Source organism: Embleya sp. NPDC050154 (assembly GCF_044460165.1).
Lineage (GTDB): Bacteria > Actinomycetota > Actinomycetes > Streptomycetales > Streptomycetaceae > Embleya.
This window is the reverse complement of the sequence record NZ_JBITJP010000003.1, coordinates 189,699-247,369: the sequence shown is the minus strand read 5'-3', so window position 1 is coordinate 247,369 and position 57,671 is coordinate 189,699. Positions and strand designations below refer to the sequence as shown.

Annotated in this window: 45 protein-coding genes (1 of these 45 only partly in view); 29 read left to right on the top strand and 16 right to left on the bottom strand. The window is 71.3% G+C overall.

Going from position 1 to position 57,671, the window contains the following annotated elements; genetic code table 11:
• On the bottom strand, nucleotides 1–151 hold the start of the coding sequence (locus ACIBSV_RS07770) for a hypothetical protein (RefSeq protein ID WP_395860332.1). It extends 1,124 nt beyond the left edge of the window; the window shows 151 of its 1,275 coding nt (coding positions 1–151); its start codon is at nucleotides 149–151; its stop codon lies beyond the left edge, outside the window.
• 278 nt (nucleotides 152–429) lie between these two features.
• Here ACIBSV_RS07770 and ACIBSV_RS07765 point away from each other — a divergent pair, with 278 nt between their 5' ends.
• From ACIBSV_RS07765 to ACIBSV_RS07750, 4 genes are all read left to right on the top strand, one after another.
• Nucleotides 430–3,138: a LuxR C-terminal-related transcriptional regulator gene (locus ACIBSV_RS07765; protein ID WP_395860330.1), complete on the top strand. Its 2,709-nt coding sequence runs from the start codon at nucleotides 430–432 to the stop codon at nucleotides 3,136–3,138.
• A 42-nt stretch (nucleotides 3,139–3,180) separates the two neighbouring features.
• Nucleotides 3,181–3,699 (top strand): hypothetical protein, encoded by a 519-nt coding sequence (locus ACIBSV_RS07760; protein ID WP_395860328.1) that lies wholly within the window; start codon nucleotides 3,181–3,183, stop codon nucleotides 3,697–3,699.
• 184 nt (nucleotides 3,700–3,883) lie between these two features.
• Nucleotides 3,884–5,497, top strand: a complete 1,614-nt coding sequence (locus ACIBSV_RS07755; RefSeq protein WP_395860326.1) for an MFS transporter — start codon at nucleotides 3,884–3,886, stop codon at nucleotides 5,495–5,497.
• A 250-nt stretch (nucleotides 5,498–5,747) separates the two neighbouring features.
• Nucleotides 5,748–7,187, top strand: a complete 1,440-nt coding sequence (locus ACIBSV_RS07750; protein WP_395860325.1) for a diacylglycerol/lipid kinase family protein — start codon at nucleotides 5,748–5,750, stop codon at nucleotides 7,185–7,187.
• Nucleotides 7,188–7,291: 104 nt separating this feature from the next.
• On the opposite strand, the gene ACIBSV_RS07745 is transcribed toward ACIBSV_RS07750, so the two are convergent.
• Nucleotides 7,292–7,576, bottom strand: coding sequence for an amphi-Trp domain-containing protein (locus ACIBSV_RS07745; RefSeq protein WP_395860323.1), 285 nt, complete (start codon nucleotides 7,574–7,576; stop codon nucleotides 7,292–7,294).
• A 360-nt stretch (nucleotides 7,577–7,936) separates the two neighbouring features.
• On the opposite strand from ACIBSV_RS07745, the gene ACIBSV_RS07740 reads away from it, so the two are divergent.
• From ACIBSV_RS07740 to ACIBSV_RS07730, 3 genes are all read left to right on the top strand, one after another.
• Entirely contained in the window at nucleotides 7,937–8,218 is a 282-nt protein-coding gene (locus tag ACIBSV_RS07740) for a three-helix bundle dimerization domain-containing protein (RefSeq protein WP_395860320.1), read from the top strand.
• A gap of 255 nt (nucleotides 8,219–8,473) precedes the next feature.
• A complete protein-coding gene (locus ACIBSV_RS07735) occupies nucleotides 8,474–9,118 on the top strand; it encodes a dihydrofolate reductase family protein (protein ID WP_395860318.1) in 645 nt (214 codons plus the stop codon).
• 247 nt (nucleotides 9,119–9,365) lie between these two features.
• Entirely contained in the window at nucleotides 9,366–10,130 is a 765-nt protein-coding gene (locus ACIBSV_RS07730) for an SDR family NAD(P)-dependent oxidoreductase (protein ID WP_395860316.1), read from the top strand.
• Between the two features lie 164 nt (nucleotides 10,131–10,294).
• Here the strand turns inward: ACIBSV_RS07730 and ACIBSV_RS07725 are convergent, their stop codons facing one another.
• From ACIBSV_RS07725 to ACIBSV_RS07715, 3 genes are all read right to left on the bottom strand, one after another.
• On the bottom strand, nucleotides 10,295–10,903 hold the full coding sequence (locus ACIBSV_RS07725; RefSeq protein ID WP_395860314.1) for a TetR/AcrR family transcriptional regulator: 609 nt from the start codon (nucleotides 10,901–10,903) through the stop codon (nucleotides 10,295–10,297).
• A 124-nt stretch (nucleotides 10,904–11,027) separates the two neighbouring features.
• On the bottom strand, nucleotides 11,028–11,204 hold the full coding sequence (locus ACIBSV_RS07720; RefSeq protein WP_395860313.1) for a hypothetical protein: 177 nt from the start codon (nucleotides 11,202–11,204) through the stop codon (nucleotides 11,028–11,030).
• Nucleotides 11,205–11,764: 560 nt separating this feature from the next.
• The gene (locus ACIBSV_RS07715; protein WP_395860312.1) at nucleotides 11,765–12,601 is read right to left on the bottom strand and encodes a class II glutamine amidotransferase; all 837 of its coding nucleotides are present in this window, start codon (nucleotides 12,599–12,601) and stop codon (nucleotides 11,765–11,767) included.
• 588 nt (nucleotides 12,602–13,189) lie between these two features.
• Here ACIBSV_RS07715 and ACIBSV_RS07710 point away from each other — a divergent pair.
• The 13 genes from ACIBSV_RS07710 (at nucleotide 13,190) to ACIBSV_RS07650 (ending at nucleotide 31,069) form a co-directional block, all read left to right on the top strand.
• Nucleotides 13,190–13,510, top strand: a complete 321-nt coding sequence (locus tag ACIBSV_RS07710) for a cupin domain-containing protein (RefSeq protein WP_395860310.1) — start codon at nucleotides 13,190–13,192, stop codon at nucleotides 13,508–13,510.
• A gap of 74 nt (nucleotides 13,511–13,584) precedes the next feature.
• Nucleotides 13,585–13,737: a hypothetical protein gene (locus ACIBSV_RS07705; RefSeq protein ID WP_395860308.1), complete on the top strand. Its 153-nt coding sequence runs from the start codon at nucleotides 13,585–13,587 to the stop codon at nucleotides 13,735–13,737.
• A gap of 335 nt (nucleotides 13,738–14,072) precedes the next feature.
• Entirely contained in the window at nucleotides 14,073–15,698 is a 1,626-nt protein-coding gene (locus ACIBSV_RS07700; RefSeq protein WP_395860306.1) for an ATP-binding protein, read from the top strand.
• Nucleotides 15,698–16,135 (top strand): roadblock/LC7 domain-containing protein, encoded by a 438-nt coding sequence (locus ACIBSV_RS07695; RefSeq protein ID WP_395860304.1) that lies wholly within the window; start codon nucleotides 15,698–15,700, stop codon nucleotides 16,133–16,135. The genes ACIBSV_RS07700 and ACIBSV_RS07695 overlap by 1 nt, the downstream gene beginning before the upstream one ends.
• Nucleotides 16,132–16,512 carry a DUF742 domain-containing protein gene (locus ACIBSV_RS07690; protein ID WP_395860302.1) on the top strand — a complete coding sequence of 127 codons (381 nt, stop codon included), beginning with the start codon at nucleotides 16,132–16,134 and terminating at the stop codon, nucleotides 16,510–16,512. The genes ACIBSV_RS07695 and ACIBSV_RS07690 overlap by 4 nt, the downstream gene beginning before the upstream one ends.
• Complete coding sequence (locus ACIBSV_RS07685; protein WP_395860300.1) at nucleotides 16,493–17,086, top strand: GTP-binding protein; 594 nt, start codon at nucleotides 16,493–16,495, stop codon at nucleotides 17,084–17,086. The genes ACIBSV_RS07690 and ACIBSV_RS07685 overlap by 20 nt, the downstream gene beginning before the upstream one ends.
• A complete protein-coding gene (locus ACIBSV_RS07680; RefSeq protein WP_395860298.1) occupies nucleotides 17,083–18,375 on the top strand; it encodes a cytochrome P450 in 1,293 nt (430 codons plus the stop codon). The genes ACIBSV_RS07685 and ACIBSV_RS07680 overlap by 4 nt, the downstream gene beginning before the upstream one ends.
• Before the next feature lies 1 nt (nucleotide 18,376).
• On the top strand, nucleotides 18,377–20,242 hold the full coding sequence (locus ACIBSV_RS07675) for a helix-turn-helix domain-containing protein (RefSeq protein ID WP_395860296.1): 1,866 nt from the start codon (nucleotides 18,377–18,379) through the stop codon (nucleotides 20,240–20,242).
• Between the two features lie 281 nt (nucleotides 20,243–20,523).
• A complete protein-coding gene (locus ACIBSV_RS07670) occupies nucleotides 20,524–21,273 on the top strand; it encodes a restriction endonuclease (RefSeq protein ID WP_395860294.1) in 750 nt (249 codons plus the stop codon).
• Between the two features lie 109 nt (nucleotides 21,274–21,382).
• On the top strand, nucleotides 21,383–25,954 hold the full coding sequence (locus ACIBSV_RS07665; protein WP_395860292.1) for a HAMP domain-containing protein: 4,572 nt from the start codon (nucleotides 21,383–21,385) through the stop codon (nucleotides 25,952–25,954).
• Between the two features lie 55 nt (nucleotides 25,955–26,009).
• On the top strand, nucleotides 26,010–28,568 hold the full coding sequence (locus ACIBSV_RS07660) for a SpoIIE family protein phosphatase (protein WP_395860289.1): 2,559 nt from the start codon (nucleotides 26,010–26,012) through the stop codon (nucleotides 28,566–28,568).
• A gap of 145 nt (nucleotides 28,569–28,713) precedes the next feature.
• Complete coding sequence (locus ACIBSV_RS07655) at nucleotides 28,714–29,136, top strand: ATP-binding protein (protein ID WP_395860287.1); 423 nt, start codon at nucleotides 28,714–28,716, stop codon at nucleotides 29,134–29,136.
• 667 nt (nucleotides 29,137–29,803) lie between these two features.
• Complete coding sequence (locus ACIBSV_RS07650) at nucleotides 29,804–31,069, top strand: pyridoxal phosphate-dependent aminotransferase (protein ID WP_395860285.1); 1,266 nt, start codon at nucleotides 29,804–29,806, stop codon at nucleotides 31,067–31,069.
• Between the two features lie 44 nt (nucleotides 31,070–31,113).
• On the opposite strand, the gene ACIBSV_RS07645 is transcribed toward ACIBSV_RS07650, so the two are convergent.
• Both ACIBSV_RS07645 and ACIBSV_RS07640 read right to left on the bottom strand, forming a co-directional pair.
• A complete protein-coding gene (locus ACIBSV_RS07645) occupies nucleotides 31,114–31,998 on the bottom strand; it encodes a MurR/RpiR family transcriptional regulator (protein WP_395860283.1) in 885 nt (294 codons plus the stop codon).
• A 130-nt stretch (nucleotides 31,999–32,128) separates the two neighbouring features.
• Nucleotides 32,129–33,604: a PP2C family protein-serine/threonine phosphatase gene (locus tag ACIBSV_RS07640; protein ID WP_395860281.1), complete on the bottom strand. Its 1,476-nt coding sequence runs from the start codon at nucleotides 33,602–33,604 to the stop codon at nucleotides 32,129–32,131.
• Between the two features lie 395 nt (nucleotides 33,605–33,999).
• Here ACIBSV_RS07640 and ACIBSV_RS07635 point away from each other — a divergent pair, with 395 nt between their 5' ends.
• Together ACIBSV_RS07635 and ACIBSV_RS07630 are read left to right on the top strand one after the other, a co-directional pair.
• Complete coding sequence (locus tag ACIBSV_RS07635) at nucleotides 34,000–34,266, top strand: GlsB/YeaQ/YmgE family stress response membrane protein (RefSeq protein ID WP_395860279.1); 267 nt, start codon at nucleotides 34,000–34,002, stop codon at nucleotides 34,264–34,266.
• Nucleotides 34,267–35,348: 1,082 nt separating this feature from the next.
• Entirely contained in the window at nucleotides 35,349–35,837 is a 489-nt protein-coding gene (locus tag ACIBSV_RS07630; RefSeq protein WP_395860277.1) for an isochorismatase family protein, read from the top strand.
• 56 nt (nucleotides 35,838–35,893) lie between these two features.
• Here ACIBSV_RS07630 and ACIBSV_RS07625 read toward each other — a convergent pair whose 3' ends face one another.
• From ACIBSV_RS07625 to ACIBSV_RS07610, 4 genes are all read right to left on the bottom strand, one after another.
• On the bottom strand, nucleotides 35,894–37,603 hold the full coding sequence (locus ACIBSV_RS07625; RefSeq protein ID WP_395860275.1) for a hypothetical protein: 1,710 nt from the start codon (nucleotides 37,601–37,603) through the stop codon (nucleotides 35,894–35,896).
• A gap of 347 nt (nucleotides 37,604–37,950) precedes the next feature.
• The gene (locus tag ACIBSV_RS07620; RefSeq protein WP_395860273.1) at nucleotides 37,951–38,721 is read right to left on the bottom strand and encodes a class I SAM-dependent methyltransferase; all 771 of its coding nucleotides are present in this window, start codon (nucleotides 38,719–38,721) and stop codon (nucleotides 37,951–37,953) included.
• A gap of 13 nt (nucleotides 38,722–38,734) precedes the next feature.
• On the bottom strand, nucleotides 38,735–39,547 hold the full coding sequence (locus ACIBSV_RS07615) for an LLM class flavin-dependent oxidoreductase (RefSeq protein WP_395860271.1): 813 nt from the start codon (nucleotides 39,545–39,547) through the stop codon (nucleotides 38,735–38,737).
• Nucleotides 39,544–40,398: an alpha/beta fold hydrolase gene (locus tag ACIBSV_RS07610; RefSeq protein WP_395860269.1), complete on the bottom strand. Its 855-nt coding sequence runs from the start codon at nucleotides 40,396–40,398 to the stop codon at nucleotides 39,544–39,546. The genes ACIBSV_RS07615 and ACIBSV_RS07610 overlap by 4 nt, the downstream gene beginning before the upstream one ends.
• A gap of 107 nt (nucleotides 40,399–40,505) precedes the next feature.
• Between ACIBSV_RS07610 and ACIBSV_RS07605 the strand changes: the two genes are divergently transcribed.
• Nucleotides 40,506–41,411: a LysR family transcriptional regulator gene (locus ACIBSV_RS07605; protein WP_395860267.1), complete on the top strand. Its 906-nt coding sequence runs from the start codon at nucleotides 40,506–40,508 to the stop codon at nucleotides 41,409–41,411.
• A gap of 129 nt (nucleotides 41,412–41,540) precedes the next feature.
• Here the strand turns inward: ACIBSV_RS07605 and ACIBSV_RS07600 are convergent, their stop codons facing one another.
• The 3 genes from ACIBSV_RS07600 to ACIBSV_RS07590 all read right to left on the bottom strand — a co-directional run bounded on the left by ACIBSV_RS07600 (nucleotide 41,541) and on the right by ACIBSV_RS07590 (nucleotide 45,726).
• Nucleotides 41,541–43,043 (bottom strand): glycoside hydrolase family 6 protein, encoded by a 1,503-nt coding sequence (locus ACIBSV_RS07600; protein ID WP_395860265.1) that lies wholly within the window; start codon nucleotides 43,041–43,043, stop codon nucleotides 41,541–41,543.
• A 295-nt stretch (nucleotides 43,044–43,338) separates the two neighbouring features.
• Nucleotides 43,339–43,884 (bottom strand): tetratricopeptide repeat protein, encoded by a 546-nt coding sequence (locus tag ACIBSV_RS07595; RefSeq protein WP_395860263.1) that lies wholly within the window; start codon nucleotides 43,882–43,884, stop codon nucleotides 43,339–43,341.
• A gap of 87 nt (nucleotides 43,885–43,971) precedes the next feature.
• On the bottom strand, nucleotides 43,972–45,726 hold the full coding sequence (locus ACIBSV_RS07590) for a type IV secretory system conjugative DNA transfer family protein (protein ID WP_395860261.1): 1,755 nt from the start codon (nucleotides 45,724–45,726) through the stop codon (nucleotides 43,972–43,974).
• Between the two features lie 585 nt (nucleotides 45,727–46,311).
• Here ACIBSV_RS07590 and ACIBSV_RS07585 point away from each other — a divergent pair.
• On the top strand, nucleotides 46,312–46,830 hold the full coding sequence (locus tag ACIBSV_RS07585) for a cupin domain-containing protein (RefSeq protein WP_395860259.1): 519 nt from the start codon (nucleotides 46,312–46,314) through the stop codon (nucleotides 46,828–46,830).
• Between the two features lie 333 nt (nucleotides 46,831–47,163).
• Nucleotides 47,164–50,103: an ATP-binding protein gene (locus ACIBSV_RS07580; RefSeq protein WP_395860961.1), complete on the top strand. Its 2,940-nt coding sequence runs from the start codon at nucleotides 47,164–47,166 to the stop codon at nucleotides 50,101–50,103.
• A 490-nt stretch (nucleotides 50,104–50,593) separates the two neighbouring features.
• On the opposite strand, the gene ACIBSV_RS07575 is transcribed toward ACIBSV_RS07580, so the two are convergent.
• Nucleotides 50,594–52,906 carry a HelD family protein gene (locus ACIBSV_RS07575; RefSeq protein ID WP_395860959.1) on the bottom strand — a complete coding sequence of 771 codons (2,313 nt, stop codon included), beginning with the start codon at nucleotides 52,904–52,906 and terminating at the stop codon, nucleotides 50,594–50,596.
• Between the two features lie 207 nt (nucleotides 52,907–53,113).
• On the opposite strand from ACIBSV_RS07575, the gene ACIBSV_RS07570 reads away from it, so the two are divergent.
• Together ACIBSV_RS07570 and ACIBSV_RS07565 are read left to right on the top strand one after the other, a co-directional pair.
• Nucleotides 53,114–54,025, top strand: a complete 912-nt coding sequence (locus ACIBSV_RS07570; RefSeq protein WP_395860257.1) for an RNA polymerase sigma-70 factor — start codon at nucleotides 53,114–53,116, stop codon at nucleotides 54,023–54,025.
• A 67-nt stretch (nucleotides 54,026–54,092) separates the two neighbouring features.
• A complete protein-coding gene (locus ACIBSV_RS07565) occupies nucleotides 54,093–54,869 on the top strand; it encodes an SDR family oxidoreductase (protein ID WP_395860255.1) in 777 nt (258 codons plus the stop codon).
• Nucleotides 54,870–55,150: 281 nt separating this feature from the next.
• Here ACIBSV_RS07565 and ACIBSV_RS07560 read toward each other — a convergent pair whose 3' ends face one another.
• Nucleotides 55,151–55,774 (bottom strand): TetR/AcrR family transcriptional regulator, encoded by a 624-nt coding sequence (locus ACIBSV_RS07560; RefSeq protein ID WP_395860253.1) that lies wholly within the window; start codon nucleotides 55,772–55,774, stop codon nucleotides 55,151–55,153.
• Nucleotides 55,775–55,887: 113 nt separating this feature from the next.
• On the opposite strand from ACIBSV_RS07560, the gene wrbA reads away from it, so the two are divergent.
• Together wrbA and ACIBSV_RS07550 are read left to right on the top strand one after the other, a co-directional pair.
• A complete protein-coding gene (gene wrbA / locus ACIBSV_RS07555; RefSeq protein ID WP_395860251.1) occupies nucleotides 55,888–56,496 on the top strand; it encodes an NAD(P)H:quinone oxidoreductase in 609 nt (202 codons plus the stop codon).
• Between the two features lie 693 nt (nucleotides 56,497–57,189).
• Nucleotides 57,190–57,504 carry a DUF2795 domain-containing protein gene (locus tag ACIBSV_RS07550; RefSeq protein WP_395860249.1) on the top strand — a complete coding sequence of 105 codons (315 nt, stop codon included), beginning with the start codon at nucleotides 57,190–57,192 and terminating at the stop codon, nucleotides 57,502–57,504.
• Nucleotides 57,505–57,671: the final 167 nt, after the last annotated feature.

The window sequence follows — 57,671 nt, the reverse complement described above, 5'->3', positions numbered from 1 at the left end:
TGTCGAGCACGATGTCGTGCACCCACACCGTGATCAGCGAAACCGGCACCAGGACGCAGGTCAGCACGATGAGCACGGTCGAGGCGAAGGCGCGGATGAACCCGAGAACGCGCGAACCCGCCCCGCGGTGCGGTTGCGAAGCAGCCGACACGCCCCGCGAGCCTTTGGCTGCTCCGTGACGAGGCTCCGGTGAGCTGGACATCGCGCTCCTTCTCCAGGGCCGAACTTCACGTGATCGGCCGACTCCGCATCTTCGAGTGTCACTCACGGTTACCGACTCGGCACATCGGGTTCCGCCACTCGGCCGTGCCCGGTCGCGATGTCGGCGGGGGTTCGAGGGCGGATCGCCCCCGCCGGCGGGCCGCGCACAACTGGGGTTGAGTGGAAAGGAGGCCTGATTCCAGCTCCCCGGACGTGGGTGACCCCACCATGCGCAACCTCTCGGCGCTCGACTCCTCCGGATCGGCGCCGCCCCCGGAGCGGGCGCGTGCGACGGCGCCGATGCTGACCGACCGGTTCGTCGTCCCCGCGACACCGAAGGAGTTCGTCGAGCGCCCGGCGCTGCCGGCTCGGCTGTCCGCCGCAATCGAGGGACCACTGACCCTGGTCGGTGGGTCCGCCGGAGCGGGGAAGACCGCGCTCGTCGCGCACTGGATCACCTCGGGCGCGGCCCCTCGGGGCACCGCCTGGCTCACCGCGGAGGAACGCGACGGCCCCGGCGCGTTCTGGGCCTACCTGCTCGAGGCACTGCACCGCAACGGGGTGCGGATCCCGGTCGAGGTCGGCACGCCGGTGCGCGACGAAGCGCCGGACTCTTCCGTCCTGGTACGCCTTGCCGCGGCGCTGGCCGCCTGCCGGGACCCGGCCGTGCTGGTCATCGACGACTTCGACGCGGTCTCCGCCGAGGGAGTACCGGAGGACCTGCACTTCGTGCTCGCGCACGCCGCCGGCGGCCTGCGGCTCGTCCTGATCGCCAGAACCGAGCCGCCGCTGCCGCTGCACCGCTACCGGCTGGCCGGCGACATCACCGAGATCCGCGATGCCGACCTGCGCTTCACCGCACCGGAGACCGAGCGGATCCTGCGACGCCACGGACTGCACGTGTCACCGGCAGCGGTCGACCTGCTGACGGAACGCACCCGAGGCTGGGCCGCGGGGCTGCGCCTGTGCGCCCTGGCCATGGGGCGCAGCCCCGATCCCGAGGCGTTCGTGCGGCAATTCGCGGCCGACCGTACGACGATCGCCGACTATCTGCTCACCGAGGTCCTCGACGCGCAACCACCGGCCACGCAGGACCTGTTGCTGCGTACCTGCGTCAGCGACCGGATCCACCCGGACCTGGCGGACGAACTCACCGGTCGCCGGGACGGGGCCTGGACGCTGGGCCGACTCGCGCGCGACAACGCCTTCGTCGACCGCGAGGAGGGGTCGGAGTACTACCGGATGCACCCGTTGTTCGCCGAAGTCCTGCAAGCGCACCTGAGCCGCCGGTTTCCCGGCCGGGCACCGCTGTTGCGTGCCAGGGCCGCCCGGTGGCTCGCTCGGGCCGGCCGACTCGGCGACGCGATCGCCCAGGCGTCCGCCGCGGCCGACTGGCCGTTCGCGTCCGCGCTCCTGACCGACAATCTGGCCCTGGGCAAACTGTTCACGGGCCTGGAGACGTCCACCCTGACCCGCGCGTTCGCCACCATGCCGACGGACCTGCCCGGCGCGGCGCCGGCCCTGGTGGCGGCGGCGTGCCGGGTTGCCGAGGGCGACCACCGGGGTGCAACGGCCGCACTGCGGCGCGTGGACGCATGCCTGACCGGTGCCGCCGACCCGTGCCTGTTGCTCGGCCGAGCCCTGGTCGGCGTGCTCGTGGCCCGTCCGGCGGCGGACGCGGAGGCCGCCGAGCACGCCGCGGCCGACGTCTACCGTCTCATGCGGCAAATCCCACGACCGCTGCGCGAGCGGCACCCGGAATTCCTCGCCCTCACGCTCGTCAACCTCGGCGCGACCGAGCTGGGCGGCGGGCGGCTGGATCGTGCCGAAGCCACCCTCAGCGCCGCGCTGGAGGCCTGTTCTCGACCGGGCACCGAGGAACCGCGCTGCGACGCGCTCGGGTCACTGGCCCTGGTCGACCTGCTGCGGGGGCGCCTGCACGACGCCCGGGCACACGCCTCCGATTCGCTCGCATTGGCACGCGGATGCGCGCTGTCGCCGGACCGGGTGACCGGGCTCGACCATCTGGTCCTGGCCGGCGTCGCCACCGAACACGACGACCTGGACGCCGCCCGAGCCGGCCTCGACCTGGCGAACGCGGCGGCGGACACCTTCCACGAACCCGTGGCGAACGTGCAGGCGGCCGTCATCGGCGCCCGGTTGGCGAGCGCGAGAGGGGACGGCGAGCGAGCCCTCGCCGTACTGCGGGGCGCGGCCGGCTCGACGCCGGATGTCGTGGCGGCCACGGCGCGATGGGAGGCGGACGAACTCGCCGTCGCGCAGTCCTCGGCCCATCTGGCCCGGGGCGACCCGGAGGCGGCGTTGCGCGTGCTGGGCGGCATCGCCGAAGAGCGTCCCCGGTACGTCGTCGCCCGGGCGCGCGCCCTGCTTGCCGCCGGCGAACGCACGCGCGCGCTGAAGCTGCTGACCGACCTGCCCGACCACGCGACGAACGCCGACCGGGTCCAGGCCCGCCTGGTGCAGGGCGCAGCCGCCGCCGAGGCCGGCCGCCTCGCGGAGGCCGGCCGCCTACTGGGCGAGGCGCTCGAACTCGCCCGCGCCGAAGGACTGCGGCGGACGGTCGCCGAGGCGGGCCCTTGGGTACGCCGGCTGCTGCGCCGGGACCCGCGCCTGGCGATGGCGCACGGGTGGCTTCCCGCCCGAGTCCTCGGACGGACCGGCGCCGGCCCGCCGGCGACTCGGGCGCCGGGCCGCACCGGCGAACAGACGTCGGCCGTACCGGTGCCGCTGACCGACCGCGAGAGCGAGGTGCTGCGCGAGGCCGCACGGATGTCGTCCACGGAGGAGATCGCCGCGGCACTGTTCATCTCACCGAACACGGCGAAAACCCACCTGAAGAGCATCCACCGCAAGCTCTGCGTCACCCGCCGCAGCGAGGCCGTGCGTCGGGCGCGCAGCCTGGGGATTCTCGAGTGACGGCGGGGACGATTCCACGTTGAACAGGACAAAGGAACCTCGATGTTCAAAACACGCCGGTCCGAAGACCACGAGCGCAGGGCACAACGGCGCGCCCACGCCGACTACACCGGTGGCGTCTACGGATCGATGCTCGCCTCGTCCGTCATCGTCGGCGCCGGGGCACTGGGCTCCTTTCCACGCGTGGAACTCATCCTGCTGCTCCTGGCCACCGGACTGGTCTTTTGGATCGCCCACGTGCACGCGGAACTCTTCGGCGAACGCATGTCCCAACGGCGGCTGAATCGCGACGTCGTCTTGCGTGTGTGCAGGGAGGAGTGGCCGATCTTCAAAGCCGCCATTCCGCCGGCGATCGCGGTGGCGGTCAGCCCGCTGTTCAGCCTGGGAGCACAGGGGACGGTCTGGCTGGCGCTCATCGTCGCCGTCGGCGGGCAGGTCGGATGGTCGCTGGCCGCCGCCTTCCGATCCGGTGCCTCCACGCGGCTCGTGGTCGTCTCCGCGGCGGTGAACCTGGTGCTCGGGGTCCTCATCATCGTCCTCAAGGTCGTCCTGACGCACTGAACCCGGTGCGGCCGGGGTGGGACGCGGTGGGCGGTGGACGTACGCGAAGCCGCGGTCGGAATCGGCGGTGGTGGACCGGTGTGGCGTCGGCCGGTAGGGGATTCCGCGCGTCGGCTGCCGCCATTCGACGTACCGCCGTGGCGAGCCGCGAGCCCGCCCTTTGGGACGCTGCGACGATGTGGCCATGACGGACACGGCCGGGACCGCGAAGCGTTCGGCGGCGGGACTCGTCCTGGGGACACTGGCCGCCGGGCAGTTCGTGATGGCGCTGGACAGCTCCGTCATGAACGTCTCGATCGCGACGGTCGCCGAGGACGTGGGCACGACCGTGACGGGAATCCAGGGCGCGATCACGACCTACACCCTGGTGATGGCGATGTTCATGATCCCCGGTGGCAAGGTCGGCCAACTCATCGGCCGTAAGCGCGCGTTCATGATCGGCTGCGTCGTCTACGGCTGCGGCTCCCTGACCACGGCACTCGCCCCGAACCTGCCCGTTCTCCTGTTCGGCTGGTCGTTCCTCGAGGGGATCGGGGCGGCGTTCATCCTGCCCGCGATCGTGGCACTCGTCGCCGGGAACTTCCCCGCGGAACGCCGGCCCGCCGCGTACGGACTCGTCGCCGCCGCGGGGGCGGTGGCGATCGCGCTCGGGCCACTGATCGGGGGTGTCGCCACGACGTACTTCTCCTGGCGGTGGGTCTTCGCCGGCGAGGTCCTGATCGTGCTCGTGATCCTGCTGCTCGCCCGACGTGTCGCCGACGCGCCGACCGGCGAACGTGCCCGCATCGATCTCGTCGGCGCCGTGCTCTCCGCCGCCGGACTCGGGACCTTCGTCTTCGGCGTACTGCGTTCCAGCGAATGGGGCTGGTTTCTGCCGAAGGCCGATGCGCCCGCCTGGCTCGGCATCTCGCTGGTCGTGTGGTTGATGCTGACGGGTCTGGCCGTCATCCGGCTCTTCCTGCACTGGGAGGCCCGCCTCGTGGAGCGGGGGAGGGATCCGCTCGTGGACCCGGCCATGCTGCGCAACCGGCAGCTCACCGGGGGCCTGACGATGTTCTTCTTCCAATACCTCGTGCAGATGGGCGTGTTCTTCGTCGTACCGCTGTACTTGTCGGTGGCACTCGGGCTGTCCGCGCTGGACACGGGCGTGCGCATTCTGCCGCTCTCGCTCACGCTGCTGGCGGCCGCGATCCTGATTCCGCGATTCCTCCCGAACGTCTCGCCGCGGCGCGTGGTACGGCTGGGGATCCTCGCGTTGCTCGCGGGCGCGGTGGCGCTGATGGCCGCACTCGACGCGGGCGCGGGCGCGGAGGTCGTGACCGTCCCGTTGTTGTTGATCGGGCTCGGCATGGGTGCGTTGGCCTCCCAGCTCGGATCGGTCACCGTCTCGGCGGTGCCGGACGAGCAGAGCGCGGAGGTCGGCGGCATTCAGAACGCGGTCACCAATCTCGGCGCCTCGATCGGCACGGCGCTCGCGGGGTCCGTCCTGATCGCCACGATGACCACTTCGTTTCTGACCACCATCGAGCAGAACCCGGCGGTCCCGCCCCAGGTCACGAGCCAGGCGACCGACGAGCTCGAGAGTGGGGCCCCCTTCCTCTCGGACGCCCAACTCGAGTCCGCCCTCGACAAGGCGGGCACAAGCCCGGAGGTGTCCCAGGCCGCGCTCGACGCGAACAACGACGCCAGGCTCGACGGCCTGCGCGCCGCGCTCGCCATCCTCGCCTTCGCCGCACTCCTCGCGATCTTCTTCACCCAACGGATCCCGACGACCCAACCTCGCTCGAAACCGGCGTAGACGACGCGGATCCCGACGACCCGACCCGGCTCGAAACCGGCGTGGACGACGCCCCTCCGCCGCGACCGCGCGGGCGCGGCACGACGCCGTGGGCGGCGCTCGCGCAGGTGTCCTGCCGTCGGTGGTGCTCCGGCTCGTCGCGGGTCGGAGGGTGCCGGACCGAGTCCGGCACTAACGTGGATAGCACGATGACCGGCGCGGAGGCTCGGGCGGATCCCGCGTCCCGAGTGCACACGGTCACGGAGGAGTCATGACGGATTCCGAGAAGCCCGGCCGGGGCCCGGGAACAGGCCGCGGCCCTGGGCGTCCTCTCGGGGCGGCCGAGACCCCCGAGAAGCAATGGCCGCCGGTGACGGCCTCCCAGCGCCGGCTGGCCCGGCTGGCCTTCGTGGCGGCGCTCGGCGCCGCGGCGATCCTCGTCAGTGGTGGTCGCAGCAGCCTGCTGGTGCTGATCGTGGGTGTGCTCGGACTCGTGGTGACGGTCGCGGCGCTGTGGGGCTTCCTGAGCAACCGAAGCCCACTGCGCTGGATCTGCGCCGGCGTCGCCGTCGCCGCGCCGATCACCGTGATCGTCTGCTACATCGCCCGCGGCCATGTGTGGGACATCGTGCTGACGCTGCTCCTGGCGGCACTGGCGGTTGCCGCCGCGAGGGCCGCCCTGATCCTGGCCCGGCCGCCTGCCGGCATGCCCGAGCGCGAGACGCCGCCCCCGATCCGACCCTTTCTGATCATGAATCCGCGCTCGGGCGGCGGAAAGGTGGCCCGGTTCGCACTGGACGACAAGGCGACCGCGCGGGGCGCGGAGGTGGCGCTGCTCGACGGCCCCGGCCAGATCGACGTCGCCGCACTGGCCCGGAAGGCGGTGGCGGACGGGGCCGATCTGCTCGGGGTCGCGGGCGGCGACGGCACCCAGGCGCTCGTCGCCGGCATCGCCGCCGAGAACGACCTTCCGTTCCTCGTGGTCTCGGCGGGCACACGCAACCACTTCGCGATGGACCTCGGGTTGGACCGGGAACGGCCGGACGCCGGCCTCGACGCCTTGAACGACGGCGTCGAGGTCTGCGTGGACCTGGGGCTGATCGGCGGCAGGACCTTTGTCAACACCGCCTCGTTCGGTGCCTACGCCGACGTCGTGCAGAGCCCGGCGTACCGGGACGACAAGCGGGGCACGATGCTCGAACTGCTTCCCGAAACGCTCTCCGGCCGGCGCGGCCCGCACCTGGTCGTCCGCATCGACGGCGAGGTGGTCATCGAGGGCCCGAAGGCACTACTCGTCAGCAACAACCCGTACGAGTTCGGCGGTCCGACCGAGCTGGGCCGGCGGGCCCGCCTCGACAGCGGCCTGCTCGGCGTCATCGCGATCACGGTCGGCAACGCCGAGCAGGCCGTCGAACTGCTGCGTGGCCGCCGTGGCCGAGGACTGCGCACACTCGTCGCACACGAGGTGCTCGTCGAGTCGCACGCCACCCGGATCCCGGTCGGCATCGATGGTGAGGCCGTGCTCATGCCCACCCCGGTGCGACTGACGATCCGGCCGCTCGCCCTGCGGGTGCGCGTGCCGCGGGAACGGCCGGGCGTGCCACGGTCGAAGCCGCCGATCGACCTGGCCCTGCTGCGTCACCAGGCGCTGAACACGACGCGTCCCGCGGGCGGCGGTACCTCCTCGACCCGTCGCGGGCAGCGGGAGTGACGGCCGACCGACGGCCCACCGCGAGCTGACGGCGCACCACGGCGTGACGACCCACCGCCCTTCGGCGGCCGCTGAGCCGCGCCCGGCAACGGGCGCGGCAACAGTCACCGCTCGGTGGGTGCCTCGCCGGACTTCGACTTCGGAGCCGCTGCTGTCTTGGCCTGCGTGGTCGACCACTTGAGTTCGATCTCGAGCTCGATCTCGCCGTCGCCCACTTCCACCTCGACCTCGCTGCGCAGCTCGTCGGGAACGTGCATGCTCAGCACGCCGGGGCCGAGCTCCAACTCGACGTGACCGCCGCGCCTCAGCGCGGTCGCAAGCGCGGAGAGCAACTCGGCCGCCTCGGTCCGTGACAGGGAGCCCTTCTGCTCGAACTTGAGGTCCTTCATGGGAAGCCTCCCACTCCGCTACGAACAGTCTCTGCAGTCGAGTCTGCGCCCCGCGTGGCACCTGGGCATCCGGTGGCACCGGACGGGCTGCGGCGTTGGACGAGCGGTGTCGGCGGTACGAAGCTCCCGAGCGTCGTACGGTCGCATTCCCGGTGCGGCGCCCGACGGACCGCCCCGACTGGACGCCGGGAGTCGGGCGAGTTCCCATGGAGACGGGGCCGATCGCCTCCGTGGCCGGTCCACACCTGATCCGCCGCAGCCCCCGGGTCGCCCGGCGATGCGGTCATGACGCCCCGGGTGGGTGACCCGACCGCATCATCTGTGGAAGGCACCGTCGGTGACGTCCTCGAGGATCTTCGGATGAACGCCCGGCAGGATGAGCAGGCAGCGGTCCGGCATGCGGCGGCCCGGCTCAAATGCGCCTTTCCCTCCGTGGATCCGGCCACCGTCGACGCGCTCGTCGAGGCGGCCCAGGACGCGCTGAGGGAGGCCCCGATCCGGACGTACGTCCCGATCCTGGTCGAACGGCGCGCCAGAACCATGCTCGCGGACGGCGTCACGCCCCCGGCACCGGCGACGTTGCCGCCCGACATCGAGTCCCGGGGACACGGAGCCACGGCCTGGCACATCGTGGAGCGGTGAGCCGAACACGGTGGTCACCCCGGAGGCAGCGGCGCCGTGCCGCCGACAAGGCCGTGCGGCCGGGCACGTGGCAGACGGCCCGAAAGATTGCTCGGGATTTCCCGCGCAGCCGTGTCGAGAACGGGAGAGCGATTCCGACCCACCCGTGAGAGCAACGCGCGAGCCCGGCCGAACCCGTGCGGAGGACATCGACCGGGCACCGCCGATCCGCGGCGGTGGGTCTCATCGCCGTTGTCGACAACATGGGAGGAAATCATGACTCAGCTATTGAGGGTGCAGAACTTCAGCGTCTCCGCCGACGGTATCGGCGCCGGTGAGGATCAGACCTTCGAGCGCCCGTTCGGCCACGTGGAGCCGGAGCGGTTGTTCGCCTGGGCCGGTGCCACGGCGAGCTGGCCCATGCGTACCGATCCCGGGGGCAGCCGGGGCCTCGACGATCACTTCACGCGCGACTACCCGCGCAACATCGGTGCCGAGATCATGGGTCGCAACAAGTTCGGGCCCCAGCGCGGGCCCTGGCTCGATCACCAATGGCGCGGCTGGTGGGGCGACGAGCCGCCGTTCCGTACCCCGGTGTTCGTCATGACCCACCACGGGCGGCCTTCGTTCACGCTCTCCGACACCACGTTCCACTTCGTCGACGGCGACCCGGCCACGGTTCTCGAACAGGCGCGGGAGGCGGCCGGGGGCAAGGACGTGAGGCTCGGCGGCGGGGTCACCGTCATCCGGGAGTTCCTCGACGCCGACCTCGTCGACACCATGCACGTGGCGGTGTCGCCGGTGAAGCTCGGGTCCGGACTTCGACTGTGGCAGTCACCCGACGAACTGCTCGACCGCTTCCACCTGGAGGTCGTGCCCAGCCCGAGCGGCGTGACGCACCACTTGTTCTGGCGGAAGTGACGCGAATTTCGCCCACGTGAGGCGCACGGAGCCTCGGATCCCGAGGTGGGTCCGGGGCCCGCGGGCGTCTCGGGTCTCCGATGTCGACCCGTGGTCCGGAGCATCCGCAGGTTTGGACTTGCTGGTCCAATTTTTCCATCGCACAGTGGCCCTGCGCCCTGGTCGTCCAGGGCCCTCGTCCGGTCGACGGCGGTATGCGGTCCGGCCGTTCGGGTTCACGGTGGAGCATCGAACAACGGAGTGGACCATGTCTATGCGACTCGAGGGGCGGACCGCCCTGGTGACCGGAGCGACCAGCAACATCGGACGTGCGATCGCGGAGGCATTCGCCGCCGAGGGAGCGTACGTCGCCGTTTCGGGCCGCAGCGCCGAGCGTGGCGGGGAGGTCGTCGACGGGATCCGCGCCCGGGGCGGCCGGGCCGAGTTCGTGCAGGTCGACCTGGACGGAAGCGCCGCCGCGTCGCAGGTGCTGGCCCGGGAGGCGACGCGGGTTCTCGGCGGTCGCATCGACGTCCTGGTCAACAACGCCGGCATCTACCCCGGCGACACCACGGCGGCCACCGACGAGAGCACGTTCGACCGGGTCTACGCGGTCAACGTGAAGGCCCCGTTCTTCCTGACCGCGGCCGTGGCACCCGTCATGGCGGAGGCCGGCGACGGAGCGATCATCAACCTGGGCTCGTGGATCGCCCGCTTGGGCATTCCGGTCGGCGCCCTCTACAGCTCCACCAAGGGAGCCATGGAGACCCTGACCCGGGCCTGGGCGGCGGAGTTCGGGCCGCATGGTGTTCGGGTGAACGCGATCTCCCCGGGTGTGGTGCTGACGCCCGCACCCGAGGAGGCCCACCCCGGCGAGATCATGATGAAAGGCACCCCCGCCGGACGGATGGGCACCCCCGACGCCATCGCGAACGCCGCCGTGTACCTGGCCGGTGCCGAGTCCTCGTTCGTGCACGGCATCGTGCTCGACGTCGACGGCGGGCGCACCACCGCCGCCGTCATCGCCGGCTGAAGCAGGGCGCCCCGGGGACGGCCGTGGGGCGGGTGGTTCCAGCGGAGCCGCCCGCCCCGGTCCGGGGCCGGACGCGCACGCACCGCGCCTGCCGGGCGGGTGCGCGGCGGCCGGGCAGGACGGCGCCCGACCCGGATGGGCCCGTGCGTCGGCCCGACGGCGGATCACGCCACCGCGCCGCCCGCGCGGCGCAGGTCCGCGATCCCTTGATCGAGAGCGGCGCGCAAATGCGTGGACCGACCCGTCGACAGGAGGATCGACACACCCCCTTGAATCGCCGCCAGCAGCGAGGCGGCCCGCACGTCGACATCCAGCTCGGCGGGAAGCATGCCGCCCGCCTGCAGCGCCCGGATGCCCGCGGCCAGGCTCTCCTGCCAGCGGCGCAGCAACTCGATCACGATCGCGCGCGCCCCGGGAGTCGAACGCCCGACCTGAAGGAACAGCGACCCGAGCGGGCACTGGTCCCCCTGCGCCTCGTAGCGCTTGATCACCACGTCCCGCCACTGCTCCCAGGCCTCCCACGAGTCGAGGCGGCCCAGATACGGCTGCTGGTCCTCCAGGACCTGCTCCGCCTCGAACCGGGCCACCGCGACGAGCAGTTCGTCCTTGCCGGCCGGGAAGTAATGGAAAAGCTGGCTCTTGCTGGTGCCGGTCCGCGCCATGATGTCGTCCAGCGTCGTCGAGGCGACGCCTCTTTCCCGCAGGACCGCCGCCGCACCCGCGACGATCCGACTTCGCGTCGCCTTGCCCTTCGCGGTCAGCTCCCCGGGCATGCCCCGCCTCCTTGCAATGGACTGAGTGGTCCACTTTAGTGGACGGCCGAGCGGCCGGGGCGCTGCGGGCGGTGGGGGAGTGGTGGCCGGCCGTGGTCGCGACCCTCGCCGCGGTCGACCGGGCTCATACCGGCGCGGACAAGGCCGTGAGGTAGGCGGACAGGGCCGCCGCGGTGTCGGTGAGCGGGAAGCGTGCGCCGAGGTACCCCTCCGGGCGGACGACCAAGCCGGTCGGGCCGTCGGGGCGGTGGAGGCGGGCGAACTCCCCGGCGGCATCGACGTATTCGGGGACGGGCAGCATGCCGGGCACGGTCGAAGCGGTTCCGCGGGCGAGGACGGCGATGGCGCGCGGGCCGGACAGCCGAATTCCCCGTCCTGCGCCGAGCGTGCCGCTGCGCACAGCCTGTCCGCCGTAGCCGCACAAGCCGTCGCTCCGACCTCGGCGGGCTTCGCACCCGCCACGCGAATCGCGGAGCAGCACAAGACCGCCGTGCGCCTGCCCGAGCACGCCCCGGTCAACAACCCGGCACGCACACCACGCCTCGCCCCGACCACGACCCACGCCGCGAAGCCATCGCCCAAATTCCCTGATCCGCGTCGAGAGAGGAACCCATCCCACCGCGAACCCTCCTGAGCGGGCGGCATGCCGGCCGGCGAACTGAGCGAGATCCCGCCGGCCGAGCCGAGCCCGCGCCGCCATCTGGGCCCGGTCCTCTCTCGACGCCGCGACGGCCCCGCCGTACGGCCGGCCGAGCAGTTGGCGTCCCGAATCGTGGACCAGGCACGAGAGTGGACGCCGACCGGCCCGGCTTTTGGGTCGCGCCGGGCCGGTACGTCCCCGAGAAGGAGGAGCGTGATCCCTCAGGTGGGCGGGCTGGGGGCGAAGGGGTGTAGTTCATTCTCGCCGGACTGCACGATGCCGTAGCTGCCCTCGGGGACCTCGTTCCAGGCACCGGGAAGGTCGCCGGGGGGCTCCGACACGATCAGGCGGGTCTCGTCGGAAACCTCGCGCAGGAACGCCACATCGGGGTGGAGCGCGCGCAGCGTGTCCACTCGGGTGCTGTAGAAGAGCGAGCGTGACTGCGTCTGGCTGGAGTAGCGGAATGCCCACAGTCGTCGGCCGTCGGTCACCGCGACCGTCATCTGCAGCGGGAACTCCACGCCGTGCCGTCGACCGGTGTGTTCCACCAGGCCGGCCATCCGCGCCACGGCGCCCGGCGGGTCCTGCTCCAAGCCGAAGGACAGTGCCAGGAAGAACATGAGCTCGGAGTCCGTCGACCCCTCGATGTCGGGGAAGAGGTCCGGATCGACGGCCAGGGCCAGGTCTCGCTTGGTGCGGTGGAAGTCGGTAATGGAACCGTTGTGCATCCACATCCAACGCCCGCGACGGAACGGGTGGCAGTTGCTCTGCTGTACCGCCGTGCCGGTGGAGGCCCGGATGTGCGCGAAGATCAGGGGAGAGCGGACGTGGTCGGCGATCTCCCGGAGATTGCGGTTGCTCCAGGCCGGGCCGGTGTCCCGCACGAGCGCCGGAGCGTCGACGCCGGGTGTGTACCAGCCGACGCCGAAGCCGTCGCCGTTGGTCGTCTCGACGCCCAGCCGGGAGTGCAGGCTCTGATCGATCAGCGAGTGAGTCGGTTTGTAGAGGATGGTCTCGAGCAGGATGGGGGTTCCCGCGTAGGCGAGCCAACGGCACATCGTCTACCGCCTCCGGTCTTGGGATTGCGCTGCGGAACCCGCGCCGCGGAACCGCGTCGTGGGTCTGCGCCGCCGGGCCCGGGCCGCCGCGCCCGACACGAGCGCGTTGTGCGGATCCGGCCTTGGCACATCGCCCCCGTCACACGGCTCCCGGGGCTTCGGCGACGTAGCGACGGACCGCTTCCGCGTCGACGTCGTGGATGTCCACGCCGCCCGGACTCCACGGTCTCCACCTTTCGACTCTAGGCACGTCCGCCGGTGGTTGCACCCGGGCGGAAGCCGATGCGGCAAGGGCGGCGGCCGGATCGGGCCGCGGACACGGCCGGCCGCGGTCCCGCGGTGTGCGCGGCCGTCATCGGCGTCGCACTCGCCGGTGCACGCGCGCCCTTGGTTCGGTCGACGCGGTGACCGGCACGCACATCCGGTGGGAAGAGATGGTGCACGGGGCCCCATTCGGCGCCGGAAATTGGTGCACGGAGGTCGTAGTTCCGGCCACGCGCGTCCCTCTAGCGTGCTCATCACCGCCGGCCGGACCGAGACCAGGCTCCGGGCGGTCGAGATGTGTGCCGTGCAAGGGAAGGGACGATCATGCAGCCAGGATTCCGGGTGACCTCGATCCAGGACACGCCGCCGTCGACGGTCGCCGACGGGATCGTCGCCCGTGTGCTGAAGGAAGGCAGCACCGAGGACCCGTCGGTCGTCATGGAGCTGAACTTCGCGCCGGGCGCCGCCTTCGGGAAGGACGCCCATGCCCAGCCGGAGATCCTGATCGTCACCGAGGGCGTGTTCCTGGACGGACACGCCGAGTACGGCAAGGGCAGCGTCATCGTGGGCACCCCGGGCTCGGTGCACTTTCCGCAGTCCGAAGTGGGCTGCACGGTGCTCGCGATCCACCCCGCGGGCCTGTAGCGCCGAAGGGCCTGGTGATGTCGATGACCAGCGCACCGGAGTCCCGTTGGCCCGGGCAACCGCGACCTCGCCGGATGACCTTGGCCGTCTACCGGGTCGACGAGACGACCGGCGACCGTATCCCGGTTGCCGCACCGCAGACCGTCGTCGTCTCCGAGCGGGTGTGCGCGCAGACGAGCGCGTACCCGGCCTGCCGCTGTCGGCGCTGCCGCCCGCCCGGTTCCTGACGACGGCTCGGCCCGGGACAAGCGGGCGGACGGCTACCGCGTGTTCAACGGTGTGTACCGGCGGCTCGGGCGCGAATCCGACGGACTCGACGCCCCGACGCACCGGAAGTGCACCGCTGCCCACCCCGGGCCGCCGAAGCGGCCGATGGGGGCATCCGGTGCTTCAAATGGTGCACGAGTGCCCTATGGATGGCCGAAATTGGTGCATCAGGGCCGTGGCTCCGCGCTCCGGTCGTCCTCTAGCGTGCTGATCTCCGCAGCCGGAACCGGGAAACCGGGTTCCGGATCACCGGTGCACCACCGGCTCCTTTCGTGCGGCGATTGGTTTGAAATTCGTGATCGATGACGTGCATATCTGGGTCGGCGCTTCGAGTGCGGGCCTCGCCGCCGGCCTGACGTGGCTCGGCCACCTGCCGGGGCGACGCAGAGCCGCGCAACACGTCCGACAGGTGCACGACCGGGCCCGGCAGGCCGCGGCCCGGTCGGAGCAGACGGCCGGGCAGGCCGCTCACGAGGCCCGTTCCGCGGTGCTCCGCGAGGTCGAGGAGGTCAGGGCGGAAGCCGCCGCGAACTGGTCGCAACTCCAGCTTGTGATGGCCGAGCTGGAACACCTGGTCGCAGTACGTCTGCCCGCGGTGGCGCAGCGCCTCCAAGGTGTGTCGATCGCCGCGCCCACGGGGCTGCGCCGTCCGGAGGTGTTCGACGGTTCCGAGGTGGCGGAGCGCATGGCGGAGATCGAGGAGGCGCTGCGCGAGGCGGCGGCCGCGGTCCGGCGCCGCGTCGAGGATTCGGCCCGCGCCGGAGTGCGGGTCGCGGCCGAGGAGATCCAGGCGGCCCTGACGCGTGCCCAGCGGGACATCGACAACGCGCTCGACGACCAGGACGACCCGGAATTGTCGGCACGTCCGGACGGGGCGTACACACGCACGCTCGCCCGGGTGGACCACAGCGTCACACTGGCGGGGCACACCGTGCAGCGCCTGCGGATCCTGACCGAGTCGTGGCCGGGCGTGCAACGGGCGAACTGCACCGTCGCGGAGATCGTGGAGAGCGCGCGCGGACGCGTCCGGCAGAGCGAGGCGGTCGACTACACCTACCGGGCGCAGACCGGCGAGACGGTGGTGGAAGGTCTCGTGGTGGAGCCGGTCATCGTGGTCCTCACGGAGTTGCTGGACAACGCCACCTCCTACTCGGGGGCCCCGGCCGCCACACACGTCGTCAGGGTGGCGGCCGGCATGCGCATCACGGTCGAGGACCAAGGGCTGGGCATGAGTCCGCTCCAACTCCAGGAGGCCGAGCGCGCACTCGCGTCCGGCGAGACCGACGTCACGGGCCTGGGTGATCCCGGGCGCCTCGGATTCCTGGTCATCGGGCGTCTGGTACACGCCTACGGGCTGCGGGTCGGCCTGTCCCCGTCGGCTTCCGGCGGCGTCCGGGCCGACCTGCTGATCCCCACCGGGCATCTGGTCGCGGACGGACCCGAGGAAACGCGGTACCCACCCATGGCAGTGGAACAGGAGCCGTCGTCCGCCGCCGCGCCGTACCCGGCCGAACTGCCCGCGGGTCGGACGTACGCCGCCGAACCGGCCGCGGTCCAGGGCGAGTTGCCCGAGGATCACCAGTACACGGCCGAGTTGCCCGCGGCTGAGCCGTACGTCTCCGAACTGCCCGCGGCGCGGCTGCCCACGGCCGGGACGGGTGGCGGGACCGACATCCCCACCGCGGTGTCCCCGGCGACCTCTCCGTCCACCACGGCGGGGGAAACGCCCGCCGCACCGGAGCTGACCGCGTACGGGCTGCCCAAGCGGCAGCCGCGGCGCCCGGCGCGCAGGGACCCGGCGCCGCGACAGGAGGAGGTGGCCGACGCCGAGGCGTTCACCGAGGGGTTCGCTCGGCTCAGGGGTGTCCTGGCGGCCGAGTACGACCGAAGCGACAGCGTCAACGAAGGTTGGAGCACGTGATGTCCGAGTACCCGCACGCCACGGCCGACACGGCCGACCTGCGCCCGCAACTCAACGCGCTCCTCGGGGAGGGCGTCGTCTCCGCCGTGCTGTTCTCGACCGACGGGCTGGCGCTGGCGGCCACCGACGGCCTGGGCCGTGACGAGGCCGAGCGGTCCTGCGCGGCGTTCGCCGGCGTGGCCTCCCTGCAGGACACGTTCGCCGACTGTTGCCGAACCACGCCCGACGACCTCTTGATGCGCTATCAGATCATGGACTTCACGCGGTACACGGTCCTCCTGCTCGCGGCAGGCCGCAACAGCGGCCTGGGCGTCGCCGTCGAAGGCGACTCGATCAGCCAGAACGTGCAGTTGGCACTGTCGAAATCGCTCAAACTCATCAAGGCCCTGGGACCGTTCCTTGCCGCCCGGGACCGCCAGGCACCCGCCCGGGCATGACCTCCGGCGCGGGTGGTAGCGGCCACACGCGCCGCGGCGTCGTCCGCTCGCACACGGTCATCCGCGCGGAAGCGGCGGCACCGCAGGGCGAACGCCCCCGCATCGACGTGGCGACGCTGCTGTCGGTCGACCCCACGGCCCCGGTGACCGGACTCGGCGTCCAAGCGCGTCGCGTGGTCGCGCTGTTGGTGCCGGGGGTGTTGTCGGTGGCGGACGTCTCCGCGCATCTGGAGCTTCCGGGGGCCGTGGCGCGTGCCGTCGTCGCGGACCTGGTCGTCAGCGGCCACGTACGTGCCGCGGACCCCTTCACGCCGCTCGCACAACCGCACGACCGGGACTTCCTCGAAAGGGTTCTGCATGGCCTCCAGCGTCTCTGACCGCGGATATCTGCCCGCCAGGGCACGATCGGTGAAGGTCGTGGTCCTGGGGGCGTTCGGTGTCGGCAAGACCACCTACGTGGCGACGCTCTCGGAGATGCGTCCGCTGCACACCGAGGAGCGACTGACGCGTGCCGGCGAACTGGTGGACTACGTGGCGGTGGACACGAAGTCGACGACGACGGTGGCCATGGACTTCGGGCGGCGCACGCTCGGCGACGGCGACATCGTGGTCTACCTGTTCGGCGCACCCGGGCAGCCACGCTTCGCCGCGATGATCCGTTCGCTGCTGACCGGTGCCCTGGGCGGGCTGGTGCTCGTCGACACCCGGTACATCGACCGGTCCTACGAGTCGATCGACCTCCTCGAGGAGGCCGAACTGCCCTACGTCGTGGCCGTCAACACCTTCCCCGGAGCCCCCGAATACCCCGAGGACGCGCTGCGCGACGCACTGACCCTCCCCGGCGACCGCCCCCTCGTCTTCATCGACGCCCGCACCATGCACTCGGCGAAGCGCGCCCTGGTCGCGCTGGTCACCGACATCCTCCGACCCGCAGGGAGCCGCGCCCGATGACCGACCGGGACCAGCAATCCGCCGCCCTGCCACGGTTGTTCGGCACCGCGTTTCGCGAACACCCGGAAGCGGCCCACAGATCGCTGCGCGCCGCCGGACCGGTGGCCTGGGCCGAAGTCGCGGACGGCGTACGGGTCCTCGTGGTCACCGACCACGCCGCCGCCCGCGAGCTCCTCGGCGACCCGGCGTACACCAGGGACCCGGGCACGTGGGAGGCCCTGGCGCGCGACAGCGTCCCGCCCGGACTCGCGCTCATGTACGCCGGCGGTCTCCAGCACACCGACGCCGAGGAGCACCAGCGGTTGCGGCGGGTCGTGGACGACTGCCTGGCCTGCGTCGATCTGCACTCCATCCGGCGCGGCGTCCAGCGCTACGCACGGGAACTCGTCAAGTCCTTCGCCCGCCGCGGACACGCGGACCTGATGGCCGAGTTCGCCGAACGCGTCGCCGTACACACCCTGGTCGAGCTGCTCGGCGGCACGGCGGACATCGCCGAACAAGTCCGTGCGTACGCCTGGCCCGTGGTCGACGCGCTGCCGGAGGCGGCCGAGGCGTCCGGGGAACTGAACCGTGCGCTGGGCGAAGTGGTCGCGGCCAAGCGAGCCAGGCCCGGTGCCGACGTGACGTCGTGGATGTTGGCGCACCCGGCGGCGCTCGGCGACCGGGAGGCCGAACTGCTGCTGCGCTCGATGGTGCTGCTCGGCGCCACGTCCACGGCCGCCTGGATCGGCACCACGCTGCACGCGCTGCTCACCGAACCGGCGTATGCCGGCGAACTCGTCGGCGGCGCGGTGACGATCCGCGACGCGATGGACGCCACCCTGGCGACCCGGTGTCCGGTGGTGAACGCGTCGGTGCACTACGCGCGGCGGCCCACGACCCTGCACGGTGTCGCGATACCCGCCGGGGTGCCGATCCTGATCGGCCACGCCGCCACCGGACCGGCCCCGGCTCGGCCCGGCATGCCGCGGTCCCGGGACCGCAGCCACCTGGCGTGGTCGGCCGGCCCCCACCGATGCCCCGCGCAGGCCGTGGCCTCCACCATCGCCGAAGCGGCGATCGAAACGGTCGTCGACGCCCTGTGGGACCTGTCCACACCCACTCCGGCGATCTCCGGCAGGCCCGGCCCGTTCCGGCGGTGCCCGGCGCACCTGGGCGTCCTGTTCGCGCCCGACGGCGGACGCGGCGCCGACGGGCCGCCCGCGCGAGGCGACGGCGAACCCGTCGTGGACACTGATTCCGGTTCCGGTCTGAAAGGGGTGACCGCAGGACATGTTGTCCCTGCGTGACTTGAGTGCGATTCCCGAGTTCGGGCTGAATCCGGTGGTCGGCGCGGATCGGGAGGTGCACCGCGCCCTCATCCTGTCCGGCCGCGAGTGGATCGGCGCGGACATCGCGAACGCCCTGATCGTCGCCAACGCCGCGAACCTCCAGGTCGTGGACCGGCTCCTGGCGACGCTCGCCGCGGGTGGGGCGGCCGGGCTCGCGGTCGCGGAAGCCCCCGACGAAGCCTCCATCGCCGCGCTCCGGCGAGCCGCGGAGCACCGCGGCTTCCCGCTGCTCACCTCCACGCGCCCGCTCTCCGCGTGGCGATCCGGCCTCGCGCAGAGCGTGCTGGACCTCGGCGCGGACCGGGCCCGGCGGCACGCCGCCAGATTGGCGGAACTGATCGGGCAGCTCAAGACCTCCCACGACGCCGTCGGGGCGATCAGCCGGCTCCTGGCCGACGAGTTGGACGCGGAAGTCGTCGTACGCGGCGCGGACGGCATCCTCGCCGCGGTGCCACCGGCCGCCCCGCTCACCCTGGCCTCCGTCATCCAACGGCCGGACCGCCCCTTGCAGACGACGCCGGCCGGCCTGTTCGCCGGCACCGTCCACCTGTCGGCCGACCAGGTCCTGATCGTCGCGACCAAGGAACCCGCCGGGCGGGCGGACCGGGAGATCGTCCATCACGCGGCCACGGCGCTGACGTTCGCCTTGGCGCCCCGGCCCCGGCAGACCGACACGGCCCTGACCACCGCCGTCCGCGGCATCCGGCTCTCCGCCTTCCAACTCCTGATGACCGGCAACACCACCCATGCCCGACGGGTCATGGCCGGCGTCACCCCCGGGCTCCTGGACAGCGAGTCCGCCCGGGTCTTCGTGGTGGACTGCGCACGCGCGGACCGCGACACCGTCATGGCGGAGGTGGAACGCAGCCTCCACGACCGGGCACTGGCCATCCGCTGCCCCGCCTACCACGAGCACGTCATCGTCGTCGTCCCGGAACACCCCGGAACCGACGCGGAACGTGAACTGCGAGCCCTGCGCCAGGCGTTCGGCAGCGCGGACGTCGCGGTCGGAGGCAGCCCGGTGCATCCGCTGGAAGGGGTCGGCGACGCCTACGGGGAAGCGGCCGACGCCCTGTCCCGTGCGGTACACCACCCGGAGCGCACGGTCATCACCTCGTCCCGCACCCCCGGCCTGGTGGACGTCCTGCCGGACGCCGCCCGCGGGTGGGCCGCCGGGTTCCTCGAGCCGATCCTGAGCCTGCCGCGAGCCGGGCAACAGATCCTGGAAGCCACCGCGATGGCACTGGAGTTCCGGACGTCGGCGGCGGCCCGGATCATCGGCGTGCACCGCAACACGATCGCCCGGCGGGTCAACCACGTGTGCGCCGAGATCGGGATCAACCCGGACCGCACGCTCGACCGCATCACGCTGTCCCTGGCAATCCAGATCGTCAGCACACTCCCCTCCACGCCCCCTGGGCAGGGCTCGGACGTGTCACTGCACGGCGTACTCTCCCATCCCCAGGTCCGCGGGTGGGCGGAGCGGACGCTGCGGCCGCTGGCGGACGATCGACGCGACCTCATCCGTACCCTGCGAACCTGGGTGCTCACCGAGTTCAACGCCGACGCGACGGCGGCACGCCTGGGGATCGCCACCAAGACCGTCCGCGCGCACATCCACGCCGCGGAACCCCTCCTCGCCAGGGACCTGATCACCGGCCTGCCGCAGGACGTGGCGGAGGAGGGGGAACAGCGCCTGAGCGGCCTCAGGACGCTGACCGTCGCGCTGTACGCGACCACGCCACCGGGAGGCGCGCACCCCGCGCTGCCCGGCGACCCGCCCCGGCCCGCCCAGGGCGCCGGTGGCTTCGCCGCAAGCCGCTGACGGCCGCCCTCGTCTCGCCCCGCCGCCGACCCGGCCGGCGCGAAGCGCACGGCAATGGCCGGCCGACCGAACGCGGGGGTTGGAACCGGCGATCGAGGGCAGCGTCAGGGAAGCTTGAACGTCGCCTGACCATCGGCGAGTTGCGTGCTCCGGCAGGGTACGCATCGGCCGGGGCGCGGAGCGGCGTCGAGGTGGGAACACGGGACGCCGGATGGTCCGTTGTGGCGGAGTCCGCTGCTCGGGTCGGGGAAGAGGGAGCGGACTTGAGCACGATACGTCCCATGATCGAGGATTCGGTGGCCGAATCCGGCCCGGGACTGCTCGGGCGCGGCACCGGTCGGGAGGCGCGAATCGGTGGATTCGTGCGATACGACCGCGTGTTCTGGTGGCTCGCGCCCACCGTGTGTGTCGTCGCGGCGTATTGCGGTGCGCGACAGGAGTGGGACCTGTTGGCGGCGATCGTGGTCGTCGCCGTGACGGCGATCGGCGTGTTGTACGCGTGTGGTCGGCTCCGACCGGCGGTTCGCTCCGAACGGCGGCGATGGGCGCCGCGTACGCGGGCGATCACGCGAGGGCGGGCGGTGTCCTTTGCCGCCGTGGACGCCATGACCGGAGCCGGATTCGAGGAACACGTCGCGGAGTTGTGTCGTCGTGACGGGTGCCGCGACGTGGTGGTCAGCGGTGGAGCGGGCGACCTGGGGGCGGATGTCGTCGCCCGGCTCCCGGACGGGCGCAGCCTCGTCATCCAATGCAAGCGGCTCGGCAGGACACGGGCGGTGGGCAGTCCGGACATGCAACGCTTCGTGGGAACCGCGCGGCCGGTACACCATGCCGACGTCGCGGTGCTCGTCACGAACTCCAGGTTCACGGCTCCCGCCCGTCGGCTCGCCCGGGCCCAGGACATCGTGACCCTGGACCGGCGGGCCCTGGGTCGGTGGATGGCGGGCAGCGAACTCTCGACGGTCCTGCTCGGCGGAACGGGAGCCCCGACAGAGGCGATCATCGACTTCGACGCACCGCGCCTCGGATAACATTCGGTGTATTTGCCGATGGGCCGCGGTGACGCGGATCCGAGGCGAACTGTACGCGGATGTCCGGTGTGGGGCCGGGTCACCGGGGACCGAGACGAGGTTGCATTTCATGACCGATACTGCGGACACCGGTGCGGTTCCCGCCCCGCGTGCGCGGGCGCGGCGCAAGACGGACGTGGTCGGCAACGCGGAACTGCGGCAACTTCTGGCCGGGTTGACCGCTGTCCGCGACGGCGACTTCGGCACCCGGTTGCCCGACGACGGCGATGGTCTCCTCGGCGAGATCGCCGGGGTGTTCAACGGCATGGTCGACCAGTTGGCGTTGTTCACCTCGGAAGTCACCCGGGTGGCCCGGGAGGTGGGGTCGGAGGGCACACTGGGCGGGCAGGCCGGGGTGCCCGGGGTGTCCGGGACATGGGCGGATCTGACCGATTCCGTCAACGCGATGGCGGGCAACCTGACCACGCAGGTCCGCGACATCGCCCAGGTCGCCACCGCCGTGGCGCGCGGGGACCTGTCGCAGAAGATCGACGTGGACGCGCGTGGCGAGATCCTGGAGTTGAAGAACACCGTCAACACGATGGTCGATCAGCTCTCGGCGTTCGCGGACGAGGTGACCCGGGTGGCCCGCGAGGTGGGCAGCGAAGGTCGGCTGGGCGGGCAGGCGCAGGTCCCCGGTGTCGGCGGGGTCTGGCGCGACCTGACGGACTCGGTGAACTTCATGGCCGGGAACCTCACGGACCAGGTGCGCAACGTCGCGCAGGTGACGACCGCGGTCGCGTTGGGCGACCTGTCACAGAAGATCACCGTCGACGCGCGCGGCGAGATCCTGGAGTTGAAGAACACCATCAACACGATGGTCGATCAGCTCTCGGCGTTCGCGGACGAGGTGACCCGAGTGGCCCGCGAGGTGGGTACCGACGGGCGGCTGGGCGGGCAGGCCGACGTCAAGGGCGTCTCCGGCACCTGGCGCGACCTGACGGACTCGGTGAACTTCATGGCCGGGAACCTCACCTCCCAGGTGCGTTCCATCGCCCAGGTCGCCACCGCGGTGGCGCAGGGCGACCTGTCGCAGAAGGTCCGGGTGGACGCGCGCGGGGAGATCCTGGAGCTGAAGAACACCATCAACACGATGGTCGACCAGCTCTCGGCGTTCGCCGACGAGGTGACCCGGGTGGCCCGCGAGGTGGGTACCGACGGGCGGCTGGGCGGGCAGGCCGACGTCAAGGGCGTCTCCGGAACGTGGAAGGACCTGACCGAATCCGTCAACGTCATGGCGGACAACCTCACCGCGCAGGTGCGTTCCATCGCCCAGGTGACCACCGCCGTCGCACAGGGCGACCTGTCGCAGAAGATCCGGGTGGACGCGCGCGGCGAGATCCTGGAGCTGAAGGAGACCATCAACACGATGGTCGACCAGCTCTCGGCGTTCGCCGACGAGGTCACCCGGGTGGCCCGCGAGGTCGGTACCGAGGGCAACCTCGGGGGACAGGCCACGGTCCGGGGCGCCTCCGGAACCTGGAAGGACCTCACCGACAACGTCAACGTCATGGCGTCCAACCTGACCGGACAGGTGCGTTCCATCGCCCAGGTCGCCACCGCCGTCGCGCGCGGCGACCTCTCCCGCAAGATCACGGTCGAGGCCAAGGGCGAGGTAGCCGCCCTCGCCGAGGTCATCAACACCATGGTCGACACGCTCTCCGCGTTCGCCGACGAGGTCACCCGGGTGGCCCGCGAGGTCGGTACCGAGGGCATCCTGGGAGGCCAGGCCCGGGTGCCGAACGTGGCCGGCACCTGGAAGGACCTCACCGACAACGTCAACTCGATGGCGAACAACCTCACCGGGCAGGTCCGCAACATCGCGCTGGTCACCACCGCGGTCGCCAACGGCGACCTGTCGAAGAAGATCGACGTCGACGCGCGCGGGGAGATCCTGGAACTGAAGACGACCATCAACACCATGGTCGACCAACTCTCGTCCTTCGCCGCCGAGGTCACCCGGGTGGCCCGCGAGGTCGGCAGCGAGGGCCGCCTCGGCGGACAGGCCGAGGTCGAGGGCGTCTCCGGAACCTGGAAGCGGCTCACCGAGAACGTCAACGAACTCGCCGGCAACCTCACCCGGCAGGTACGCGCCATCGCCGAGGTGGCCAGCGCCGTCGCCGAGGGAGACCTGACCCGTTCGATCACCGTCGACGCCTCCGGCGAGGTCGCCGAACTCAAGGACAACATCAACGCGATGGTGGGTTCGCTGCGCGAGACCACGCTCGCCAACGAGGAACAGGACTGGCTCAAGACGAACCTGGCGCGGGTGTCCGCGCTCATGCAGGGCCATCGCGACCTGGCGGTCGTCGCCGAACTGGTGATGGACGAGCTCACCCCGCTGGTCTCCGCGCAGTACGGCGCCTTCTACCTCGCGGAGGAGACCGGATCGGGAACGGTGCTGCGCCTGATCGGTTCGTACGGCATCGGTCTGGACGACGCCCACGCGTCGGGCATCCCGCTGGGCCGGACCCTGGTGGGTCAGGCCGCCCGCAGCCGGCACACCATCGCCGTGGACGACATCCCGGCCGACTACGTGGTGTCCTCCGGACTGGGTCGCACCGCGCCCACGGCGCTGATCGTGTTGCCCATCGTGGTGGAGGAGCAGGTGCTCGGGGTCATCGAACTCGCCTCGATCACCGCGTTCACACCGGTCCACCGGGGCTTCCTCGACCAGCTCATGGAGAACGTCGGCGTCAACGTGAACACCATCGTCGCGAACGCGCGCACCGACGAACTCCTCGCCGAGTCCCAGCGCCTGGCCGGCGAACTGCGGGCAAGGTCCGAGGAATTGCAACACCAACAGGAGGAACTCCAGCACTCCAACGAGGAACTCGAGGACAAGGCCGCGCTGCTCGCGTCGCAAAACCGCGACATCGAGGCCAAGAACCTGCAGATCGAACAGGCTCGGCAGGAACTCGAGGACCGGGCTCGCCAGTTGACGCTCGCGTCGAAGTACAAGTCGGAGTTCCTGGCGAACATGAGCCACGAACTGCGCACGCCGTTGAACAGTCTGCTCATCCTCGCGCAACTCCTGGCGCAGAACCCCACCCGCAACCTCAGCCCCAAGCAGGTGGAGTACGCGGGCATCATCCACTCCGCGGGCTCCGACCTGCTGCAATTGATCAACGACATCCTGGACCTGTCCAAGGTCGAAGCCGGCAAGATGGACGTGCACACCGAACGCGTGTCCGTGCGGCGACTCCTCGACTACGTCGAGGCGACATTCCGGCCGATGACCACGCAGAAGAGTCTGTCCTTCGACATCACCACCGGCCCCGGCGTGCCGACCGACCTGCTCACCGACGACTCGCGACTGCGGCAGATCCTGCGCAACCTGCTGTCCAACGCGGTCAAGTTCACCGATCGCGGTCGGATCGCCCTGCACATCGAAACGGCCGGCAACCACGAGATCCCGCAGGGCGTACACCTCGGCGGCGCGGTCGTGGCCTTCCACGTACGCGACACCGGCGTGGGCATCGCCGAACACCAACTCGAGACCATCTTCGGCGCGTTCCAACAGGCCGACGGCACCACGAGCCGCAAATACGGCGGGACCGGTCTGGGCCTGTCCATCAGCCGCGAGATCGCCCACCTCCTCGGCGGCGCCATCATCGCCGACAGCACGCCCGGACAGGGCAGCACGTTCACCCTGTACCTCCCCGTCGTCCACACGGTCTCCACCACCACGTCGGCGACCGACGAGCAGCCCCTCGCCCCCCTCGCCCGCGACGCCGACTTCCTGGAACGACGGGCGGTCGAGCACGCCGCGCCGCCGGCGAAGCGCCGCGTACTCGTGGTCGAGGAGCGACCGCACGGCCTGTTGAGCCTGGTCGCGCAAAGCGCCGTGGCCGACATCGCCGCGGGAGGCCACGACGGCGCCGCCGGCCCGGGCGTGGACGTGCTGACCGTCGTGGACGCCCAGGAGGCCGCCGGTACGCTCGCCACGGCACCCTGCCACTGCGTGGTGCTGGACCTGGACATGCCCGACGGCCAGGCACTGACCCTGCTCGATGCCCTCGACGCCGACTCCGCCTCGGCGAACGTGCCCGTGCTGGCCCACAACAGCCGTCGACTGCCCCAGGAACAGGCCCGCGCACTCCAGGCCCGCGCGGACAGCAAACCCCTGGAACTGCTGTCCGGACTGGACGAACTCCGCGAACGCATCGCGCTGCACCTGTCCGCGGAACAACCCGGCGACGTATTGCCCCTGGTCCACGCCACCGGACGCACCCATCACACGGCACCGGCCGTCGACGGCTCGTTCACCGGCCGCACCGTCCTGGTCGTCGACGACGACGCCCGCAATCTCTACGCGCTCAGCGGCATCCTCGAACTGCACGCCGTCAACGTCCTGCACGCCGAGAACGGTCGCGAGGGCATCGCCACCCTCGTCGCCCACCCCGAGGTGGATCTCGTCCTGATGGACGTCATGATGCCCGAAATGGACGGCTACACGGCCACCACCGAGATCCGACGCATGCCTCGCTACGCGGACCTGCCCATCATCGTCGTCACCGCCAAGGCCATGCCCGGCGACCGCGACAAGAGCCTGGCCGCGGGAGCCAGCGACTACGTCACCAAGCCCGTCGACACCGACGACCTGCTCGCCGTCCTGCGACGCTACCTCGTGCACTCCTGAGACAACCGTCCCACCGGCGACTCCTGCCGCCACCACCTCGGGAGCGAACACCTCGATGAGCAACATCCCGCCCCCTCGCGAGCCGGCGGCGCACGACGCGGAGGCCCCCGGGACGGCCGCGGACGCCCGTGCGGACGTCGGCGAACCCGCCGCGGCCCCGTTCCGGGAAGGGGGTCGCGCCCGCGCCCCCGGCAGCGCACCGTCCGACCTCACCCCCCGCGCGAACGGCGCCGACCACGAGGCCGCGGCCCGGGCGCCGGAGTCGACCCCGCGGACCCCACTCGACACCGCGTCCGCGGTGGGCCGACTCGCGGCGACCGTGGAACGCCTGAGGCGCGAAATCCAGGCCGCGCACGCCGCAGCCGACGGCCGCGCCCTGATCGAGATGGCCAAAGGCATCCTGATCGAACGCCTGCGCTGCGGCCCCACCGAAGCGGCCCGGCAACTCGCCACCCTGGCCGAGCAGTCCGGCGTGACCCGGTTGGAACTCGCCGCCGACATCGTCGACCGCACCGCGGCCGACCGCCTCACCGAAGCCGCCTGCGACTTCGTCACCGAGACCGCCACACCGCCACCGGGGGCGCCCCGCGACGCCGGACCCGTGAGCGTGCGGCTGCGTACCGCGGAAAGCGGCGCGTGTGCCGCCGGCGACACACAGGCCGTCGCCCAGTCCCTCCTCGAACACGCCCTCGCGCCGCTGGGGGCGACCGCCGTCGCGGTCTGGGCCGTCGCGCCCGACTCCTCCCTCACCCTCGCCGGCAGCGCCGGCTTCACCGAGCACGAGGCGGCCCGCTGGAGGCACGTTCCGCCCGGAGTGGTGACCATCGCCCGCCAAGCCCTGGCCGACCTCGCCTGGACGTGGACCCCCGCGCTGTCCCAGGCGCAGATCCCCTCCATCGGCCAACACCACCTCACCGGCGCCCGCTCGGCCGCGCCGGCCGGCACCGGCGGCCGGGTCCACGGCATCCTGGAGATCTGCTGGCCGCACCCCCTGCCCGAGCAACCCGCGCGCGTGCGACGCCAGATCGAGGCCCTGGCCGAACTGTGCGCGCACACCCTCGAGGCACACCTCGCCCCCGGGGACACCGATACGGCGCACGCCGCCACCGTCGATCTCGTCGAGATCGCGAACTGCCTCCACGACCCCGCACTGGTCCTCGTGCCCTGGCTCGACCAGGACGGACAACTGGTCGACTTCCGCGTCCGGCACCTCAACGGCCGCTTCCTCGACCCCGCGGGACGCCCCGCCAACCTGATCGACGGCGCACTCCTCCTCGAGGCATACCCCCTCGCCGCCACCGCCGGAGGCCTGTACGACATCGTCGAACGCGTCTACGCCACAGGCGAGTCCTACCGGGCCGAAAGCCTCACCCTCACCGCCCTCGTGGACCAGGTCCGCCTCGACGCGATCGCCGACGTCGCCGTCAGCCGCCACGCGAACGCCATCCTGCTCGTCTGGCGCATCGAACGCGAGTCCGCCCGACTCGCGCGCCTGCTCCAACACGCCCAGCGCCTGGGCCGCATCGGCGGCTTCGAGGAGGATCTCACCACCGGCGTGATCACCTGGAACGAGTCGCTGTTCGCCCTCCACGGCCTCCCTCCCACGGCACCACCGGTCGCCCTGACGGACCTGCCCGAGCACGCGCACCCCGACGACGCCGCCGCGCTCACCCGCTTCCTGCGCACCCTGGTGGACCGCCGCCGGCACGCCACGGTCTCCTTCCGCATGGAACGCTCCGACGGGGTCACCCGACGCATTCGCATCGTCGCCGAGCCCGTCCTGGGCACGGACGGGCGGCTGTTGGCGATCCGCGGCGCCTATCAGGACGTCTCCGCCCAGCACTGGACCGAGGTGGCCCTCGCGGCGACCCGCGACCGCCTCGCGCACAGCGAACAGGAATCCGGCGAACGCAACCGCCTCGCCCGCCAGTTGCAACACGCCATCATGCCGCCCACGCACGCCCCGCCGAACGTCGACGGCCTGCGCGTCGCCGTCCGCTACCGGCCGGCCGAATCCGACACCGCCGTCGGCGGGGACTGGTACGACACGCTGGTCCTGCCGTCCGATCGGATCCTGCTGTGCGTCGGTGACGTGGCCGGCCACGGCATCGACGCCGCCACCAGCATGATCGTGCTACGCAACGCACTGCGGGGCCTGGCGATCACCGGTGCCGGCCCCGCCCAACTCCTCACCTGGCTCAACACCGTCACCCACCACCTCACCAACGACGTCACCGCGACCGCGATCTGCGCGCTGTACGACCCGAGCACCCGCATCATGCGCTGGGCCCGCGCCGGTCACCTGCCTCCCGTGTGCATTCGCGACGACACCGCGCACTACCTGCCCCTGCTCACCGGGCCCCTCCTGGGCGCCTTCGCCGAGGCCACGTACGTCGAGGGGGAGATCCGCTTCGAACTCGACGACGCGTTGTTGCTCTTCACGGACGGCCTGATCGAACGCCGTGACCACTCCCTCGAAACGTCCCTGGATCAGCTCCTGATCACCGCCTGCGCACCCGCGCCGACCCTGGACGACCGGCTCGACCGGCTCCTCACGCACAGCCGAGCCGACACCGACGACGACACCTGCGTGGTGGGAATCCAGATCACCTGACGGGAGGGAATCGGCTCCACGGCGCGGTGGTGTTCTCACCCGGAGGGGTCATGGCGGCACGGCAGGCGTGGGTCGGACCGTCCGGGGCAGACGCCCTCCGGCGGCCGTCGGCCGTGACCGTCGGCCGTGAAGAGGAGGGAACGACATGGCGGACATGCGTGCCGTGGGGTGGGCGCGATCCTTCCCCGTCTCCGGGGGCATCGAGGCGGGACGACGCTGGACCCGGGACCACCTCGAGTCCCTGGCCTGGACGAAAGACGCACCCGAGACGGTGGACGACGTCCTGCTCACCGTCTCGGAACTGATCACCAATGCCCACGTTCACGCGCACAGCACCGCCCATCTGGTCCTGGCCTGGGACAACCGATGCCTGAACGTCTACGTCAGTGACACGGGCCCGGGCCTGCCCGTCGTACGCGGGGAGGGCGACACGCCGGCGACGTCGGGGCGCGGTCTGGCCATCGTCGACGCGGTCGCCGACGAGTGGGAGACCCACCCCGTCCCGCACGGCAAGGCGGTGATCGCCTGCTTTTATCCGCCGGGGCACGACCCTCACGCGGCAGGCTGACACTCGCGCCGCCGGATTGGGGCCCGATCGCAACGATGCCGAAGTCTTCGTCGCCGGCGCCGGGTTCCCGGGCCGGGACGCGTGGGCAGCGTCCCGGCCACGGGCCATCGTCGGTAGCGCGGGTCCTACGCCGGCTTCGTGCGGACGAACGAGTCGCTCTCGCCTTCCGTACACGACGGTGTGCTTCGACGACCCCCACCACCGTCGTCACTCGAACAACCGATCACAACAAACGACCCCGCGAGAGCGACGGTCGCAGCGATGACTGCGCGCAAAACTCTTCCCCCGTCCTCGTGACCTCTTCGGCGGACTCGCGTGTGGCCCACACTCGGAGGGCACGCTGTCCACGGCCGGGACCAGCCGTAATCGGCGATCCCGCAAAGGCCGTTCGACCCTGACGGCCGAGCACGGCGGCGACGATACACGCAACCTCCGGCGATCCCGCAGCCGTCATCCGTTTCCCGCGCACACACTTCGCGAGGCAACGAGGTCGCGACGAACGGCCGGCCCGCGACCGGGACTTGGGCCCGCCCACGCCTTCACGGCCCTGGGGGCGTCCGGATCGGGCCGGCTGTACGGGATCGAGTGTATGCACCCTCTTTTGCATTCTTTGGTTGGATGCAACGCTTGTTGCAGAAAGGTTCCGATCTCGGGGAAGTGATGGCCCATGACGAATCATTCGGCGACCCTCGCCATCGACGAACGGCTGCGGGCCCGTCGGGCCGCGGGTGAGAAGGTCCTGCATCTGGGCTTCGGTGAAGCGGGGTTGCCGGTGCCGCCGGCCGTCACCGAGGTGCTCACCGGTGCCGCCTGTCGTAACGGCTACGGGCCGGTCGCCGGTTCGGTCGAGGCCCGGGAGGCCGCCGCGGGGTGGTTCTCGCGGCGTGGTCTGCCGACCGACGCCGACCGAATCCTGTTCGCGCCCGGAAGCAAGGCACTGTTGTACGCGTTGCTCAAGGCCATCCCCGGGGACGTGGTACTTCCGTGCCCGGCATGGGTGACCTACGCGGCGCAGGCCGCCCTGGCGGGCAAGCGGGTGATCGGTGTGCCCATTCCGGATGCGGCCGGCGGCGTACCCGACCCCGCGCTGCTGGAGCAGGCCCTCAGGGACGCCCGGGCCGACGGCGCCGACCCCGGCATCCTGATCCTGACCGTGCCGGACAACCCGACCGGGACGGTGGCCCGTGCCGAGCACGTCCGCGACGTCTGCGCGATCGCCGAGCGATTCGGGCTCGCCGTGGTCTCCGACGAGATCTACGCCGAACTGTGCCACGCGGACCGGGAGGCACCGCGAGCGGCGCGACACCTGCCGGAACGGACCGTGGTCACCTCGGGTCTGAGCAAGTCGATGGCGCTGGGCGGTTGGCGGATCGGCTTCGCCCGAGTGCCCGACGGGGAGTGGGGAGACCGCCTGCGCGCGGACCTGATCGGAGTGGCCAGCGAGATCTGGTCCGGACTGGCCGCGCCGATGCAGGCCGTCGCGACCCACATCCTGGGCGACCCGCCGGAGATCCTCGCCCATGTCCGGGCCGCCCGTGCCCTCCACAGTGTCGTCGCCCGCGCCGTGCACACCCGGTTCACCGCCGTAGGGGCCCTGTGCCGGCCCCCGGAGGCCGGGTTCTACCTGTATCCGGACCTCGAGCCGCTGCGCCGGAACCTCGCGGCGCAAGGCATCCACGACGGAGCCGCCGTGTCGAGAGCGCTCCTGGAGCGACACGGCGTCGGCGTACTGACCGGGGAGGCGTTCGGCGACCGCGCCGGCGCGCTGCGGTTCCGGGTCGCGACGAGCCTGCTCTACGGCGACACCGACGCGGAGCGATGGCAGACCCTGCACAGCGAAGATCCGCTGGCCCTGCCCTGGGTCGCCGCGTCGATGGAACATCTGCGCGACGCTCTCACCGGGCTCGCCACGCCCTCCGCGAGCCCGCGATGACCACGGACGAGGCGGCCCGTGGATCGCGCGCGGCCCACCCGCCCCTACCGCCCGCCGTACACGTCGAACTCCCGGAGCAGCCCCTCCTCCTCCAACAGGATGGCGCGTGCCTGCGGACCCCGGAGTTCGGCGACGCCCGCGGCGAGTGCCTGGATCAGCGACGTGAAGGCGGTCATCGACCGCAATACCGACGGCCCCGCTGCATCGACGTATAGGACATACTCTCCGGAAGCCGCCAGCGGGGACGCGGGGTTGTCGGTCAGCGCCACGCTCCGCGCCCCGCGTGTGCGCGCCCACGCGGCGGCCCGGACGATCTCGGCGCTGTAGCGGTGGATCGAGATGGCCACGAAACAATCGCCCGCGCGTACCCGACGCAGGCTGTCGATGAGCGTGCCCGCTCCCAGGTCGACGGTCTCCACGTCGTCGTGCATCATCCGCAGCAGATACGCGAGCAGGTACGCCGGACCGTGGCACTTGCGCAGCCCCATCACGTGCACACGGGGCGCTTCGGCCAGTGCGCGCACCGCTCCCCGCCAGGTCTCGGGATCCACCCGTGCGAACGTGCGGGCGATGTTGGCCGTGTCGAACGCGGCGACGCGATCCAGCAGATCCCCGCCCTCGGCGAGACGCTCGAGGTTGTCGTAACGACGCAGAAGCTGGGCCTGTTCGCGCAGACGTTCCCGACACAGTTCGGTCAGCCCGGGATATCCCCTCAGCCCCAGACTCGTGGCGAAGCGCACGACCGTCGCCTCGTTGACCCCCACCGCCGACGCCAGATCGGACACCGTCATGAACGCCACCCCCTCGGGGTCCGCCATGACACGATCCGCGAGCAACCGCTGCGACCTGGTCAGCCCCGCCTCCCGTTCGCGCAGGACGAGCACGAGATCGTCATAGGTGCCCGGCGGGGTGTTCGCGATATCGGCCATGCCCGGGATTCTCCCGCGCCCGCGCGCCGGGCGAAACGGAGCACCCCGCTGCGGTTCGGCCCTGCGCGGCTCGCGCCGACGGGCGTGATGCTCGCCGGCGCCGGGCGCGTTGCCGCTACGGCGGCGGTTGCTACAGCGGCAGGATCATCAGGGCGGTGTCGTCGGTGGCGCCGTCGGGCGGGAGGAGGTCGGCGAGGAGCGCGTCGGCCAGGGATTCGGGGGCGAGGGTGCGGTGGCGCGCGAGGGCGTGGGCGAGACGGGCGAGGGACGCGTCGATGTCCTCGCTGCGGCGTTCGACCAGGCCGTCGGTGTACAGGACCAGGATCGCTCCGGTGGGGTACCCGATCGCCGCCTGGGGGCGCGGGAGGTGTTCGGGGTGGGCGCCGAGCGGCGGGTCGGTGGCCCGGTCGAGGAAGGTGACCGCGCCGTCGGGGCCGAGCAGTGCGGGAGGGAGGTGCCCCGCGCTGCTGTAGAGGAGACTGCGGCGCGTCGGGTCGACGATCACCGCCACCGCGGTAGCGGACTCCGCGCCGGGCACCGAGCGCGCGTGCAGCCCGAGCGCCTCCAGGGCGTGGGCGGGCCCGTCGGCGATGCGCAGGGTCGCGGTGAGAGCGCTGCGGAGCTGACCCATGACGGCCGCGGCCTTCAGGCCGTGTCCGACCACGTCGCCGACCGCGACGGCGGTACGTCCCTGGGGCAGGTCCACCAGGTCGTACCAGTCGCCGCACACGTTCAGCGCCCCCTGCGCGGGGCGGTACCGCACCGCCGCGGCGGCGAGCCCGGCGTGCGGCGACGGCGCGGGCAGCATGGCGCTTTGCAGGACGAGCGCCACCTCACGTTCGCGGGCATAGGCCCCGCGCAGGCGTTCGTTGACCTCCTGGAGTTCCCGGGCCCGGTTGTACAGCTCCGCCTCCATGAAGCTCGCGGGGCTCCCGCTCTTGGCGCGCAGGAGTTCGGTGACCTCCTCGACCCGGTGCAGCACCCACTGCACCCGGCCGCCGGAGTCGAGGACCGGGACGTTGAGAATGCTCCAGTACCGCTCGTCCCACACGCCGGGCTCGCCGGGCGGCTGCGTGTCGTACCGCTGTATGGCCATCGCGTCGCGCTGTCCGGTGGTTGCCACCCGGCGCAGCGACGCGGCGAGGTTGCGCGTGCCGGTCGCCGACCGGTCGTGGGGATTGTCGGGGAACGCGTCGAAGATGTACCGGCCGATGAGCTCCTCGCGTCGGCGCCCGGCCAGGAGCAGGTACGCGGGGTTCGCCTCCACATAGACCAGCTCCGGCGTCAGCAGTGCCACCCCGGCCGGCAGCGCCTCGTACACCGCGTGGAAATCCACGTGCCGGTTCACTCGGCCGGCACGGACGGGTGCCGCGGCGTCCTCGCCGGCTCCCGAGCCGCCATCGTCCGCGAGGCCCGGGACGTCGGCCGGGCCGGTCCCGGGTGCGGCGGTGGAACGCGCGGCGGAACCATCGGTCGGATCGAGGTCCGGAACGGCGTCCGGGGGAATACGGTGGCGCGTCGTCCCTGCCCGCGGCTGTCGGCGGGCCCGGTCGTTCGTCCCGCCGTCCATGTTGCCGTCGGCTCGATGGCTCGTGGACGCGCCCATGGCCACCACCCTTCGTTGGTGAAGCCCCGAGCCCGTTCGCCTTCCACCGTACGCGCGCGGAACAGCGGCCACATGTGCCGTGGCGGACCCGGTGGCCGCGTCCGACGCGGGCCGCTCGCACGGCGGCCGGCCTCGTCCGCGGCCCGGGCCCGCTCCCGTGGGATCCCACACGCGCGGACCCGCCGGCATACCGTTCGCCGAACGGGGCAGTAGCGCGTTGGTTGGACGGTGGGTACGCGCGCGGCCTGGCGCGCCGGCCCCCGTTCGCGGAACACAGGCGTGGCGACCCGCGTCGGGTCGGCGGTTCGTCCCCTGGCCGGCTCGACGATTCACCGTGCCGCCTTGGCCTGAGTGGCACCGCTTCGCCGCCGTCTTCGAAGGGCAGGACACACACCGTGGGCATCTTCGCGTGGATCATTCTCGGCCTCATCGCGGGAGTCATCGCCAAGCTCCTGCTCCCGGGACGCGATCCCGGCGGGTGCCTGATCACGATCCTGATCGGAGTCGCCGGCGCGGCCCTGGGCGGGTGGATCGCCGCCGAGGTGTTCGACCGGCCCTTCGAGAAGCACTTCTTCGATCTCAAGACCTGGGGTGCGGCGATCGGCGGATCGCTGATCCTGCTGATCCTGTACCGCATCATCTTCGTCCGCACCCGGCGCTGACCGCCGGCGTTCACGAGGACGGCGTCCGTACCCGAATCCCACGCGGGGCACGGACGCCGTTCTCGTGCGATCGGACCCGTCCGGATCATCGCCGGCGGCCGTGTGGTGACCAGCCGGTCCCGGTCCGTGAGCTGGTCGGTCGGAGCACGTCGCGGCGGGGCGGCGTGGGCCGCGCGCAGGCCGATGACGGCGAGCCGGTGCGCGGCGGACTCGGCGGCGAGGATGCGGCGGCGGGTCGTCTCGGTGTCGGTCGCCGCCCGGGCGGGCAGGGCCTCGACGAGACGGGTACAGGCGCGCAGTCGGCCCAGGCTTCGGTTCAGGGCGGGTTCGGCGTGGCGCGTGGGCGGGGACGTACGCGAGACCGTCGCGGTCTGTCGTACCGTCGCCGCCAGGAGCCGGTCCCACGCGCGAAGCGCCCGTGTGCGCGTCGCCGGGCCGGGTGTCGGGAGCACGGCCACGCGCACGAGCGCGGCGATCGCGAACGCGGCCGGCGTGACGGCGAACAGTGGCGGGCATGGGCCGGCCGCGGTCCCGAGGAATGGGGTCAGGAAGAACGTCACGAAGCCGAACACGCCCAACCCGTGGCCGCGTCGGCCGAATCGACGGACGTAGACGGAGCCGAGGATCACCGCGAGGAACGTCGACACGCGGACCGGGGTCGGCGCGGTGGCCACGAGCCCGCCCGCGACCAGCGCGGCGAGCGACACGAACAAGCCGCCGAACAAGTGCGGCTGCCGTCATCCCGTCCGGTCCGGATCCGACTCATGCCGCGCACGGGTCGGGCCTTCCACAACCGGACGAGCCGGCGTGCGGCGCACGGTCACGGTGCTCGGCGCGTGACCGGGACGGCCGTCGTCCGGCGGTCGACCTACGAGACTTGCGCAGACTCAGGTTGGGCCGGCACCGGAACGAAAGACGCCGATCGGGCGATGCGAAACGGATGGTTGCGGACGGTCCGCACGCTCGGTGCCGCTCGCACATCATCGGGAACCGACCGCGGGTACCGCCGGCCGATTCGCGCGGCGAGCAAGCGCGCCCCACGTCATGGAGGGTGCTTCCGGCCCTGGCCTACCATCGTCTCCGTGACCTCCGCGCTGCTCCTCATCGATCTGATGCCACGCATCATCGCCCTGCCCCTCGCCCCGCATTCCGGGGAGGAGGTCCTGGCACGTTGCCGCCGGTTGGCCGAGGCGTTCAGGGCGAGTGGCCGCCCGGTGGTGGCCGTTCGCGTGGAGAGGCCGAACGTCACCGAGCAGCCGCCGGGCAGCGGCTTCGCCGACGATCTCGTCCGGCCCGGCGATGTCCTGGTCGTCAAGCGCACCGTCGGGGCGTTCCACGGCACCGACTTGCACGACCGGTTGCGCGATCTGGGCGTGGACACGCTGGTGCTCGCCGGATTGGTCACCACGATGGGGGTCGAGTCCACCGCGCGGGCCGCGAGCGACCACGACTACGAATTGGAGTTCGTCGCCGACGCGATGTCCGGGTTCAGTGCGGACGAGCACGACTTCACCGTGGAGCGGATCTTCCCCCGATTCGGCGAAGTGCGTGACACGGCGGCCTACACCTGACCGTCATCGCCCGGCCCGAACCCGCCGCCGGAGACCGGCCACAGGTCATGGTCGCGCTACCGGCCACCTTCCTCCACCGGCTTGGCCGAGGGAGCGGCGGAGGCATCGCCGAGGGCGGGCGCGTGGTCTTCCGTGGTGAGCAGGCCGAGGGCTGTTCTCAGCATGGCCGTGCTCCAGTTCAGCGGTGTGTGGGGTGAGGGCACGATCAGTTCGTTGCCCTGTTCGTCACGGTAGGTGACATGGCATTCCGGGACTCGGTAGGGCGGCACTTCCCGCACGTGGTAGCCGTCGTCCTCGCGGAGCACGGCGTGCCACTGATTCTCGCCGGTGACGCCGGCCAGCATGCGGTTCAGGTAGCGCACCGCGAATTCGCGGTAATTTTGGGCCTGTTCGGGGTCGGTCCGCCGGGTGTGCAGACTTCGGCGAGCGGCCCACGCGGCCAGTTGGCCGAGTGGGTGCGTCCAGGCGGCCTCGCGCCCCCGCGGCGTCAGGCGGCCGCGCAGCTCCTGCTTGCGGTCGAGGTCCATGTCGCCCCCGCGGGCCTCCGCGTCCGCCTTGATCTCGTTCTTGATGGCGTGGACGGTCGCCTGCACCTCGTGCGTGTGGAAGTTGACGCGCTGGTACGAGTCCTCGGCATAGCGGATGAGGCCACCGGTGGCCGGGTCCTCCAGGGAGCGCAGCGCGTCGAGGACCACCGTCTCCACTTCGCGCGCGGTCGTGGGCCGGGCCGACTCGCCGATGGGGACGCGGCCTTCGGCGAGCAGTTCCGGCAGGCCGTACATCAGGAGGTAGACCAACGACGCGTCCGCCCGGCGGTGCCGGATCGAATCGGCGTCGTAGTCCGGCGATTCGAACGGGATCCGCCGGCCGATTTCCCGGAGACCGGCGTCCACCATCGTGCCGACGGTCGCGGTGAAATCCTCGCCGTCCGCCAGAAAACCGAGTTCCGCGTGGTCCGCGAGCACCCTGATTCTGTCGAGCAAGGCTGTTTCGACGGCCATCACCGAGGTGCGTCGCGCGGCGACCTCCTCCCACGATCCCGAGCTTTCGTAGCACGGGAAACCGACCGCCCGGAGAAACGGCACCACGAAGCGAAGGAACTCCTTGTGCGCCGGCAACAGTTCGCCGGTGCCGATGAACCCTCGATCCAGCGCGTCCAGGACGAGGAACGCGAGCATCTGGAACGAATCCTGCTTGTTTCGCCACCTGTTCGGCTTTTCGGCCTCGAGGTCGTCGAACCACAGGGATATGTGGGGCCATTCCTCCTGCCCGGTGTCCCCTCGTTCCACGACGGCGGCGAACCGGGCGAGTTGCGCGGGTGTGGAGATCAGGTGCAGCGCGCTGTGGATCAGCTCGCGCCCGATGGCCCCTTCCGTCGCGTATCGGTCCGGGTCGCTCAGGAAGAGCTCCATCATGGCGCTCGCGGCCTGCACGTGATCGCGCAGGTAGAACATCGTCGACATCTCGCCGTGCCGCACGGTGGGGTCGGCGGCGATGTCCGTCGCGGCGACGATGGAGACCCGTCGCGCCTCTCCGTCGACCCGCACGCTCCCGGCCTCGATCACCGGCAGATCGAGCGTGCCCCGCTCCTTCAGCAGCGTCTCCACCGTGCGCAGGTGCGTCGGCGAGCCCTCCGCCGTCACCAGGCGGGCCAACGTCGCATTGGCGAACGGGATCCCGACGCCCTCGGACGCCCGATGCGCGCGATTCCTGGTCATCAGCTCGCGCAACAGCGCCTGGTCGTCCTGCCGGTGAAATGCGGGCACATTTGCTCCGTCGTACATGGCCGATACCGGTGCGGCGCGGCTCGATTTCATGAGAACCGTCGCGGCGAAACGCAGGACGACGGGCGATCCACGGAGTCTCACGGTATTTCCGGAAATCGCGTCAACGCCTTGATCGTCCGATTTCACCGTCCACGGCATGCTCATCCACTGCGGACTTTTGGACACGCACGGTAGCCCCAATCGATCCGCCTTTGCAAAGCGCAAAGCCGACCGCTGTGACCCTGGTTATATTTCGCCACGCACGGTGGCGGAATTTGATTCGGGGCAATGGTCCGGCATATCCCGATGGGTGCCCCGCCGGGTCGGTGCGGCCTCGTGCGGGGGTGTCAGGGCCGGCGCGCGGTGATCAGCCAGGCGCGGGAGTCGAACCACACGCCGTCGCCGGTGTCGTGTGCGTCCAGGGTCGCGCGCAGCCGATCGAGTGCGCGCTCCGCGGACGCGGCGTCCAGGTCGGCGAGCGGGTCCCGAGCCATCAGCAAGCGAAGCACGGCCGCACACGCGTGATCGGCGTCCGGGCCGTAGTAGACGGGTTCGCGAACGTCGACGACGTCCACCGCGGTGAAGCCGGCGGCGGTCAGGACGCCGGCCGCGAGGTCCGGATCGGCCAGTGCGAAGGCGGCATCGGCTTCGCCGGCCGAGGTCGACACCGGGTGTCCGGTCGCGAGCGCCGCCCGGATCGCGGTGGCCCACTCCTGGCGGTCGCGGGCCTGCCAGACCAGCTGTACGAAGGGCGCGCCCGGGCGCAGGGCTCGCCCGATGTTGGCGAACGCGGCGAGCGGGTCGGCGAAGAACATCGTGCCGAACCGGCTGATGCCCACGGTGAATTGCTCCGGTGCGAAGGCATGGGTCTGGGCGTCGGCCTGTACGAAGCCGACATTGTCGAGCCCTTCCGTCTCGGCCTGTTCGCGAGCCCGCGCCGTCATCCGGTCCGAGACGTCGATGCCGAGCGCGGTACCCGGCGATGCGGCGCGGGCCGCGCGCCGAGTGGTCTGCCCGGTGCCGCAGCCGATGTCGAGGACACGATCGCCGGGATGGATGTCGAGGGCGTCCCACAGCCGTTCCTGGTACCGAGCGAGTTCCGAGTCGTAGTCGAACATGGTGATCGCCTCCTCACACCGCGGGGCCGTCGCGGAGCACGCCGCGCACGGTGTCGAGCCGAACGCCCGGGTCGAGCTCCGGCAACCACCATGTCGCGCCGGCCCGCACGTACGGCTCGGGATCGACATCGGGCGGCACAGCGATGGCGATGTCGTACGAGGCCATCTCACCATGGCGCAGTTCGGTGAGGGTGCCGACGGCCTCGGCGAGTTGGTCCGGGTGCTCGAGGTCGACCGGGAAGAAGCCGTCGAGCCGGGCGGCCCGGCGGATCGGCTTGGGGCTGCCCGGGAACGCGGCGGCCCACACCGGCACGCCGGGCCGCTGGACCGGTCGCGGCCGGAACGCGATGGCGTCGACGGTGTAGTGCTCGCCGCGATGGCGCACCGGTTCGCCGGACCAGGCGGCGCCCAGGATCGCCAGGGACTCGTCGAGCATGCGCCCGCGCACCCGGTCGTCGAGTTGCTCGCCGGTCTTGGACAGCTCGCCGCCGAACCGGTCGCCGCCGAGTCCGACACCAAGAGTGAGCCGGCCGTCGCTCAGCCGATCCAGCGTCGCCGTCTCCCGCGCGACCTTGGCCGGCCGTCGACGGGGAAGCGGCGAGACCATCGGGCCCAGCCGCAGCCGCTCTGTCGCGGTCGCGATCGCCGCGAGCACGATCCACGGATCGGCGACCCGGCGTACCGGCGCCCGCCAGCACAGGTGATCCCACACGAAGCAGCCGTCCCACCCGGCTTCCTCCGCGTCGGCGGCCAGGTCCGCCACCACCCGCGGGTCGGCGAGGTCGTCGAAGAGCGGCAGCCACAGTGCCGAGCGCAGCCGGCTCACGATCGGTCTCCTGTCGTGTGCCGCACCAGGGCCGCCACGAATGTGTCCCACACCGGCCGCGGCAGGTCGTGTCCGGCCCCCTTCAGGGCCAGCAGCTCGGCACCGGGGATCGCCTCCCGCAGCGCCTCGCCGTGCGCGAGCGGCAGGAGCGGGTCCCGGTCGCCGTGGACCACGAGCGTCGGCACCGCGATGTCGCCGAAGCCGCCTCGGGTCGGCCCGTCGAGCTCGATGGCGTAGTGGTTGACCAGAGTCGACGCGTAGCTCTTGGCGCGCGCCACATCGTGTTCGACCAATGCTCGAATGGCGTCCTCGTCGAAGTACGGCGAACCACCGGCGTACGCCCGCGCGGCGGCGACCACGTACTCGACGAGCGCGGCGGCATCGGAGGAATCCGGCTCGGGCGGCATGGCCAGGTCGCTCGACGGCGGCGGCAGGTCGTCGGCTCCGGTCGAGCACGAGAGGAACGTCAGCGACGCGAGCCGATCGGGATGGTCCACACCGAGGATGAGTGCGATCCCGCCGAACATCGATTGACAGACCACATGGGCGCGTTCGATGCGCAAGGCGTCCAGGAGTCCGAGCACGTCCAGTGCCAGGTCGGTGAACGAGTACGCGGGCCGTCCCGGCGGGTAGGCGGTCGACCGGCCGGTGTCCCGATGGTCGTACCGGACCACGAACCGGTCCCGGGCGGCGATCCGTTCGCACAGATCGGTATCCCACCACAACATCGAGGCCGACGACCCGGCGACCAGCACGACGGCCGGGACCGTGTGGTCTCCGAAGGTCTCGACACACAACTCGGCGCCGTTGATTTCGAGGAGTTGCTCCCCGTGTGATTGCTGAGGGCTCATGTCCGGAACGTTAGAGCCCGTGACTCGATCGCGAAAAGCGATGATTTCCGATCGGTTCAATCGCTTGTCGCAATGGTCATCGCCGGTGCGGCACTATGTTGGAACACATGACCGATGTCGAGCTGCGCCACCTGGCGGCGTTGGCCGCCGTCGCCGAGGAGGGCTCGTTCGGCCGGGCCGCCACCCGCCTCGGGTACACCCAGTCGACGGTGAGCCAGCAGATCGCCGCATTGGAACGGGCCGTCGGCGGCCTGGTGTTCGACCGGCCGGGCGGGCCCAAGCCCGTGCGGCTCACCCCACTCGGCTCCGTGGTCCTCGACCACGGTCGCGAACTGCTGGCGAAGTCCGAGGCATTGGCCGACGCCGTGGACCGATTCAAGGCCGGGGAAGGCCGCATCGACATCGGCACGTTCCAGAGCGTGTCCAACGTGATCCTGCCGTCGGTCGTACGCCGGCTGCGAGACGAGTACCCCGGTTGCGACATCCGGTTGTCCGAAGACGAGCCGGACCAGCCGCGGCTCGGTGACCTCGACCTGCTGTTCTACGACGGTCGCATCGACGGCGACGTCGAGCACCTCAAGCTGCTCGACGATCCGTACCTGTTGGTGGCGCGCGCCGGCACCTTCCCCGACGGTCCGGTCCCGCCGGCGCTGCTCGACGGCGCACCGCTGCTGGCCTGGCCGCTCACCTGCGACCAGCCCCGAATGGAGCAGGCGATCGCCCGGAGCGGCGCCCGTCCGCAGATCGTGTTCCGCACTGCGGTCAACGACACCCTGCTGTCGATGGTGCGCGCCGGCATGGGGTCGGCGGTACTTCCCTGGCTGGCCATCCGCGGTGCCGACATCGCCTCCGACGACAGGCTCCGCATCCACGAACTGCGGCCTTCCCTGCCGCCACGCGAGATCTACCTGCACTGTCGGATCGGACGGACCCACTCACCACTCGCCACCAGGGCCATCGAGATCGCCGTGGAAGTCGCCGCCGACCTCGCGCCGCCACCGACCACCGAGTGAAGCCTCACAACGTGCGGTCGGGCTGCTCGACCCCGGGGCGCCGGCGGGGGCGTCGATCGCACCGACGACGCGCCCCGCCGTGCCTCCGGCCGACCCGACCCGACGCGGATGCGGGCCCGGCCGGCGCGGTCAGGTGCCGTCGATCAGGCGGGTGGCCAGGTTCGGGTCGAAGGTTCCGGCCGCGACGCCCGGAGCGATACCGCACGGGCCGTCGGAGTCACCCGGCACCTTGATCCACAGCTCGTACTCGGCACCGCCGGTGCCCGCTCGGGACGGCTTGCCGAGCTTGCTGCCGGCCGGGTTGCACCACGCGCCGTCGGCGCCGCCGTTGCCGTTGCGACTGGTGTCGATGAGGTACTTGGCGGTTTGTGCCCCGCCGTTCGGCAGTGCGGCGCGGACCTTCTCGGCGTAACCGGCCGAGTCCGCGGTGGTCTTGTAGTTCGAGACGTTGACCGCGAATCCGCGCACATTGGCCACTCCGGCCTGGGCCAGCCGCGAGGCCATGGTGGTGGGCGCGATCCAACCCGCGTTGCCGCCGTCGAGGTAGACCTTGGCGTTGGGCGCCTTGGCCTTGAACTGCTCGGTGGCGTAGCGCAACAGGGCGAAGCGGGCATCCTTTCCCTGAGCCGACATGCAGTCGACGTTGGCAACGGCGTCGGGCTCGATGACCACGATCGCCGAGCGATCGCCGACCGCGCCCGCGAAGTCGGAGATCCAACGGCGGTAGGCATCCGGACCGGCGGCGCCGCCGCCGGACGCGCCGCCGCAGTCCCGATCCGGGATGTTGTAAGGCACCAGGATCGGCGTGCTCCGGGTGGCGGTGGCGGCGTCGACGTAGGTACGCACCGCCTTGCCGATGTCTCCGCTCCAGGCGCCGAACCAGCGGGCGCCGGCCTGCGTGGCGATCGAGGTGCGAATCTTCGCCGCACGCGGGTCGGACCCGTGCTCTCGTACCCACGCCGCCGCGTTGTTCGTCGGGTCGGTGTAGAACTTCTCGCCCGAACTCGCCGGGGGGACCTTGGCGGTGGGCGAGGACGTCGACGTGCCGGCCGGTGGGGAAGCGGAGGACGGTCGAGCGCTGGGGGTACCGGCGGGCTTCGTGCCGGGGCGGGAGGAGGCCGAGGGTTTCGCGGGCACGCCGGGGGCCTGCGAACCGGTGGGCACCAGCGACACGTTGTCGAGAGTCGCCTGGAAACCCTTGGCACGGCCCCCGAGTTGGAAGGTGACCTGGGTCGCGTCGATGCCGGGCATGGCCAGGAAGCGCAGCGTGTGCCTGTCGGTCTTCTCGGCGAACGTGACGGTGCGATCCAAGACGGTCTTGTAGGGCGGGAGATGCGACTGGACGGTGACCCGAACCTTGGCGGATGTGGTCGCCGAGGCGTCGAAGGAAAGCGTGTACACGGCGAGGTTGGTCAGATGCAGACCACCCTGCCCGAGCATCGAATCCCAGGGCGCGCGGGTGTGATCGGGAACCGTGATCCGCGCCCGCCCGTCCACGGTCTTGGCCGTGGTCGCACCGGTGGTCCACCAATAGGCGGGATTCGGCTCGAAGGCCCCGTTGGTGACGAGATCCCTGCCGCCTGCCGCGGGTGTGGCCTGCCCGACGCCCGGCAGGCCCACAACACAGGTCACCGCCACCATCGTTGCGAGCGCTGCACGCCGACCCTGCATGTGTCCTCCGTGAGCCCGAGCGAACGGTTGGCTTGCCGCGCATGTTAGGGCCGGGCCCACGGCACCGCTATCCACCGAACGCGAAGAGACGAACCCGCGCGGAATCGTGTGAGCGGGAGCCGGTGGCCGGACCGCTCGCAACGGGCCCGAGGCGCACGCGCGTTGCCGCGATGCGGAACACGCGGAACACGCGGAACACGCGGTAGACGTGGGACACGCCGAATACGCCGAGCACGGATGACGCGTGGCAGACGCGCTAGGAGGATCTCTCGTTCTCGATCGGGTCGTCGGATCGGTCCTCGACGAGGGCCCGCGCGTAGTTGCTCAGCGAGCGATTGTAGCGGGTCAGGTGTGGCGCGAGCGCGCCGAGGGCGAGCGAGACGGCCTCGCGCTCGCGGCCCGCGTCGACCAGTGACAGGGCGAGGAACGCCGCGATCGCGTCGTCGAGCTCGTCGGTCGCGGCGGCCGCTTCGGCGGTGAGCAGCGCGATGCTCTCGGCCGACTCGCCGAGATTGCGCAACGTACTGGCGAACTGGATGGTGGCGGGTCGACGCAGCTCGTCCGGCAGTCCGGCGGCGAACGCGCGGCGGTAGTGCGGCGCGGCCTGCGCCTCGTACCCGGTCGAGTCGTATGCCGACCCCATCCAGTACGCGGCGACGGCGTCGTCCTCCGGCCGCTCCGCGACCAGCGCGCCTACGGCCGCCACGAAGTCGTCGCCCTCATGCGCGTCGAGGTCGGCCCACAGCGCCTCCATGCGTCGCTGCCAGTCCTGCCTGTCGTTGTCCAGCGGATGGGAAGTCATGATGTGGACGATCTTTCCACAGGACGAGTGCGGCCCACGAGGAGATGGGCGCGCGCAGGGCGCCTCGGACGCGCGCGGTGCGGGGATTCACCTCGACTTCGCCATGCCGACTCCGGCGGGGAGGGCGTGGGAGGGGTCGTGGGTGGCGATCGATTCCCGGATCCGGTCGGCATACTCCGTCTCCCACCACGGTACCGTGCGAACCAGGGTCGGGCGTGAACCGCTGATCTGGACGAAGGCCCGGCCGCGGGGCATCGACATCAGGTCCGCGGCGTCGAGTACCGCCTCCGACCGGGAGGACCGGCTGATGCCCCGGTGGTCGCCGAACTTGTGGCTGGTGCTGGTGGTTCGCGGCTCGAAGCTGCCGCCGGATTTGGCGAGTTTCTCCAGAAACGAGATGTCCGAGACGCCACCGCCGTACACGCGGACGTTCGCCGCGCCCCACAATTTCGACATGCCGTTCTCGCCCCATACCGAGACGCCCTGAGCCCAGGACTGGAGGATCACCATGACGATCACGCCGCGCGAGCCGAAGTGTGTGAACTTGTCCGGAAGCGCCTTCCAGGGACACACGTTCGCGGCCTCGTCCAGGACGAACAGCGCCGGAGTGGGCAGCCGTCCGTTGGGCAGGACTCGGGAGTACTTGTCCGCCTCCTCGGCCAGGATCGTGGTCAACGCCATCACCAGCGGAGCCGCGATCTTGTTCGTCTCCTCGGACAGCAGATAGAGCGTGTCCGAGGGAGAGCGCACGAACGCCTTGTGGTCGAATTCGGGCCGTGAGGGGTCGCTTCCCGGAGTGACCCACTCGTTGATGTTGTCCGCCACCAGAAACGAGGCCATCTGGATCGCCGTGCCGTAGACACCCGCGCGCTGCCGGTCCGGCTGACCGATCACCGACTCGACCGACTCGGCCGGCATCCGGTGCCCCGCGTCGCGCAGGATGCGTACGGGGGTGTCGTCGGTGGGACGGGTCAGCCATACGTAGACCTGCGTGATCGGACGCTTGTCGATCGACGCCGCAAGGAGCAGGTTGGCGAACAGATCCTGGGCCGCGGGCTCGAAGTACGCGTCGCTTCGGGCGTGGCTCTGGCGATTGACGGACACGAACCTGCCGGCGAGCTTGACCGCGCTGACGATGCTGTCGCCGACGTAGGTCAGCGGGTTCCACCAGAACACCGGCTTGCCGCCGGCCTGGTTCTGCGGATCGAAGATGTAGACGGTGCCCTTGTCCTCGCGGATGGCCCGGGTGGCGTCCACCACGTCACGCTTGTTCGACGTCACCACCACCGCCCCCGGCGCCGCGACGATGTTGGGAATGGCCCGGGTCGCCGTCTTGCCGGTACGAGGACCCCAGATGTCGACGTGCATGTCCTCCCAGGAACCCCAGAGCTCCTGGTCGCCGCGAATGGCCCGGCCGATGAACACGCCCGGTGTCGTGCCCTGCGGCACCCCGAGTTTCGCCGCGGTACGGGTCACGCCCGCGGTCGTGGACGCGTGCAGTTCCCTGGACGAGGCCAGATGGCGATCGGCGCGGTCGATGCGTTCGCGCTCGCCCCGAAACCTGGCGAACACCCGCCAACCGACCACCGCGACGATCAGCAGCGCGGCGACCTGCAGGCAGAGCAGGACGGTCGCCGCGGTACCCGGCCACCGGTAGTCGCCGATCATCAGCCGCACGCCCAGCACCAGCGGGTTGGACCCGGGCTGTTCCGTCGGTCCGCCACCCCAGGAAGCCGCGAGCCACATCATCCCGTGCAGGACCACCACGGCGATGATGCCGAACAGGAAGACCAGCGCTTCGAGTTCGACGTTGGGCCCTCTGCGCTTCTGCAGGGAGCTCATCGGTTACCCACCGCCGGCGGCTCGGAGGGCTGCCTCGTCGAGGAGGAAGCTCGCTGGGTAACCGTCGACGGAGGCAAACCCCACACGCGTAAAGCCCTTTCGCATGTCCGGGCAACCCGTGGACAAGGCGGCCCCAACGGTGGGTCGTGATCGGCTGACCGGATCTCGACGCTTGGCTGCATCGACCGTGCCGGCACCAGGTGAACGCGCGGCACCGCGATGCCCGCCGACGGGCGAACTCCGCACGCCGGATTCCGTCCCGTAGATGAACACCCTTGGGATCGCCGGGACATCGCCGATGTGTCACGCACCGGATCGGTGACCGAGTTTTCGGTCAGGCAGTGCTCCTCGCACCGCGACCGCCGGCGGATGGATGAGCGCGAGCGTCCGCGCGGGGAGCGATGACACCCGTACAGGTCCACCGGGCCGCCCACGGCCGCTCCGCGGGGTCCGCGATCGGCCCGGTCGTCCGGCGTGGCAGCACCCGCCGCGTGAGCCGGTCCTGCGAACACGACGCAAAAGGAGCAGACTCGAATATTGGAGGAACACCTTTCCATCGGTAAATCTCCCAAGGAGGCCGCAGCCATGAGCGGCACGACTCCGGCACCTCACCTGACCATCGTCCGCCCCGGCGAAGGCGCCGACGGCGACCTCGGCAGCATCGGCGTCGCCTTCAAACTCTGGGGCCGGGACACCGGCGGAAGTGTCTCGATCGTCGAGCACCCGTTCCCCGTCGGCGCGCTCGTGCCCCCGCACCTGCACACTCGCGAGGACGAGTACTCCATCGTCACCGAGGGCGAGATCGGCTTCCGCTCGGGTGAGCGCGAAACCGTCCTCGGCGCGGGCGGCTACATCACCAAGCCGCGCGGCGAAATGCACACGATGTGGAACGCCGGCTCCACCCCGGCCCGCATGATCGAGGTGATCAGCCCGGCCGGCTTCGAGCACTTCTTCCGCGAAATCGCGGACCTGCTCGCCGACGGCCCGCCCGCCCCGGAGGACTTCGCCGCACTCGGCGCTGCGTACGGCCTCGAGTTCGGCCACCCGGACTGGCTGCCGGACGTCATCGCCCGCTACCACCTCACCCCGCCACCCGGCGGATGACCCGGCCGGACTTCGGGTCCCGGGGTCCGTCAGCGGTCCCGACCGGGGACGGCGCCGGAGTCGCGGCCCGGTTCCCGGTCTCGTTCCCGAGCCTGGGCTCCGGCGCGACTTCCTCGGTGTCGCCGCGTCCGAAGGTGCCGCGAGTGCCGCGAGTGCCGCGGGTGCCGCGGGTGCCGCGGGTGCCGCAGATGCCCCAGATGCCGCGCCAAAGGGATAGCTCGGCTGCCGCCGGTGCTCTTGAATGAGGGGATACAGGAGACCTGCCAGGGCGTCCGGTCCGCGCCCGGTGACCTTGGCATGCGCGGACGCGAGGAGAGTCGACGCTTGGAAAGCGTGTATCACGGGTTTCGGTTCCATCAACTGCTCGCCCTGCCGAAGGCGACGGCGGATCCGGACCTCGGAGCGATCGGTTCGGGCGCGGCGCGGCATGCGCAAGCGGCCACCTTCGCGGCGTTGACCGCGGCGCACGCGAGGCTGGCCACCCAGCTCGTAGGCCCACCGCCTGCCCTGTCCGTTGCCTGGGTACGGTCGACGCCGGGCGGACCACTGCGGTTCCTGATGGGCGGCAGACCGTACTTTCCGCCCGCCGGCGGCACCGAGCCGGTCGGTGGGCACGGCAGGGTCGCGTATCCGCGCGGGGCGCGCGTCATGTCGCTCCCCGAACGCGAAGTCGCCGACATGCTCGAGGCGTTGCCGTACTGGGTGCGGTGTGTCGGCGCCCCCGACATGTTGTGGACCCAGACCTTGTCGACTTCGCGGCCGGTGGGCGGGCCGAGGCCGATCCTGGACACCGCCGCCACGTACATCGACACGCCGTTCGCGTGGCTGGTGATCGCCGAGCCCGTGCCCAGAGAGGTGCTGGACTGGGCGGGTCCCGACCCGGCCGATCTGTTCGTGCCGCCGGCCCGGACCGACCAGGCGGTCATGGAGCGCGACGCCGAGCGACGCCGTGCGTTGGCCCGGTCGCGGGCGACCGGTATGTGGGACGTCCGGATCCTGGTCGGAGCCGCGGACCCCGCGACGGCACATGCCGCCGCGGGATTGTTGTGCGGTGCCGCCGATGTGACCGACCAACCGTTCCTGCTCACACCGACACGCGGTGTGAGCGACCTCGCCGGGAGCTGGGCGGCACCGGAGGATCGCCGACCCGACCCGGTGAGCGGCGGCACCTGGCCGTTCACCGCCACGACGGAGTTCCTGGGGGCGCTCGCGCGCCCGCCGGTCCTGGAGACGGCGGGACTGCACATGTTCCCGCCCAACACCTTCGGTCTCACCTACCCGGAGCTCGATGACGGCGCGTTCCTGATCGGTGACGCGCTCGACGAGACGCAGACCCCGATGGGACCCATGCGGGTCGCGCGGTCGACGCTCAACAGGCACACGTTCGTCTGCGGGGCGACGGGTTCGGGCAAGTCCCAGACCGTACGCTCGCTCCTGGGTGAACTGTCCAGACACCCCCAGCCCGTGCCGTGGCTGGTGATCGAGCCGGTCAAGGCGGAGTACGCCCGGATGGCCGGCCGGCTCGGCCCCGATCACCGGGTGACCGTCATCCGCCCCGGCGACCCCGACACGGCGCCGGCCGGACTGAATCCGCTGGAGCCCGAACCCGGGTTTCCCCTGCAGAGCCACATGGACCTGGCACGGGCACTCTTCCTGGCGGCATTCGACACGCACGAGCCGTTGCCGCAGGTGTTGGCCCGAGCCATGAGCAAGTGCTATCGCGACTCCGGGTGGGATGTGGTCGGCGGGGAGCAACGCCCGCCGTACAAACCCAAGTTCCTGGTGGACGAGCCGGACGTCCCGCGCGCCGCGCGCTATCCCACGCTCGACGATCTCCGCACGGCCGCGATCGACGTGGTACAGACGATCGGCTACGGCAGCGAGGTCACCAGGAATGTCCGAGGCTTTGTGGACGTCCGCATCGGCGGCCTTCGCGAAGGCGCGTGCGGCCGTTTCTTCCAGGGTGGACACCCGCTCGACATCGCCGCGCTGCTCGAAGGCAACGTCGTGCTCCAACTCGAGAACATCTCCAATGACCAGGACAAGGCCTTCGTCATCGGCACGGTCCTGATCCGCATCGTCGAGTATCTGCGGGTGCGGACCGATTCCGCCGTGCCCGGCAGGCTGCGTCATGTCACCGTCGTCGAAGAGGCCCACCGCCTTCTGCGGGCGGGTGGCAACCGGATCTCCCTCGCGGCCGCGGAACTGTTCGCCGGTCTGCTCGCCGAGATCCGCGCCTATGGCGAAGGCGTCGTGGTCGTCGAACAGATCCCCAACAAGATCCTGTCCGACGTCGTAAAGAACAGCGCGTTGAAGATCATCCATCGGCTCCCGGCCGCCGATGACCGCGCGATGGTCGGCGGCGCGGTGAACCTGCAAGGCACCCAGCACGAACGGGTGGTGGCGCTGCCTCCGGGGCATGCGGCGGTGGCCACCGACGGCATGGACGTGCCCGTCCTCGTCGCCATGCCGTACGGCGAAGGGTCCGAGAGCGAGGACGGAGTCGCCACCGACCCACCGCTGCGCGGCCGACGCAGCGTACTGTGCGGCACCGCCTGCGCCGAACAGCCATGCACGCTGCGCGTCATGAGCCACTGCGCCCATACGGCCGGCGATCCCGAACTGGTCCTGTGGACGGAGGCCAACGCGGTCGTGATCGTGACCATGCAGGGTTCGTTGCGACCCGGCGAACCCCTCCTTCGGCGACTGCGCGACCTGGACGACCGCGAGCTGCACTGCACCCTGGTGTACGCGGCCGAACGCGCGGCGGCCGCACGCGTGGAGGTCATGTCGGGCGATATCGATCCGGACGACTTCGCCGGCCGGCTCGCGGCCGTGCTCGCCCACCGCTGCGACCGGGGTCCCGAACCGCAGGCCGTCGATCCGCGAGCCCTCACCTACGGGACCTTCCGCTGGCAGGACATCAAGGACGCGCTGCAAGCGGCGAAGGAGGCCGATCCGAGCACGCCGTGGCAACACCCGGACAGCGCCGAGTGGGCCCGCCGGGGCTTGCGGCTGACCGGCGCGACGCCCGCCGGCCAGTTGCAGGAGTTGTGGCAGAAGCCCTTCTACTGGTCGGGTTCGAACATCGCCCGGTACGGGAACCCGTTCCGCAGCGGACTGCACGACGCGGTCGCCACCGTCGCGGGGGCAGTCAATGCCGAGGCCATCAAGCGGGCCTTCCGCATCGCGTGTGCGGACACACCCGAACGCGGAAGATTCCTGAACTGGACCACGACAAAGCTGGCGGAACGCTTCAAGGCCGGCGTGTGACGCGGGCGCCGAGGCGATCCCCGCGGCGCCCGGCGGAGCACCTCCGCGACGCGCGTGGCCGCCCGGAGTTCGGGCGCGCAGCCCCCTGAAGGTGATCAACCACCTTTGCGGTGACACGTATCGCCGCCGAGAACAATGGTGAGCAGGGGGCGATGGGGACGAAGTCGTGGTGCGGTCGCGGCATCACGCGGTGCTGGAACCGGGCGCCGGGGGTGATCCGACCGAGGAGGCCATGGCCGTCGCGCTCGCCCCGGGCGGCCGGGCCCGTCGTGCTCTGGACGGCTCGGGCACGCGCCGAGACGACCCGTACGCGCAGCGAGTGGGGACGATCTGCCCCGACGTCGGCGGCATCGGGGGCGGATGGGGTGGTGGCCGGCGCGGAATCCGCGTTTGCCGGCGGCGAGCGGGCCGGGGATGGCGCGGGACGCATGCGCGCGGGCGGGACGGATCTCGCCCGCGCGCTGCGGTCACCTCGCCCCGGCCGGGCCGGTCACCCCGCCTGGGTGAGACCGGCGAGTCCCGGCGGGAGGTCGCGGGTGTGCACGACGCCCAGTCGCTGTGTCGCGCGGGTCAGCGCCACATACAGGTCGGCCAGGGCGAACGCGGCCGGCTCCACGACGATCACCGCGTCGAACTCCAGGCCCTTGGCCTGCTTGGGGTCGAGCAGCACCAAGGGCCGGGTGAGGTCCGGCTCGACGCCTCGTTCGGCGTGCGGGACCGCCGTCGCCACCGCGTCGATCAGGTCACGCGGCGCGATCACCGCGAGGCGTCCCTCGGCCGGAACCTGCGGATCGCGGCCGGCGGCCCCGTCCCCAGGGTCCGACTCCGGGGCGACCCCCTCGTGCGCGACGGCCCACGCCACGGCCCCCGGCAGGTCCCCGGTGTGGTGCGACCACGGCTTCACACCGGTCGAGCGCACCGATTTCGGCGGTTCGAAGCCCGGGTCGGCGGCACGCATGACGTCGGCCGCGACCTGCATGATCTCGGTTGGCGTACGGTAGTTGACGCCCAGCCGGACCCGCTCCCAGCGACCTTCGACGTACGGCACCAGAATGCGCTCCCAGGATCCGCACCCGGCCGGCTCCGAGGTCTGCGCGGGGTCGCCGACCAGGGTCATCGACCGGGTGGGGCTGCGCCGCATGAGCAACCGCCAGGTCATCGCCGAGAGTTCCTGGGCCTCGTCGACCACGATGTGGCCGTAGGCCCAGGTGCGGTCCGCCGCCGCGCGCTCGGCGGAGGTGCGGTGGTCCAGCTCCTCCTGGCGTTCGGCGAGGCGCTCGGCGTCCACGAGGTCGTGCGCACTCAGCACCTCGGACTCCTCGTCGTCGCGGTCCTCGAACTCCTGCGTGCGCGAGCCGTAGGACAGGTCGAGCACGCCCTGCGCGTAGGCGATCTGCCGCCGGCGCTCGGCATCCGCCGCGGCCCGCGCCAACGAGTCGTCCTCACCCAGGAGTTCGGCGGCCTCGTCGAGCAACGGCACGTCGCCCACCGTCCATTCGTCGGTGGTCCACGTCCCGAAGACCGGGTCGTACGCGGCCGGCCGCCGGATCGCGGCGGCGTCCTCGTCGGACAGGTACACCGGTTCGGCGAGATAGTCCGCGAGCAACGTCTGCGGGGTCAGGCGCGGCCACAGCTCGTCGACGGCCGCCTGCACGGCCGGGCTCTCGGCGACCGACATCGCCAACTGCGCGACCTCCTCCGAGCCGAGGAAGTTCGGCCCACCGAACGGGTCCGCGCCGAGCCGGTCGACCAACTGCTCGGCGAGGCCGTCGATTACCCGCGACGCGAACGCCGCGCGGGCGAGGTTGTGCGGCAACAGCGTCGCACGTGCCTTGCTCCGGGCGGCCCGAACGATCCCCGCGTCGAGGAACAGGTCGCCGTCGTCGTGTCCGATCACCAACGGCGTCTCGGGCACCGTCTGTTGGTCGGCCACGAAGCGGGCGAGCACCTCGGCCATCGCGGCCCGACCCTTGACCTCGGCGGCCGCGGGGGTGTCGACGGCGGTCGTGGTGACGCCCGGGAACAACTCGCCGGGTGTGGCGAACTGCACGCCCGTCTCGCCGAGCGAGGGCAGGACGTCCTCGATGTAGCCGAGGAAGGCGGGGTTGGGGCCGACCACGAGCACGACGCGGCGGGTCAGGTGCTCACGGTTGGCGTACAGCAGGTACGCCGCGCGGTGCAGCGCGACGACCGTCTTGCCGGTGCCCGGGCCGCCCTCGACCACGAGGATGCCGCGGTGCGGCGCACGGATGATGCGGTCCTGCTCGGCCTGGATGGTCTGCACGATGTCGTGCATGCGCCCGGTGCGGCGGGCGTCGAGCGACGCGAGCAGGACCGCGTCGGCGTCCGAGCCCTCGAAGCCGGTGCGGGTGTCGTCCGTGAGGTCGAGGATCTCGTCGTGCAGCGCGGTGACCCGCTGCCCGGACGTGGTGATGTGCCGCCGCCGGCGCAGGCCCATCGGAGTGTGCCCGGTCGCGAGATAGAACGGTCGTGCGACGTCGGCGCGCCAGTCGATGATCAGTGGGGTGTGTTCGGCGTCGTCGCGACGGATTCCGATCCGTCCGATGTGATGGTCGGCGCCGTCCCGGAACAACAATCGCCCGAAACACAGGCCGTTGGCGCCGGCGTCGAATGCCGCGCGCAGGCTCGAGTGCTCGAAGACCGCGATGTCCCGCTCGACGCGTGCCTGCCGGGTGCCGTCGTGCTCGCGCCCGAGCGCGCTCGTCACGGCGGCCTCCGCCTGGGCACGCAGGTCCGCGAGGCGTGCGTAGAGCGCGTCGACGAATTCCTGCTCGTATCGCAATTCGGCGTTTGACAATTCGTCTCCCGGGCGGGTATTATGCCTTCATTGAGATTCCTGAATGCCGTGAGGAAACCGGTATTCAGAACCATCCAATATACCTTGAATAAAGGCCCCGGACGTCAGGACGTCCGGGGCTTTCTCGTTGCCCCGGCGGCCGTGGAGACGCCGCGGACGAACGACTCGGTGGCCGGCGGTACGGTGGATTTCGTGACGATCGACGCCTTCCCCGACCCGACCGCGGAGTTCGAGGCGCAGCGGGGGCGGCTGTTCGGGATCGCGTACCGGATGCTGGGGTCGGCGGCCGAGGCCGAGGACGCGGTGCAGGACGCGTACCTGCGCTGGCACGCGGCCGATCGAGGACACATCGAGGTGCCGGGGGCGTGGTTGGCCAAGGTGTTGACGAATCTGTGCCTCAACCGGCTGACGTCCGCGCGGGCGCGGCGCGAGGAGTACGTCGGGCCGTGGTTGCCCGAGCCGGTGCGGACGGACGCGGGGGCGCTCGGGCCGTTGGAGACCGCCGAGCAGCGGGACGCGGTGTCGATGGCGATGCTCGTGATGCTGGAACGGTTGTCGCCGCCGGAGCGGGCGGTCGTGGTCCTGCGGGACGCGTTCGGGTACAGCCATCGGGAGATCGCCGAGGTGCTGGACTGGCCGGAGGCCAACTCCCGGCAGACCTACCGGCGGGCGAGGCAACATCTGGTGTCCGGGCGGCCGCGCTTCGAGGCTTCCGCGGAGGTGCGTTCCGACCTGCTGGCGCGTTTCCTGACGGCGGCGGCCGAGGGGGCGCTCGAGCAACTGGAGTCGCTCCTCGCCGACGACGTCGTGACGTGGACCGACGGGGGCGGCAAGGTCTCCGCGTCGACACGACCGGTCTCCGGGCGCGAGAAGGTGGCCCGGTTCCTGCTGGGTCTGGTGGAGCGCTTCTCGTCCGATATGGAATTCGGCTTCGCCGAGGTCAACGGCGAGGCGGCGCTGTTGGGCTGGGAGGGCGGGGCGCTCACGACCGTGGCGGTGGCGCAGTTCGGCGCGGAGGGCATCGCGGGCGTGCGGATCGTCCGCAATCCGGAGAAGCTGAAATTCCTCGAAGAACAATGCCGAGGGTTGTCACGTAACGCATAGCCGTCCGGTTCCTTGCTGACGAGGGCGACGTCGCGACGGTGCGGCGTCCCCGTAGCGAGGAGGACCGATGAGCGAGAACGTGATCCTGGTGACGGGCGCGACCGGTGTGCTCGGGCGCGAGGTGCTGGATCGGGTCCGGCGCACCGGGCTGCCGGTGCGCGCGATGACCCGCAGGGCGGCGCTGCCCGACGACGCGGCGGTCACCTGGGTGACCGCCGACCTGCAGACCGGCGAGGGTGTCGACGCGGCGTTCGACGGCGTCGCGACGATCATCCACTGCGCGTCGGACACGCGGAAGCCGAAGCACGACCTTCCCGGCTGGCGGCACCTGCTGGGCGCCGCGAAGCGGGCCGGAGTCGGGCACATCGTGAACATCTCGATCGTCGGCATCGACCGGATCCCGTACTCCTACTACGAGATCAAGATCGAGGGTGAGCGGTTGCTCGCCGAGTCCGGTATCCCGTGGAGCAATCTGCGCGCGACGCAGTTCCCCGAGCTGCTGCACAAGGTGTTCGGCCTGTCGTCCAGGACGCCCTTCGTCATGGTCCCGTCGAAGACCGTGTGCCAGCCCGTCGACCAGGGCGAAGTGGCCGACCGACTGGTGGAGTTGGCGCAGGGCGCGCCGGCCGGGCGGGTCGCGGACCTGGGCGGGCCGCGGGTGTACCAGGCGGGGGACCTGGCTCGTTCCTGGCTGAAGGCGGTGGGCAAGCGGCGGTGGGTCCTGCCCGTGCGGGTCCCGGGCAAGGCCGGCGCCGGGCTGCGCGCCGGGGGGCTGGTCACGCGGGAGAACGCGGTGGGCGTCAGGACGTGGGAGGACTACCTCGCCGCGAAGGTGGCCGGCTGAGCACGACCCGCTGAGCGTGGCGCGGGCTTCGGTCCCGCGGGTCGCCTCGGTTTGCTTTCGGGCGGTCTCGGCCTGCCCGTTCTCGCCGAAGGCGTGACCTGATCGGGCGCGGCCCTCCGGCAGGGTGCACGAAGAGCTCGTGCCGGAGGGTCCCGAGCCCGTCCGCGACCACCCCACACGTCCTCCAGGAGCTGCTCCGGGCGGCCGGACCGGCGCGGGGCGGGCCTGTGGGCGGGACGTCGACGGGCGCGGGCGACTCCCGGCCCGATGACGCGTGTCCGTCAGTCGAGGCGGGCGTCGAGGCCGTACAGCTCCAGCGTCTGGTCGAGTGCCCGCTTGATCTCCGTGGGCGCCAGTCCTCGGTCGGTGCGCAGGTGGTGCAGCAGGCTCGGTCCGCACGGGCCGAGCAGGAAGTCCGCGAGGGTCGTGGCGTCGGCGTCCGGCCGCAGCCGGGCGATCAGCATCGCCGTGTGGATCCGCATCGCACGGTAGGGCGCGCTGGTGTAGCGCGCGCACGGATCGGCGACCTCCGCCGCCAACAGCATCGCGTGCTGCTCCACGACGCGATCGACGAGTGCGTGCAGGAACGCGCGCAGGCGGTCGGCGGCGGGCGCCCCCGGGCCCAACGGGGGCGGGCCGGAGAGGAAGGCGGCCTGGAAGACCTGTTCGCGCTCGTCGAGGAGTGCGAACAGTAGGCCGGCCACATCGCCGAACCGGCGGTAGACCGTGCCGACGCCCATCCCGGTGGCATGCGCGACCGCGTTCATGGTGAGCGCGTCGGGGCCCTGCTCGGCGACGATCCGGCCGGCGGCATCGAGGATCCGGCGACGGTTGCGGGCGGCGTCGGCCCGTTCCGGCGGAGGTTGTTCGGCCATCGGGAGATCGATGCGGGGCGGTGGGCTCATGATCGCAGCCTAACGGATAGTCATCCGCTTCCCACTTGCCAAACGGATTCCTATCCGCTTGACTCCTCGTCGAAGCGGATAGCAATCCGATTAGTCCTGCCGGAGGTTTCGCCATGACCACCAAGATCGCCGTCGTCTACTACTCATCCACGGGCAACGTCCACCAACTCGCCCGGGCCGTCGCCGAAGGAGCGGAGAAGGCCGGTGCCGAGGTACGCCTGCGCCGGGTGCCCGAACTCGCGCCCGACGAGGTCGTCGACTCCGTGCCGGCATGGCGCGCGCACCTCGATGCCACCCGGGACGTCGAGGTCGCCACGCTGGACGACCTCGTGTGGGCCGACGCCTACGCGTTCGGCTCGCCGACGCGGTTCGGCAACATCTCCTCGCAGCTCAAGCAGTTCATCGACACGACCAGCGGGCTGTGGCAGCAGGGCGTGTTCGTCGACAAGCCGGCCACCGGATTCGTCAGCGCGGCGAACCTGCACGGCGGCAACGAGTCGACGCTGTTGGCGCTGTACAACACCCTGCACCACTGGGGCTCGCTGATCGTGTCGCCGGGCTACACCGACCCGGTCGTGTACGGCGCCAACGGCAACCCGTACGGCACCGCGCACGCCTCCGGGGCCGGCGAGCCCGGCGACAACATCCTCGAAGCCGCCCGCTACCAGGGCGCGCGCCTGACCACCGTGACCCGAAAGCTCCTGGCCGGCCAGGCCGCGTAGGCGCCGCCTCGCATGTGCGCACCCGTGTTCGCGCGCGAGCGCGGGATGCGAAATCCGGGACACCCCAGCCCGGTTGGATGGCTTCGCCGGCCTTTCCTCGCAATTTCGATATTCGTCGTGCATGTCCGCGGCCGACGTGGACAGCCTTGCTGGAGGCGCCCGGGACGGGCGACCGGCCGGGTGAAGGGACGTGCGTCATGGGGACGAACGGGTTCGGTCCGCATCGTTTCGCGGAGCGAGCGGAGCGAGAGGCGGCGGAGTCGGCCGAAGGTGAGGGGATGGCCCTGGCACTGGTGTGGTTGGCGGACGAGTATCGGCGCTCCGCGCCCTCCGATGGGGGTCGTCGCGTGACACCGATGCGGACGCGGTCGGATGCGGACGGGCCGGACGCCTTGCTTCGGTGACGACGGGCCGGGCGAGTTCCCGGTCCTCCCCGTCGGTGGGCGGCGTCCGCTCGCCCGGAGACCGGCGGCGCGATGCCGGGGTCCGGAGACGGGTTCAGGTCCGGTGCCGGGTGAACGCGGTGGCCGGTGGGTCGTTGCGTGCGCGCTCGGTTTCGGGCCGCGACCGTCCCGGCGCGCGGGTACGGATGCTCGTGGGCAGCGGGGATGCGGGTGATTCGCGTCCGGGGCGGGATCGACCGGTTTGCCGTACGGGATTCCGGATCGCAGTGAATCGGGTAGGCATCACGACATGACCACTCACGAGCATGACAACGTCCCCAGCGGCGCGCCGGAGGACCTCGTCGAGCGCGCTTCGGGTGTGGGTGGCACGCCATCCGGGATGAGCGCGACCGACGTGCGGGTACGAAGTGATTTGGCGCGCCACCTGGGACGCGACATCTACCCCGCCGATCGCGAGGCGCTCCTGGCACGGCTGCGCGGGACGTCGGCGCCCGACCACCTGGTGGATCTCCTCGCCGGGTTGCCGGTGGACGGCTTCGACTACGAAAGCGTGCAACAACTGTGCAGGGCCCTCGGCCTGGGCACGGAAGAGCACCACACCTGACGAGAGGCGACCGGCGCCGCCACCGTTGTCGGTGGCGGCGCCGGTCGCGGGGGCGGCGTCCCCCGTTTGCGGCGGCCCCCGTGTGCCGCGGCCCCCGCCCCGCCGCGCGCCCCCAGCGCCGGGCCCCAGCCACCGTAGGGCGGCACGGCCCCCGGTTTGCCGCCGGG

What these genes read in the sequence shown, in the direction of transcription:
- ACIBSV_RS07765 (WP_395860330.1), top strand. Translation starts at nt 430, where the DNA reads ATGCGCAACCTCTCGGCGCTCGACTCCTCCGGATCGGCGCCGCCCCCG.
- ACIBSV_RS07760 (WP_395860328.1), top strand. Translation starts at nt 3,181, where the DNA reads ATGTTCAAAACACGCCGGTCCGAAGACCACGAGCGCAGGGCACAACGG.
- ACIBSV_RS07755 (WP_395860326.1), top strand. Translation starts at nt 3,884, where the DNA reads ATGACGGACACGGCCGGGACCGCGAAGCGTTCGGCGGCGGGACTCGTC.
- ACIBSV_RS07750 (WP_395860325.1), top strand. Translation starts at nt 5,748, where the DNA reads ATGACGGATTCCGAGAAGCCCGGCCGGGGCCCGGGAACAGGCCGCGGC.
- ACIBSV_RS07745 (WP_395860323.1), bottom strand. Translation starts at nt 7,576, where the DNA reads ATGAAGGACCTCAAGTTCGAGCAGAAGGGCTCCCTGTCACGGACCGAG.
- ACIBSV_RS07740 (WP_395860320.1), top strand. Translation starts at nt 7,937, where the DNA reads ATGAACGCCCGGCAGGATGAGCAGGCAGCGGTCCGGCATGCGGCGGCC.
- ACIBSV_RS07735 (WP_395860318.1), top strand. Translation starts at nt 8,474, where the DNA reads ATGACTCAGCTATTGAGGGTGCAGAACTTCAGCGTCTCCGCCGACGGT.
- ACIBSV_RS07730 (WP_395860316.1), top strand. Translation starts at nt 9,366, where the DNA reads ATGTCTATGCGACTCGAGGGGCGGACCGCCCTGGTGACCGGAGCGACC.
- ACIBSV_RS07725 (WP_395860314.1), bottom strand. Translation starts at nt 10,903, where the DNA reads ATGCCCGGGGAGCTGACCGCGAAGGGCAAGGCGACGCGAAGTCGGATC.
- ACIBSV_RS07720 (WP_395860313.1), bottom strand. Translation starts at nt 11,204, where the DNA reads ATGCTGCCCGTCCCCGAATACGTCGATGCCGCCGGGGAGTTCGCCCGC.
- ACIBSV_RS07715 (WP_395860312.1), bottom strand. Translation starts at nt 12,601, where the DNA reads ATGTGCCGTTGGCTCGCCTACGCGGGAACCCCCATCCTGCTCGAGACC.
- ACIBSV_RS07710 (WP_395860310.1), top strand. Translation starts at nt 13,190, where the DNA reads ATGCAGCCAGGATTCCGGGTGACCTCGATCCAGGACACGCCGCCGTCG.
- ACIBSV_RS07705 (WP_395860308.1), top strand. Translation starts at nt 13,585, where the DNA reads ATGACCTTGGCCGTCTACCGGGTCGACGAGACGACCGGCGACCGTATC.
- ACIBSV_RS07695 (WP_395860304.1), top strand. Translation starts at nt 15,698, where the DNA reads ATGTCCGAGTACCCGCACGCCACGGCCGACACGGCCGACCTGCGCCCG.
- ACIBSV_RS07690 (WP_395860302.1), top strand. Translation starts at nt 16,132, where the DNA reads ATGACCTCCGGCGCGGGTGGTAGCGGCCACACGCGCCGCGGCGTCGTC.
- ACIBSV_RS07685 (WP_395860300.1), top strand. Translation starts at nt 16,493, where the DNA reads ATGGCCTCCAGCGTCTCTGACCGCGGATATCTGCCCGCCAGGGCACGA.
- ACIBSV_RS07680 (WP_395860298.1), top strand. Translation starts at nt 17,083, where the DNA reads ATGACCGACCGGGACCAGCAATCCGCCGCCCTGCCACGGTTGTTCGGC.
- ACIBSV_RS07670 (WP_395860294.1), top strand. Translation starts at nt 20,524, where the DNA reads ATGATCGAGGATTCGGTGGCCGAATCCGGCCCGGGACTGCTCGGGCGC.
- ACIBSV_RS07665 (WP_395860292.1), top strand. Translation starts at nt 21,383, where the DNA reads ATGACCGATACTGCGGACACCGGTGCGGTTCCCGCCCCGCGTGCGCGG.
- ACIBSV_RS07660 (WP_395860289.1), top strand. Translation starts at nt 26,010, where the DNA reads ATGAGCAACATCCCGCCCCCTCGCGAGCCGGCGGCGCACGACGCGGAG.
- ACIBSV_RS07655 (WP_395860287.1), top strand. Translation starts at nt 28,714, where the DNA reads ATGGCGGACATGCGTGCCGTGGGGTGGGCGCGATCCTTCCCCGTCTCC.
- ACIBSV_RS07650 (WP_395860285.1), top strand. Translation starts at nt 29,804, where the DNA reads ATGACGAATCATTCGGCGACCCTCGCCATCGACGAACGGCTGCGGGCC.
- ACIBSV_RS07645 (WP_395860283.1), bottom strand. Translation starts at nt 31,998, where the DNA reads ATGGCCGATATCGCGAACACCCCGCCGGGCACCTATGACGATCTCGTG.
- ACIBSV_RS07640 (WP_395860281.1), bottom strand. Translation starts at nt 33,604, where the DNA reads ATGGGCGCGTCCACGAGCCATCGAGCCGACGGCAACATGGACGGCGGG.
- ACIBSV_RS07620 (WP_395860273.1), bottom strand. Translation starts at nt 38,721, where the DNA reads ATGTTCGACTACGACTCGGAACTCGCTCGGTACCAGGAACGGCTGTGG.
- ACIBSV_RS07610 (WP_395860269.1), bottom strand. Translation starts at nt 40,398, where the DNA reads ATGAGCCCTCAGCAATCACACGGGGAGCAACTCCTCGAAATCAACGGC.
- ACIBSV_RS07605 (WP_395860267.1), top strand. Translation starts at nt 40,506, where the DNA reads ATGACCGATGTCGAGCTGCGCCACCTGGCGGCGTTGGCCGCCGTCGCC.
- ACIBSV_RS07595 (WP_395860263.1), bottom strand. Translation starts at nt 43,884, where the DNA reads ATGACTTCCCATCCGCTGGACAACGACAGGCAGGACTGGCAGCGACGC.
- ACIBSV_RS07590 (WP_395860261.1), bottom strand. Translation starts at nt 45,726, where the DNA reads ATGAGCTCCCTGCAGAAGCGCAGAGGGCCCAACGTCGAACTCGAAGCG.
- ACIBSV_RS07585 (WP_395860259.1), top strand. Translation starts at nt 46,312, where the DNA reads ATGAGCGGCACGACTCCGGCACCTCACCTGACCATCGTCCGCCCCGGC.
- ACIBSV_RS07565 (WP_395860255.1), top strand. Translation starts at nt 54,093, where the DNA reads ATGAGCGAGAACGTGATCCTGGTGACGGGCGCGACCGGTGTGCTCGGG.
- ACIBSV_RS07560 (WP_395860253.1), bottom strand. Translation starts at nt 55,774, where the DNA reads ATGAGCCCACCGCCCCGCATCGATCTCCCGATGGCCGAACAACCTCCG.
- wrbA (WP_395860251.1), top strand. Translation starts at nt 55,888, where the DNA reads ATGACCACCAAGATCGCCGTCGTCTACTACTCATCCACGGGCAACGTC.
- ACIBSV_RS07550 (WP_395860249.1), top strand. Translation starts at nt 57,190, where the DNA reads ATGACCACTCACGAGCATGACAACGTCCCCAGCGGCGCGCCGGAGGAC.